This window comes from Desulfosporosinus sp. FKB (assembly GCF_002196705.1).
GTDB lineage: Bacteria > Bacillota > Desulfitobacteriia > Desulfitobacteriales > Desulfitobacteriaceae > Desulfosporosinus.
In genome coordinates, this window is record NZ_NADJ01000037.1 from 115,343 (window position 1) to 173,013 (window position 57,671).

At 38.4% G+C, this 57,671-nt stretch carries 52 protein-coding genes (2 of these 52 running past the window's edge); 5 read left to right on the top strand and 47 right to left on the bottom strand.

From position 1 onward, the window contains the following. The 8 genes from B5Y67_RS15605 to B5Y67_RS15640 all read right to left on the bottom strand — a co-directional run. Positions 1–2,371, bottom strand: partial view of a helicase-related protein gene (locus B5Y67_RS15605; RefSeq protein ID WP_088227351.1) — the 5' portion only. It extends 458 nt beyond the left edge of the window; only the first 2,371 of its 2,829 coding nucleotides appear in the window; its start codon is at positions 2,369–2,371; its stop codon lies beyond the left edge, outside the window. Between the two features lie 3 nt (positions 2,372–2,374). After that, positions 2,375–4,288: a hypothetical protein gene (locus tag B5Y67_RS15610; RefSeq protein WP_140419107.1), complete on the bottom strand. Its 1,914-nt coding sequence runs from the start codon at positions 4,286–4,288 to the stop codon at positions 2,375–2,377. Next, positions 4,276–5,136, bottom strand: coding sequence for a hypothetical protein (locus B5Y67_RS15615; protein WP_088227353.1), 861 nt, complete (start codon positions 5,134–5,136; stop codon positions 4,276–4,278). Before B5Y67_RS15615 ends, B5Y67_RS15610 begins: the two co-directional genes overlap by 13 nt. Positions 5,137–5,143: 7 nt before the next feature. After that, the gene (locus tag B5Y67_RS15620; protein ID WP_088227354.1) at positions 5,144–5,584 is read right to left on the bottom strand and encodes a hypothetical protein; all 441 of its coding nucleotides are present in this window, start codon (positions 5,582–5,584) and stop codon (positions 5,144–5,146) included. Positions 5,585–5,603: 19 nt separating this feature from the next. Further along, a complete protein-coding gene (locus tag B5Y67_RS15625; RefSeq protein ID WP_207652423.1) occupies positions 5,604–7,592 on the bottom strand; it encodes a DUF2779 domain-containing protein in 1,989 nt (662 codons plus the stop codon). 98 nt (positions 7,593–7,690) lie between these two features. Continuing rightward, positions 7,691–7,990, bottom strand: a complete 300-nt coding sequence (locus B5Y67_RS15630) for a hypothetical protein (RefSeq protein WP_242976010.1) — start codon at positions 7,988–7,990, stop codon at positions 7,691–7,693. A 301-nt stretch (positions 7,991–8,291) separates the two neighbouring features. Continuing rightward, positions 8,292–8,777: a hypothetical protein gene (locus B5Y67_RS15635; RefSeq protein ID WP_088227357.1), complete on the bottom strand. Its 486-nt coding sequence runs from the start codon at positions 8,775–8,777 to the stop codon at positions 8,292–8,294. 45 nt (positions 8,778–8,822) lie between these two features. Beyond that, entirely contained in the window at positions 8,823–9,221 is a 399-nt protein-coding gene (locus B5Y67_RS15640) for a hypothetical protein (RefSeq protein ID WP_088227358.1), read from the bottom strand. A 275-nt stretch (positions 9,222–9,496) separates the two neighbouring features. Here B5Y67_RS15640 and B5Y67_RS15645 point away from each other — a divergent pair, with 275 nt between their 5' ends. Then, a complete protein-coding gene (locus B5Y67_RS15645; protein ID WP_088227359.1) occupies positions 9,497–10,057 on the top strand; it encodes a flavodoxin family protein in 561 nt (186 codons plus the stop codon). A gap of 165 nt (positions 10,058–10,222) precedes the next feature. On the opposite strand, the gene B5Y67_RS15650 is transcribed toward B5Y67_RS15645, so the two are convergent. The 10 genes from B5Y67_RS15650 to B5Y67_RS15695 form a co-directional block, all read right to left on the bottom strand. After that, entirely contained in the window at positions 10,223–10,567 is a 345-nt protein-coding gene (locus B5Y67_RS15650) for a hypothetical protein (protein ID WP_348982306.1), read from the bottom strand. Positions 10,568–10,885: 318 nt separating this feature from the next. After that, positions 10,886–12,469, bottom strand: a complete 1,584-nt coding sequence (locus B5Y67_RS15655) for a recombinase family protein (RefSeq protein ID WP_088227361.1) — start codon at positions 12,467–12,469, stop codon at positions 10,886–10,888. Then, positions 12,466–13,773 carry a recombinase family protein gene (locus tag B5Y67_RS15660; protein WP_088227362.1) on the bottom strand — a complete coding sequence of 436 codons (1,308 nt, stop codon included), beginning with the start codon at positions 13,771–13,773 and terminating at the stop codon, positions 12,466–12,468. The genes B5Y67_RS15655 and B5Y67_RS15660 overlap by 4 nt, the downstream gene beginning before the upstream one ends. 59 nt (positions 13,774–13,832) lie before the next feature. Beyond that, positions 13,833–13,994 (bottom strand): SHOCT domain-containing protein, encoded by a 162-nt coding sequence (locus B5Y67_RS25395; RefSeq protein WP_170932708.1) that lies wholly within the window; start codon positions 13,992–13,994, stop codon positions 13,833–13,835. Continuing rightward, the gene (locus B5Y67_RS15665) at positions 13,994–14,431 is read right to left on the bottom strand and encodes a helix-turn-helix domain-containing protein (RefSeq protein ID WP_088227363.1); all 438 of its coding nucleotides are present in this window, start codon (positions 14,429–14,431) and stop codon (positions 13,994–13,996) included. Before B5Y67_RS15665 ends, B5Y67_RS25395 begins: the two co-directional genes overlap by 1 nt. 134 nt (positions 14,432–14,565) lie before the next feature. Beyond that, entirely contained in the window at positions 14,566–15,066 is a 501-nt protein-coding gene (locus B5Y67_RS15670; RefSeq protein ID WP_088227364.1) for a phage terminase small subunit P27 family, read from the bottom strand. A 177-nt stretch (positions 15,067–15,243) separates the two neighbouring features. Next, positions 15,244–15,576 (bottom strand): hypothetical protein, encoded by a 333-nt coding sequence (locus tag B5Y67_RS15680; RefSeq protein ID WP_088227366.1) that lies wholly within the window; start codon positions 15,574–15,576, stop codon positions 15,244–15,246. Positions 15,577–15,891: 315 nt separating this feature from the next. Continuing rightward, positions 15,892–18,462: a hypothetical protein gene (locus B5Y67_RS15685; RefSeq protein ID WP_088227367.1), complete on the bottom strand. Its 2,571-nt coding sequence runs from the start codon at positions 18,460–18,462 to the stop codon at positions 15,892–15,894. A 108-nt stretch (positions 18,463–18,570) separates the two neighbouring features. Next, positions 18,571–18,912, bottom strand: a complete 342-nt coding sequence (locus B5Y67_RS15690; RefSeq protein WP_088227368.1) for a hypothetical protein — start codon at positions 18,910–18,912, stop codon at positions 18,571–18,573. A 102-nt stretch (positions 18,913–19,014) separates the two neighbouring features. After that, positions 19,015–19,233, bottom strand: coding sequence for a hypothetical protein (locus B5Y67_RS15695; protein WP_088227369.1), 219 nt, complete (start codon positions 19,231–19,233; stop codon positions 19,015–19,017). Between the two features lie 251 nt (positions 19,234–19,484). On the opposite strand from B5Y67_RS15695, the gene B5Y67_RS15700 reads away from it, so the two are divergent. Then, positions 19,485–20,414: a DUF6076 domain-containing protein gene (locus tag B5Y67_RS15700; RefSeq protein ID WP_088227370.1), complete on the top strand. Its 930-nt coding sequence runs from the start codon at positions 19,485–19,487 to the stop codon at positions 20,412–20,414. A 994-nt stretch (positions 20,415–21,408) separates the two neighbouring features. Here the strand turns inward: B5Y67_RS15700 and B5Y67_RS15705 are convergent. The 24 genes from B5Y67_RS15705 to B5Y67_RS15820 form a co-directional block, all read right to left on the bottom strand. Further along, positions 21,409–23,073: a DUF3883 domain-containing protein gene (locus B5Y67_RS15705; RefSeq protein WP_088227371.1), complete on the bottom strand. Its 1,665-nt coding sequence runs from the start codon at positions 23,071–23,073 to the stop codon at positions 21,409–21,411. Positions 23,074–23,275: 202 nt separating this feature from the next. Continuing rightward, positions 23,276–23,650 carry a TfoX/Sxy family protein gene (locus B5Y67_RS15710; RefSeq protein WP_088227372.1) on the bottom strand — a complete coding sequence of 125 codons (375 nt, stop codon included), beginning with the start codon at positions 23,648–23,650 and terminating at the stop codon, positions 23,276–23,278. Positions 23,651–23,685: 35 nt separating this feature from the next. Next, entirely contained in the window at positions 23,686–24,084 is a 399-nt protein-coding gene (locus B5Y67_RS15715) for a secondary thiamine-phosphate synthase enzyme YjbQ (RefSeq protein WP_088227373.1), read from the bottom strand. 159 nt (positions 24,085–24,243) lie between these two features. Further along, positions 24,244–25,101, bottom strand: a complete 858-nt coding sequence (locus tag B5Y67_RS15720; protein WP_088227374.1) for an HNH endonuclease — start codon at positions 25,099–25,101, stop codon at positions 24,244–24,246. Between the two features lie 34 nt (positions 25,102–25,135). Beyond that, entirely contained in the window at positions 25,136–28,462 is a 3,327-nt protein-coding gene (locus B5Y67_RS15725; RefSeq protein WP_088227375.1) for a DEAD/DEAH box helicase family protein, read from the bottom strand. A gap of 16 nt (positions 28,463–28,478) precedes the next feature. Further along, the gene (locus tag B5Y67_RS15730) at positions 28,479–29,612 is read right to left on the bottom strand and encodes a restriction endonuclease subunit S (RefSeq protein ID WP_088227376.1); all 1,134 of its coding nucleotides are present in this window, start codon (positions 29,610–29,612) and stop codon (positions 28,479–28,481) included. Further along, on the bottom strand, positions 29,605–31,074 hold the full coding sequence (locus tag B5Y67_RS15735) for a class I SAM-dependent DNA methyltransferase (RefSeq protein ID WP_088227377.1): 1,470 nt from the start codon (positions 31,072–31,074) through the stop codon (positions 29,605–29,607). The genes B5Y67_RS15730 and B5Y67_RS15735 overlap by 8 nt, the downstream gene beginning before the upstream one ends. A 363-nt stretch (positions 31,075–31,437) precedes the next feature. Then, complete coding sequence (locus B5Y67_RS15740) at positions 31,438–32,697, bottom strand: Wadjet anti-phage system protein JetD domain-containing protein (protein WP_088227378.1); 1,260 nt, start codon at positions 32,695–32,697, stop codon at positions 31,438–31,440. Continuing rightward, entirely contained in the window at positions 32,687–36,088 is a 3,402-nt protein-coding gene (locus B5Y67_RS15745) for an SbcC/MukB-like Walker B domain-containing protein (protein ID WP_170932709.1), read from the bottom strand. The genes B5Y67_RS15740 and B5Y67_RS15745 overlap by 11 nt, the downstream gene beginning before the upstream one ends. Beyond that, entirely contained in the window at positions 36,075–36,722 is a 648-nt protein-coding gene (locus B5Y67_RS15750; protein WP_088227380.1) for a DUF4194 domain-containing protein, read from the bottom strand. The genes B5Y67_RS15745 and B5Y67_RS15750 overlap by 14 nt, the downstream gene beginning before the upstream one ends. Positions 36,723–36,725: 3 nt before the next feature. Beyond that, complete coding sequence (locus tag B5Y67_RS15755; protein WP_088227381.1) at positions 36,726–38,123, bottom strand: Wadjet anti-phage system protein JetA family protein; 1,398 nt, start codon at positions 38,121–38,123, stop codon at positions 36,726–36,728. Further along, positions 38,110–38,373, bottom strand: a complete 264-nt coding sequence (locus B5Y67_RS15760; RefSeq protein WP_207652424.1) for a hypothetical protein — start codon at positions 38,371–38,373, stop codon at positions 38,110–38,112. The genes B5Y67_RS15755 and B5Y67_RS15760 overlap by 14 nt, the downstream gene beginning before the upstream one ends. A gap of 383 nt (positions 38,374–38,756) precedes the next feature. Continuing rightward, entirely contained in the window at positions 38,757–39,041 is a 285-nt protein-coding gene (locus B5Y67_RS15765) for an isoprenylcysteine carboxylmethyltransferase family protein (RefSeq protein ID WP_170932710.1), read from the bottom strand. Between the two features lie 773 nt (positions 39,042–39,814). Next, positions 39,815–40,255, bottom strand: a complete 441-nt coding sequence (locus B5Y67_RS15770) for a hypothetical protein (RefSeq protein WP_088227383.1) — start codon at positions 40,253–40,255, stop codon at positions 39,815–39,817. Between the two features lie 516 nt (positions 40,256–40,771). Further along, positions 40,772–40,969 carry a hypothetical protein gene (locus tag B5Y67_RS15775; RefSeq protein ID WP_088227384.1) on the bottom strand — a complete coding sequence of 66 codons (198 nt, stop codon included), beginning with the start codon at positions 40,967–40,969 and terminating at the stop codon, positions 40,772–40,774. Between the two features lie 523 nt (positions 40,970–41,492). Continuing rightward, entirely contained in the window at positions 41,493–42,428 is a 936-nt protein-coding gene (locus tag B5Y67_RS15780; protein ID WP_088227385.1) for a hypothetical protein, read from the bottom strand. Continuing rightward, positions 42,425–42,628 carry a hypothetical protein gene (locus tag B5Y67_RS15785; RefSeq protein WP_088227386.1) on the bottom strand — a complete coding sequence of 68 codons (204 nt, stop codon included), beginning with the start codon at positions 42,626–42,628 and terminating at the stop codon, positions 42,425–42,427. The genes B5Y67_RS15780 and B5Y67_RS15785 overlap by 4 nt, the downstream gene beginning before the upstream one ends. A gap of 225 nt (positions 42,629–42,853) precedes the next feature. Then, complete coding sequence (locus B5Y67_RS15790; RefSeq protein WP_088227387.1) at positions 42,854–43,696, bottom strand: hypothetical protein; 843 nt, start codon at positions 43,694–43,696, stop codon at positions 42,854–42,856. 1 nt (position 43,697) lies between these two features. Beyond that, on the bottom strand, positions 43,698–45,239 hold the full coding sequence (locus tag B5Y67_RS15795; protein WP_088227388.1) for an AAA family ATPase: 1,542 nt from the start codon (positions 45,237–45,239) through the stop codon (positions 43,698–43,700). 211 nt (positions 45,240–45,450) lie between these two features. Continuing rightward, positions 45,451–46,578, bottom strand: coding sequence for a hypothetical protein (locus B5Y67_RS15800; RefSeq protein WP_088227389.1), 1,128 nt, complete (start codon positions 46,576–46,578; stop codon positions 45,451–45,453). After that, positions 46,568–47,518 (bottom strand): hypothetical protein, encoded by a 951-nt coding sequence (locus B5Y67_RS15805; protein WP_088227390.1) that lies wholly within the window; start codon positions 47,516–47,518, stop codon positions 46,568–46,570. Before B5Y67_RS15805 ends, B5Y67_RS15800 begins: the two co-directional genes overlap by 11 nt. Positions 47,519–47,535: 17 nt before the next feature. Beyond that, positions 47,536–48,579, bottom strand: a complete 1,044-nt coding sequence (locus B5Y67_RS15810; RefSeq protein WP_088227391.1) for a nucleoid-associated protein — start codon at positions 48,577–48,579, stop codon at positions 47,536–47,538. 133 nt (positions 48,580–48,712) lie between these two features. Further along, positions 48,713–48,916: a hypothetical protein gene (locus tag B5Y67_RS15815; protein WP_088227392.1), complete on the bottom strand. Its 204-nt coding sequence runs from the start codon at positions 48,914–48,916 to the stop codon at positions 48,713–48,715. A gap of 981 nt (positions 48,917–49,897) precedes the next feature. Then, positions 49,898–50,941 (bottom strand): M20/M25/M40 family metallo-hydrolase, encoded by a 1,044-nt coding sequence (locus tag B5Y67_RS15820; protein WP_088227393.1) that lies wholly within the window; start codon positions 50,939–50,941, stop codon positions 49,898–49,900. Between the two features lie 183 nt (positions 50,942–51,124). Here B5Y67_RS15820 and B5Y67_RS15825 point away from each other — a divergent pair, with 183 nt between their 5' ends. Genes B5Y67_RS15825 through B5Y67_RS15835 form a run of 3 tightly spaced genes read left to right on the top strand, consistent with a single transcriptional unit; the run spans position 51,125 to position 53,578 of the window. Next, positions 51,125–52,120 carry a permease gene (locus B5Y67_RS15825; RefSeq protein ID WP_242975994.1) on the top strand — a complete coding sequence of 332 codons (996 nt, stop codon included), beginning with the start codon at positions 51,125–51,127 and terminating at the stop codon, positions 52,118–52,120. Between the two features lie 41 nt (positions 52,121–52,161). Then, on the top strand, positions 52,162–53,187 hold the full coding sequence (locus tag B5Y67_RS15830) for a TIGR03943 family protein (protein WP_088227394.1): 1,026 nt from the start codon (positions 52,162–52,164) through the stop codon (positions 53,185–53,187). Between the two features lie 37 nt (positions 53,188–53,224). Next, positions 53,225–53,578, top strand: a complete 354-nt coding sequence (locus tag B5Y67_RS15835; RefSeq protein ID WP_088227395.1) for a hypothetical protein — start codon at positions 53,225–53,227, stop codon at positions 53,576–53,578. A gap of 267 nt (positions 53,579–53,845) precedes the next feature. Here B5Y67_RS15835 and B5Y67_RS15840 read toward each other — a convergent pair whose 3' ends face one another. The 5 genes from B5Y67_RS15840 to B5Y67_RS15860 form a co-directional block, all read right to left on the bottom strand. Continuing rightward, positions 53,846–54,781 carry a zinc ABC transporter substrate-binding protein gene (locus B5Y67_RS15840; protein ID WP_242976011.1) on the bottom strand — a complete coding sequence of 312 codons (936 nt, stop codon included), beginning with the start codon at positions 54,779–54,781 and terminating at the stop codon, positions 53,846–53,848. A 52-nt stretch (positions 54,782–54,833) separates the two neighbouring features. Next, complete coding sequence (locus B5Y67_RS15845) at positions 54,834–55,664, bottom strand: metal ABC transporter permease (RefSeq protein WP_088227397.1); 831 nt, start codon at positions 55,662–55,664, stop codon at positions 54,834–54,836. Beyond that, a complete protein-coding gene (locus B5Y67_RS15850) occupies positions 55,651–56,481 on the bottom strand; it encodes a metal ABC transporter ATP-binding protein (RefSeq protein WP_170932712.1) in 831 nt (276 codons plus the stop codon). Before B5Y67_RS15850 ends, B5Y67_RS15845 begins: the two co-directional genes overlap by 14 nt. A 13-nt stretch (positions 56,482–56,494) precedes the next feature. Next, entirely contained in the window at positions 56,495–56,929 is a 435-nt protein-coding gene (locus tag B5Y67_RS15855; RefSeq protein WP_088227399.1) for a transcriptional repressor, read from the bottom strand. A 382-nt stretch (positions 56,930–57,311) separates the two neighbouring features. Further along, positions 57,312–57,671 carry the 3' portion of an iron dependent repressor, metal binding and dimerization domain protein gene (locus tag B5Y67_RS15860; protein ID WP_088227400.1) on the bottom strand. The gene runs 63 nt beyond the window's last position, so 360 of the gene's 423 nt are visible here — the last part of the coding sequence; the start codon falls outside the window, past its right edge — the gene reads right to left on this strand; its stop codon occupies positions 57,312–57,314.

A 57,671-nucleotide genomic window follows, 5' to 3' on the forward strand; every position in this document is an offset into this window, starting at 1 on the left:
CACTGCTTTTTAGTCCGAGAAGCATGGCCTCTCGAGTTGCTGAAGGGGCCTTCAAATAATTGTCTATAAATCTATTATAAGCTTCTTCCCAGTCAAGTAAATCGCCACGTTTGAAGGTCTTATTAATACAAAAGCTGTCATCCTTATCGGGATATTTTACATTGTTATTGCGAAGTTCAATATAGAAGCGTTTATCTTTTCGCAGAAAACTAATCATTGAGCCTACTAACTCAACACGTTCAGTTGGATTAATTTTATTTAAATATGAAGCATACCGAACCCAAACCCCTTGGTAAGACATGATATTCTCAATTACCCTTAATGAAATGTTTCTTAGTTCATTGGCAGAGGCATCGCCCGATTCTATTTCTTCTTCATTTTGTATTAAGTTTAATCCCATTTCAATGTATTGGCCATTTAAAATATTTTGTATTGTTTCAAACCACGCCTCTGATTCTTTCTTAACTAAGCTCCTCCAATTAGTAATTTTAGCCAAAGTATATTTGAATACTACATGTTCGATTATTCTTTTTAGATACATGTAGTTTGCTTTCACGGTAGAATTGTACCTGACATATAATCTTGAAACTTCTTCCGAGATATCAGAGGGCTTGGGTAGTATGCTCTTTTGCCGGTTACAAAGTTTAATTGTAGGTATTAATACTGAATAAATATAGTTTTCTTGTAATAACAACCAAGACGAATCCTGTTTATTGTAAAATCTTCTGCAGTAATTTTCAAAGCCCCTCAATCCATTATCCGGAAATAAACGGTTAATGTCTGCCAAATAGGACTTATTTAGCCTATTAGATATATTTCTTTGAAGCTCTAAAATAGTTTCTACTCTATCGCAGAAAATTAAAGTCTTCTCACCGTTTTTCAAATTAGCAACAACTTCGTTGGTAACTGTATTTATTTTCGGATGTCTTATTTGCTTAATATTCATTGCCCTTAGCATACTGAGCGCAGGCAAATCTCTTTCGTAAATAATTGTTTTTGAGGCAGTGTGAAAAGAAGAAGTAAATGACTGCTTAACATTGGCTATAAAAGTTCTATCACCACGGGCTAGAATTTCATGAATAGCTTTTTCCATCAAAGCAAAGGGCAAGTAGGATTCTTTTGTGAGTGGTATTCCGTTTGTTTGCCCCGGATCCATAGCTCCAATAATTTCTCTACGATATTCATCTTTCCTCTTAACATTTCTAACTATAAGGGTTCTCATAATTTCTTCTAGGTGCTTTTTCTGTTCGCAAAGGGATAAGTAAACCTGATAAGTTTCTTCAACGTCACAATTAATTTCCTTTACATGGTTGCCACTTATTAATTGTTCGAGAATGTAATTATCCGTTATACTTAGGTTTTTTACATATTGCTCAAATTCGTTTGTTTGACCAATGTACTTTTGCATTTCGATAAATAAGGATTTAACTTTATCCTTAAATCTGGTTATCTCTTCTTTTGATACTCTTCCAGCCTCAAATAAACGCATTATAGATTTTAATTCCCCTTCACTCAATTGAAAAGGGGTTGCGGTTAGGAAGATCGCCTTATCAAAATGCTTATATAAGGCACTTTCTAAGGACTGTCTCTTAACCGTATTCTCATTTTTCATTTTATGAGCTTCATCTAAAACGAGCAGAGACGCATTGGGGATGATTGAATTAATTACCTTTTGCCTTAATTCCTCAACTTTTTCGCGTATATAATCGACTTTTTCCTGACTAATTTTCCCCCACGACACATCAACTTTGTCTAAATTCTGGTACCACGACTCATCTATATCTTGGTACGAAATTCCCATATCACTAAACTCAGAGGGGTCTTTTAGGCTTGTATCTCCTATTAAAGCATCTAATACTTTTTCCCTTGTTCTTCCCCAAAATCGTTTGTGTTTAAACCAACAAGATAGGAAGAAGGTTTTTTCGTATTTCCAGCCCTTAGACGCAAATACATTCATAGGAATTAGTAATACCTTAGCACGTTTAGATTTATCGACAATCTCGCTGATATAAGAAGGATAAGAGGAATAACCTTCTTCTATCTTCGCAACTTGATTTATCCCTATTAAAGAGCTGTTCTTATTGAGGTTAACTTCAATGAAATTTCTAATATCCTCATACCATTTGCTATTTAGAAGCCAATTGGGCGTCACAATTATGACAGCTTTCTTGGGAAAAATACTCAAATAATATACCGCAGTCGCAAAAGCAACGTAGGTTTTCCCCATCCCTACATCGTCACCGAGGATAACCCCTGGTGATTCTTCCAAAATATTTATTAGAGTGGCGCACGTTTTGGTTTGAAGATCCGCCGATTTTTTATCGATGCTTTTTGCCAGCTCAAATAGTTTGTTTAATTCTTCGGTGACCATATGCTACCCCACCAGTCCGTATGCTTTTAACATAACTTGATATTGATTTCGATAACTTCCTTTTGAAGTTTTAACAATCCTCTGAACCGTTTTTATAGCTTCTTGCATTATGTCATTCAGCAGCCGATTCTTGTAATCTTCTGTTAACCAATCATCTTGGTATTCTATGTGTTCTATCACATTCCAAATTTCTACCAGTAGTAAAAATGTCTCTTCTTCTCCGGTAACGCCCTGCTTGAAATCACTCAATATCATATTAACCAGATTTTTTATACCAATCGGCGCAGAAATATAGTTATTAAACGACGTTTCTGTGTAATACGGCAACTCTAACCCTTGTTTCAGAGCATCAAGAGCTTTAAAAAACCTCTGTAGGTTTTGTCTGAAAAATACCGTTATGGCAGCAGTCTTATCTTCGTATCTGCCTATGCTTAACTTTTTTAAGCGTTCGAGTTCGGTAAGACTTTTATATTTGCCAGCTAAATAATCAATAATATCCTTCATTTCCAAGCTAAAGGTGATCTTTAAGTCTTCGGTCTCAATGCCTTCCTTATTGGGAATTAAAATTGGTACAAAAAATGTGTATTCTTTACAAACCACCTTAAGATCCTGTGGCTTTTTTAAGGAAAAGTTTATTATACGTTTCTCAGTTACCCTTTCGTCCAGTGTCATTATCAAATGACCGTTATAGTATATCCCACAAGGGATAGCCATCTTGTTAATATTAAATTGAATTACTAAATTAGTTCCATCGTAAATAGCACTGTCTATAAAACAAACAGGTATTTTAGCCTGTTCGACTGGTTCTACAAAGGACAACATATCAACCGATACTTTGGTGCAATTCGGTATTAATAACTTTGACTTTGTATAATTCAAAACACCAATTTCAATATTTCTTAAATCTCGCTCATTTGATCTCATTGCATTGTTGGTAAAATTAACCGAACCGCTTAGATAAAGGTTATAACCATTATCAAATTCGGCGTAAATTAATTTCGCATGTAAAGTCCTCGGAATGGGCTCCCCGTCTTCTCGCTCCCACTCCTTAGTAACAACGAACAACCCTATATCATCTTTGTATTTCTTGGTTATCTCCCCAAAAATACCTACAGGAGCGTTTACCATATATTGCTCTCCCTGTTTGTTAGCCGGAAAGCAGATCTTCATTTTAACATTTGGATATTGTAATTTAACCTCATCAATGAAGGACATGAGCAATGTGCTTTCGAGTTCCTGTTCCCTATCGTTTTCATAAAAAGGAGACAAAACCGTAATAGCTTTACATTTCCCACGACAATTCTTTAATTCTTCCAATATCCTAGAAAAGACACTTTGTTTTGCACAAGTAGATAAGACTTTCGGAAATCCGTTAGTAAATGAGCATTTCCCTAAAAACTTCATTATTTCCTGTACCGCGATAAGCTTATCCAATCCATATGTTACATTCATAAACATAAGAATGTGGTTAAGTTCCTCCGAAATTGAGTTTGACCCATCCAGATACAAATCCCCATGCCAGATAAGTTCTGCATTATAACAAAAACCCGATTTTGTGATATTTCCCGAAGCGATAATAACTCTTAGGAAATCCTTAAATAACAGCATAAAGCATTTAGGATGAAATGTTTCCGAGTTAACTACAACATGGTCATATAAAAAGGTTCTTCCACCGTTAAATTGTTTGGCATCCGATATAACCCCTACAGGTATTTCTTTTAACTTAAGGGCAATTTGATTTCTGAACTTAAGTTCATTTTCATTTGGATCAGCTTCAATCCCTAAGAAAGCGGGTAGAATATGCTGTTCAAATAGTTCAGGATCAAATCCATATGTCATAAATAAAGCAGCTAGGGGTAAGTTGCCTCCACTATCCAATAACTCAAAAATGTCAGTGTACTTTATCATATTTGCCACCCTGTGTCCTCAATTAGAGTCATGATATTGGGTACCTTGTAACTATGAAGGTAAAGTAAATCTTCCGTTTTCTTTGGATAATCGTATCCCGTCGTTACAATTAGGTTTGTTCCATCTATGTAAATCCAAGAGCCCCCACCGCGTCGCTGCATAACATTATTGTGGTATTTAACCAAATGGATAATAAATTCTCCGTAATCCCCACTTTGCAGGTTTAAGGTATTCCATAATAGATTTTGAAAATCCGAACCATGATAGCTCTCTATTATTTCCGAATAATTATTTCTGGTTACTAGTTCCTTTATTATGTTCGTCTCAAAAATACTGTTTAAGTGCTCTTTACAAGCTGCAACACATCGAGATACCGGAAGGACCCCAAAAGTTTCATCAGCTGCTTTAATAAATGCACACCATAAACGGTTGAATACAATTGCTAAATTCTCAAAGGCCAAAATGGTTTTATAACCTTCTATCACCATTTGCTCCGGCTCAGTTGAAGCTGGGCTACTTACAATGTTTTTTATCGTTTCAAGTACATTGTCATTTTCGAAATCGTAACACTGAAAAATATAACGCACTGCCACATTATTCTTGGAATTATCGAGAATATATTCTCTTAGTAAGGCCCTCTCATCAGGATGAAAGTTGTTATAACTAAAGCTATCCAAACTTGTATGATATCCTAAAGATTTTAATGAAGCTCTCCCTTCCCGTTCTACAACCTTTTGTTCACTTATGGCCTTTAAAACCAAACGATCGTATATACCATTGTCAACAAAAGCCTTGGCTAATTTGGCTCCTTTGTGGGTTAAATTTAGCGATGAATCTACTAATTCAAGAGATTCCATACTTGTCCTATATGCGCCCAGCCCCCCCCAATTCTAGTTGTCTTGTAAGGAATTGAAATTCTTTCCCTAGCACTTGCAAACCATCTTGATGTGCCTTCAAAGCCCCACGTTTACCCCGAAATTCTCTTTCTTTACCGTCACGTTCCATAAGTTTTCCATCATGATGAGATACTATTGCTCTTGCCCAATATTTCTCGTAGATCTTAAATATCTCCATTACATCTTTTTCGTAGAAAGGTTTATTCAAAGATAGTAAATATTTTCTTGAAATGTAAATACCGTAGCAAACCATGCCATAGTATCTTGCACGAGAAGTCCTCGTTGTAAAGCTTGGTAGTACAATGTTACCTAACAACTGTGCAAAATAATCAAATGCCAACGGATCCGTAACACTCGATTCATTTTCCAAAGGCGCATATTTTGTCCAGGACAAATTGAAGTCGATCATTCTCATTTCTCCCTAAAAACTACCCTTTAGCTTGATTAATCAGATCCTGCCAACCTTCATAAATCATAACCATAGCCAGAGTGTCCAACTCGCAATATTGCAGTAGTGCTTTTTGAATTTCTGAACGCTCGTACTCGGACATTTCCTCAAACTGCATCCTGGCGTAAGCGGTTAAAGCTGCCCCACCATCACGCAACTCGTTACTATCGCTCAATAGAAGGTCAAAATCCTTTTCCGATATATCCTGAAACATATTGGGTAGTAACTTATAAGGGTCAAGGACTCGTCCATCTATAAACTTAATCCATTGCCATTCTTTGTAGTTCATACTGGGAATGCCATCATCGGCACCATAAATAGGGTCTGCATATTTTCTTTGGAGGAATTGTGAACTGTTAAGGATTGCAGGCAGGACCTGTTTAATAGAATTTGAGCCCTTGGTAGCCGGATCATAATAATATCGCTTGACCAATTCGCACATGTCAATCATGCTGCGATTACCTTCCCAATGATCATCGCTACTTTCCACAGAGTGTGTAATGGTACGAATAAACCCGCAAAGGGACTCCCGATCTGGAATATCATTGGTATCCTGCATGAGTTGCCGGTAAATAAGATTTAAGTAAGTGTTTTCGTGTGCTGCGTAACGGAAAATGCTCCCCTGGTCTTCACTCAGTTCCTTCTTTAACCTTCGAATGAAATCATAGTTGGGAAATACCCCCGGTACCGCGTTAAGATAATGTCCACGGTGTTCAATTCGCCCATCCTCATGTACGACATGATGCGAAAACTGAAAGGCGATCCCTTCGTAAGGATACCTTCCCTTATTAAAGGGGATGGCCACCATCGTTGTTTCAAAATCGATAAAGTGCAAGGGATACACCCAGTTACGCATTTCCTGGTATAGATTTTCCCAATCAATCCAATAAGACATATCCTTGCCTTGTGCCTTTGTTACCTGAAGCCACTGCCTTTCACTTGCCGAGATGCCTTGTCTACCATCGGCTCTTGGATTAATATCATCCCTTGAAATATCCGTGATTTTAATCTTTCCTTCGTGGAGGCAACGTTCCTTCCTACGGAAATTCCAGATCTCAAATATGGTCGAGTCCTTAAAGTCTTTATCCTTCCAGCCCAAATTCTCCTTCCAACACTCATGGAAGCCGCTTTTCAGGTCTTGTTCTAGTTCGCTGTCCGTTGCTTTAAACTCGCAATCACCGCAATTGACAGTTGGCTGAGAAATAATTTTTTTATCCTTGGCATAGTGATCAGCCAAAAAGTTCACATACTCTTCGAAGGTCCCTGGTTGAGTACCAACATTAAAATCTTCGGTGTAGATAAAGGTGCAACAAGAATCTACCTTAATCTTGGTAAGTATCTTTTCTGCAAGGTCCTCAGCTGCTAATTTTGAAGACACCATGACTTTCTTTCTGCCATCCTCGTCCTTGGTTATTTTGAATTTCTGATTAAGGCCGTCTGTTGGACACAGGGCATTTTTATTGGCCATCATTAAATGGGCGGACACTGTATAGCCCGGAAAAGCGTGTTGTATTACATGCTTCTGGAAAGCAACATCAGCTAAGTATGGTTTCCAAGTGGAACTGATTGACCCATTTTTATTATAAAACGCCGCATCAGAATCTCCGTCGAACGACTTGGCCTTGACCTCAAAAAGCTCAAAGTGATATTTGTTTTTCACCAGAATATCCGCACGGATAAAAAGATTCTCAAAGCGAATAGCCGCTTCATATATGATTACATGGTCCTTTTTTAGCAAATCATTAGTCTGTTCTAGGGCCTCCGCATAATCTAAGGTTCTTATCTCGTATCCGCCGGGAAAATAACATTTAGCCAATTCCCCAACCTGGAAGCCACCGTCAGCCAAAGCTAATAGAAAAGGATCTTCAATTTTTTGGTTAACATATTCCGGCTTATTTGCATAAAACAGTTTGGTAGGACATTCTAATGCCAATTTAAAGCGAGATTTTGTTAAATATCTGGCCTTCATGATAATTCCTCCGCATGGTTAAAGAAAATTATTTGTACTTTACCAGGCAAGATTATGTAAATGTCAGGCATTGGCTTTCCTGGTTTTGTAGAATCCTCTTAGACTGAATACCCAAAATCCTGAAGCCTATTTCTACAAATCTCTCTCTCGGTATCTGTAAAAAGCTCTGTATATTCAGGCTTTAAAACAAGTGCCTCGACAGATAAATCTAATCTTTTGTGTTCCCATAATATTTCAAAGCCATATGTTCCACCTTCTTTAGAAATCAATTGTTTTGCCGCTTGAAGTCCACCTTTTTGTGCAACTAACTGCATAAATCTTGTTGCATTATAACCGAGTTCCTTTTTGGCGATAACATATATATTTTTCATATCCTCATTAAATCGGTTTTCCAACATCCCCACGATAACCCCTCCTGTTCAATCTAAGCTCAAATGCCTCTTTCATTTAACATTTCTATTACTTCTTCCGCCGATAAACCAGTTTCTTTGATTACCTTATTTGCAAACGATTTAGCGCCAGAGCGATAATTGATTGCCCCCGTAATAATCGCATTGCAACCTTCCCGAAGCTGAACCCAGGACATGTGCTTATCCGTTCTAATCTGCTTAATAGCACTCCAAACATCAATTTCGTCTTCTATGTTTTCCGAACCGTTCCTTTGGTTGTTCTGCTCGATAAAATCGTGACCTTTTTTGCTTATATAATAGGTGGCCTACCATCTCGCATAGGATGATGCAATTCAGGCCTGTCTCCTAGCTCCTCGCCAGTAACAATGCATCTATTAACTGCAGCTCTACATGTTTGCTTAGCCGTACCTCCCAGTAAAAATCTGTCTGTTGCTGAAGATTCTGCAGAAACCCATTGTTTTAGGGAATTTAGCAGTAGAGAAAATGCCCTAAATTCATCTGGTAATAATTCTTGCATATGAGGGGGCAATGGATTAGACTGCAGAAAATCTTTTACGGGTCCGTCTTCATTTGCCATTATGGACGCATGTTTGTTTAGTAAGGTTCCTATTTCTTCCAAGATACTGTCAAATACCTCACGAGTAATTTTTACGTTAAGAACATCAAGGTCCTGCTCTTTAATTAAATTCTCATAGTAAGTTATGTACTCTGCCATTAGGCTTACTTTTTCTTGCTTCGACAAAACGGTTTCACTTTTGTACCTTGTATAGGCCATCCAATTATCCCTCTCTTATAGCTCGGATATTACTAGCTTTTTACTCTAACGGTTCCTTAATTTGATTATGTTACCTGGTAAAGCCTCGAACAGGTCCGGATAATGGCCGCACCTAGCCCTTATCTGGTTGTACTGAGCCTTCCCACCATCTTTCTGGCGATATAACCCTCGATTAAAAATCTCATCTGCGAGAACAGCTGCGTGCATTGAATTATGGTCTACTCCCGAAAGTACAATTCTCATTGCCTCTTGCAGTGTGTATTTTGGCGTTTCCGTATTCATTTCCACAGAACCCATAGTAGGTTCATATTTTAGAATAATATAGACGGGTTGGTTGTCTTTAAGTAGGACCACCTTTCCGTTTCGCTCAACTGTCTGAAATACAGAATCGGCATCCGATGTAATCTGCTCAAAGGGAATAAGGCTGTCTAATTTAACTTCCATTACTTATCACCTCGGAATAAAGGTATCAATTTCCAGGCTTTTTGTCAATATATTTGTACGTACAAAACGAATTATTGTATGAACAAAACTGTGCTTGTTTCTTGAAACTGTTAGTATCCTATAAGGACATAGTACAAGAATTTCAATATTAGCAGTTTAAGAGCCTTGTTCATTACAGACGGACTTCAAAATATGTTTGTTTCTTTTGCCTTTAGCACAATTATACTGATATAATCTTGCTATATTACAAAATATTTAAAAGGCAGGGTCACAACATGAGTAAAATTGTAGCATTTATCGGTAGTCCAAGAAAAAACGGATATACCTCTAAACTAATTCAGGAAGTAATCAAAGGAGCTCAATCAAAAGGCGCTGAAGTAAAAATCTACGACCTTAACGATGAAGGTATCAAGGGCTGTCAAGGCTGTTTCTATTGTAGGAGTCATGAAGGCTGCGCTACTAAAGATTATTTACAACCAATGTATGAGGATATAAAAAATGCTGACGGTGTTATTTTTGGCTCACCCATTTATTTCATGCAAATCTCAGGACAATCCAAGCAGTGGCTTGATAGAATGTACCCTATGCTTGAAGGCACTGGATTCCCATTCCAAGCCCGTTATCCTGGAAAAAAAGCAGTTACAATTTTCTCACAAGGAAACGCGAATAAAGATGCGTTTCAAGCTACTATCCAGTTCGTCAATGGTGCCTTCTCCGCGTTCGGTTGGGAGCTTACAGATAGCTTGCTTTGTTCACATACAGGTTCGCCTGATTTCAGACTCTCGGATGAATTATTAGAACAGGCATTTACTGCAGGAGAGTTACTTACTAAATAAGGAATACATTCCTAGTAAATTTTCATTTCCACTTAAAACCAATTCCATCACCGAAATTAGATTCAGTTCTTAATCTAATTTCGGTGGTTTTTTGTATGTACCTAACCAGCGGTTTGATAAGATGTAGAATGAAAGCTCTGGTGTTTTCAAGGTTTCAACATTCATTCAAATCTTATACAAAAACCACTTACAACTACTCAATTCGTACTTCAGCTGAAATTGCTTCATTAGCCCGTGAACCTCGCTCTGACACTCATAGACCTTCACACGGTTTCCAGCAAGCTTTTCTTCAGAGATTCTAATAATCATCTCAACCTTAACAACATTGCCTTCATGCCGGAAGCGAATCGGACGCGGTGTACCGGGGATATCAAACCATGCTACCATTTCAATGGGAGCCATAACGACCTTCATCTTAACCACACTTCGCCCAATCACCCGTGATACACTCGGTGCATCCCCCGATATGCAACAGTTTGTTCCGACACACTGGGCATTGATCGTGGACAATTAACCATTCTTCGCAGGGTTCCATGCAATACAATTTTCGCCCGCAGTCTTCACAAACGTCTCTCATAGCTATCCCCTCTCAGTACATGTATTTGGTATTAATCGAACTTGTGTTCTATTATATCCATATACTGAAGGAATATCAATGGAAAATCTTTTCTACTATAATTTTATCAGCTCTCGAAGACAAAACGTTGCGGGCTGAACTAACGCTTTTGTACCGTCGGTATCATTATTGACATGGTGACTCTTTTAAGTATAAAAATAAAGCGCTCGCAAGGAAGCAACCTAACCCTACGAGCGCTTTATACGTGGATTTTACGACTTGACTACCGTACCATCCCTAAAGGTAACCTGAATATTATCTGTAGCGTAGACAGTGACTTTATCAATAACCGCAAACCAAAGTTTCTCGTCAAACTCTGTCAAAATAGAATCCTGCTGTAACACCGTATCAAGAAATGTATCCAATTGTTCTCGTTTTATTCGATGGGCTTCACGATGATCTTCGTTCTTTTTAATCCCATCCTTAGCCTTCTCATATCGCTTTACAAGTCCATTATAGCGTTGTTGATATTCCAATTGATCCAAGCCTAAGCGTGAATTCTCATCGACACATTTTCGAATCAGCTCTGTAACCAGGGTAAGCTCGTGATGCAAATCTTCAGTTCGAACATCCAAAGAAGCGGTATCCGTCAGCACCCGCTTTATCATTTTACAGTTCTCTATAAGCTCATCTTTATTACTAATCAATTGGTTCATGGAATTCAAAAATAATTGCTTCAGGGTGTCTTCATAAACATGAGGGGTACCACATTTTTGGGGACCTTTAAACTTATGGTTACATTGCCAAATCGTTCGCCGGTATTTGCTGGTGGAGTGCCAAACTTTTGAACCAAAGAAACTTCCGCACTCTCCGCAAACGATTTTACTAGAGAAACAGTTTGCCCCACTGTGATGTCCAGCGTTTTCTTTTCGCCGTTTCATCTCAAATTGGACCATATCGTATACATCCGGCTCAATAATCGCCGGATGACTGTTTTCTACATAATACTTGGGAATCTCTCCCTCGTTAACTTTTTTCTGCTTCGTGAGAAAGTCTACTGTAAAGGTCTTTTGAAGGAGCGCATCTCCTCTGTATTTCTCGTTGGTAAGAATACTTTCGACCGTACTGACCTGCCATTTCTGTTTACCCGACGGAGTTGGAATTCCATTTTGAGTGAGATGATTTGCAATACCTGACGGGGTCTTTCCTTCTAGGAAAAGCCGATAAATCAGCCGTACGGTGGCGGCTTCTGATTCTACAATCTTTGGCAGACCATCATTACCCTTTTCGTAACCAAGGAACTGCTTATAGGGCAGGCTGACCTTCCCGTCGGCAAAACGCTTTCGTTGACCCCAGGTTACGTTTTCAGAGATACTTCGGCTTTCCTCTTGTGCCAGGCTCGACATAATTGTGATCAATAGTTCGCCTTTTGAATCGAGGGTAAAGATATTTTCCTTTTGAAAGTAGACTTCAACGCCTTTTTCCTTGAGTTGACGGACGGTTGTTAACGTATCGACGGTGTTACGAGCAAACCGTGACACCGATTTAGTAATAATGAGGTCGATTTTGCCGACAAGGGCATCGGCAATCATCCGTTTGAAGCCATCCCGTTTCTTAGTGCTTGTTGCCGAAATGCCTTCGTCCGTATAAACAAGGACAAACTCCCAGTTCTCGTTTTCCTGGATATAGCGGGTGTGATAATCAACTTGGGCTTCATAGCTTGAAAGTTGCTCTTCGTTATCCGTCGAAACTCGGGCGTATGCTGCAACTCGTTTTTTTGCTATGCCCCCAACCTGAAGCGGGGAAAATGCGGAGACTGTTGGTGGTATGATCGTAACTGCTCTTGCTGCTCTCATTTATTTTCCTTCCTTCGTTGTAGTTCTCTATCCCGTGCTTGCTGTTTTGAGTCTTCAGTCCACCTCTCAGTTCGAGGCCGGTCTTGCCAAACTCGTTTGATTTGCTGTCCATCTTGAAAAACAAAAACCAGAGTATTAAACTCTGGCACAATAATTTCTCGTATCACCTTTTTAAAAATCGTCTCATCAAACTCTGAAAGCCCCAGGACCTCGGCAGTAATGCTAAACAATATTTCGTCGGGGATTTGCTTGGCATGGCAGGCAGCTTTCCCTTCTTTAAGAAAGGTTGAACAATTCCAGGACACTCTGCCGTGATTAATCTTACGTTTATAGTTTTTGCCACAATGAGGACATCGAATCACCCCTGAGAACGGGTACCGCTGAGTTGTCGGATGTTTGGCAGCCGCTTTTTTCTTATGGAGTTCATAGATAACCTGTGCCCGTCGAAAGATCTCTTCATTAATAATGCCTTCATGAGTTTCTTGGGCGTAATACATGGGAAGCTGACCGCGATTCCACTTGAGGATTTTCGTTAGGTGATCCGATACATATCTCTTTTGTAGGAGAGCGTTACCAGCATATTTCTCATTTTTGATCATATCGATGATCCGTTTGCTTGACCACTTCCCTCCGAATTTTGTTGCAATCCCCTCAGCTTGAAGCCTGCGGGCGATCGACACGGTACTTTTGCCGTTAATATAATCATGGAAAACTGAGCGAACAACCTCTGCTTCCTTGGGATCGATTTCCATTTCGCCCTTCACGATACGGTACCCGAACATAAAACGCAAATTGACGATCTCGCCCTCTTCAAATTGCTTTCGTATCCGCCACTTGAAGTTTTCGCTAACCGAATGGCTTTCCTCTTGAGCAAACGAAGCGAGGATGGTCAGCATCAGCTCGCCATCCCCGCTAAGTGAGTGAACATTTTCTCGTTCAAAATAAACATCCACATTCATCGCTTTCAACTCTCGGACGACTTCCAGCATGGTCACGGTGTTGCGAGCTAAACGTGAAATGGATTTTGTGATCACCATATCGATAAGACCGGCACGACAATCCGCGAGAAGTTTTTGGAATTGTTCTCGATCGTCTTTAGTTCCGGTTAATGCCTCATCTGCATAGACACCGACATATTGCCAGTCGGGATGATTCTGAATATAGTCGCTGTAATAGCTGACCTGAGCCGAGAGCGAATGGAGCATGGCATCTTTGTTGCTGGAGACTCGGGCATAGGCAGCCACACGCTTTTTCTTAGGCAGAATCGGCTTTGTGGGTGTCACGAGCTTGATGATTCGTTCCATAGAAAGCCCTCCTTTCAGTATCACATACTACCGCGACTACCTATATATAGCAAGCACAATTAAGAACACAACGCTATTAATGGGCGATATTTTTCAAGCAGCATTTGGTTGATGATCTTGAATTCGTGCACAGTAATTAAGCCTTTCTGCAGCATGGCTTTAGCAATACACAGTGTAATATGGTAGGTCATTTCACGATCGAATTGTTCTGGTGTCATCATTATGTCTTCTCCTCTCCATGTGACTGTTTCATAAATCGAGCTTTGATATAGCACTCATGATTGCAGTATTTTCGCTTCTTATTTCCGTAACTTACAAACGACCTTCCGCATCCCACACATACAAAATGGTAGGCTGACTCTTGATTAACCACGTCATTATGGTGATTCCACCAAGTCATACGGCATTTATCCGAACAGAATTTACGCCGCTTCCTACCAGGCTGATGCTCTAATGACTTGCCGCAGTTTGGGCAGAGATTCAGAGCTTGTAGTTCATCCGTCACTTTTTGGTCAGTAACAAGAATACCGCCTAGGTTATTTCTCTGGCAGTAAGATTTAATGGTATTTTCCGATATGCCAAGGCGATCAGCTATCTTTGAGTAGCTCTTGCCCTCGTTACGCATACGTTGTATGCATTCCTTTTGAAACAACGTCATCGCGTTAATCTCCTTCGCACAAAGAGTAAGACCCGCAGAAATTACTCCGCAGGTCTCACATTCGTGTTCGTTTATTCGATTACAATTCTAATAGTTAAATCCAATTTAAATTTTTTCTTCTATTATAATAGGCTTCATATGTCGCCGAACCTCTTTTCAAAATCTGTCAGGGGTTTTGGCTCATCCTTTGGCGTTGCTAATTTAAGTCTTGCAAAGGGTGTCAGCCCAAAGTCCGCGCAGTATCGTTTGTAAATATCACTGTATTTATTAGCAATCGCCACATACGGGTTAGGGACCACATTTTTATTCCCACCTTTGTTAGTATAGGTCACTAACATTCCGTGTTTATCAATTTCCTGATAGGCCTTTAGGAATTTAGAATAGGCATCGCAGCAAATTGCCAAGGCCCCGACGTCCACATTGGTGAGAAGGTCCAATTCCAGCAACTCTTTGCTTAGAATCGCCCAGTGAGCTTTAGCCTCATCATCAAGCCAGTCTGGGCATTCCACGTTGTCTGCCTTGGGAACATATTTTGATTCCAATCGTTCACGCGCCTTGATTTCTGCTTTCGTTAAATGACTAGGATTTCCCCGTACAAGGTGGATTTTAAGTGGTTTCATTTGATTTTGTGCCATGATAAATACTCCCCTTTTTACATTATCGAACAATCAATCTATCGAGGAAATTTTAGTTTATCCCCCCGAGGGTCCCAGCCCGAAGTTTTTACGAGGTTTTGGCTGCTTTGGTCCAGCTGTAAAAAGTTGGCAAGAATTCGACCCCCTTTACCCCCTTCGGCTAATCCAAACTTTAGGTTAATGAATATTATTTCCTTTTTGGGTAACTCCATTGACTCTGGGTATTTTAACTGATTGAGGTTTATAGAGTATCTGATCTTTGTTTAACAAACATCTCTCAAAATCAATATCGAGTACTAATACCTTGTAGCGTATGTGATCCGATGGCAACCCAAGTCTCTCTTGCATAAAGGTTGCGCAATCTAATGCTTGTTCAAAAGTTAAAATATCTGGAAATGTGTGACTTCCGTTACCGGTTATGGTCACTTGACAACCAGTTTTACAAGGAGCTAGGTCTATATCAATAAATATATCTTTTTTAAGGGTACGTTTAAGTCCAGTTTTAGTCATCTCTGTTTATCCTTCCTTTCTAATATAGCGGGTAATACAAGAATGTTTGCGGGATTTGTTTTTTAATACCCGCAGCCCAAAGGCACTCGCCACAAGGGATTGCGGTTTGCGGGTATTGGCGGAATTGATTCGCTTCCCTTAGGGGTCTTATACATCTACGCGCACCCTCCTGCTTCTCTCACATATCAAACCTCTAAGGAAGGAAAAGAATACCCGCAAATACCGCAAATGGTTCAAACCCGCATCATTACCGTGTTTGCGTTGCGCGGTTTGCCGCGGGTATTGGTTTCCCAATACCGCAAATCCCGCTAAGTCTTAAGTTAGAAAATCATCTTCCTCGAATACATTATCAGTGAATGAGGATTCCAATAGATACTTTTTTTGTTTAGTATGGGAATCATAATTTTCATTTAGACGAATTCCGGCTTCAGCTAAATTACTCCTAACCTGCTTCAACCTTTTTGCTAATCCTTTAGCGCTTCGTGGCCAACTCCATGCCTTCACGTCGATTCCAACTCCATAGGCGATCTGGTTTAAAACAACTAGCAAATCCCCCGCAGTTCCCGCCCATTGTTGTTTGGAATTCATAAGCGACACTATTGCTATAGCCACTGGGTTTCCTGTCAAGGCTTCATCGTTAGCACTTTGCCGATTTGCCTCAAAGGCATTAATAAACTTTTCACCCCCACCTTGATACAGTGCTTCACCAATGGCATAACCCCATTTGGCAAAATCAGCCATTCTTGGGAGCTTGTTCAGTTTGACGCTTTGATAGATTTTCATAGCATCTGCTAGAACCTGGAACATTGCGCCTATAATCTTTGGTCTGACTTCCTCAAATGACCGCCAAAATTCTGATTCGCTAATACGTTGGTCTTCAGATATCCGCCGTAACTCAAAAAGGATTGCTCGATCCAGTAAATCCGGCCTTGTCGCTGGTTCATTAATCCCATTTAAGGATATACAGCGGCGGAAACTCAGAATGATTTCATCCGAATCTGTATATAATTCTCTTTTTGAAATACCGCCCCCCGTAGCTGCAACACAGAGAATATCAGATACTGTACCGGATAGACCATCTAAGTTATCAAAACTCGGCATCCAGTTTTTCGAGAGCAATAAAGCGAGTTCGCTCGTATCTTTCGGCATTAGCTGAAGTTCCTGAATCGCCGGATCAATCAATTTGCGCCGGATTTTCATAACCGTGGACTTAGACGCGCCCTTTTCATCATGCCAAATAGCTACTGCATGAGGAATACCGGGAATCAAACAACTAATCAACTCTACAATAAAAAGCAATTTTTGCCCTTCATCAGATAAATTTACTAGGTCCAATACCTTAAGAATTTCCGTTCCTTTAACTCGCTCCGGTATTACCTGCGCTGCCGTATTCGCTGCTTTACTAAACAGAGGTAGAGGCTTGTCCACAATCTTCCACGAGCCAGGTTCGATCTTGATGGCTTGCCAATCGTCGTTCGCTAAGTCATACCAGAAAGCGCCGTCCCGTTCAGCTACGCGTAGTGACAATTCAATTTTAAGTCCTTCAAACCTTGCCTTTGCTTCAAGAACACCTAATGCCTGCCTCAGAGCATCTGGAGAAATTGCTTTCCCGGTAGCTTGATAGAATTGTCCTGAAAGCCATAATTTAACTGCTTTTGCTTTTGTCGGCCAGGTTTCGGTATGGCCTTTCACCGGAAATCGAATATAAGTGGCAGACGCTGAATCATGGAAAACTTCAATATCGATGGCATTGATTAATTCTAAAAGAATATCCGCCTGACTTTGTTTGACGGATTTAGCTTCCTTACCTTGCCTCGACTTATCAGATGTCGTTAATCGTATCGACTGACTAGCCAATACAACAGGGCTTTTCACATTTTTAGTACACTTTTCACAATAACCCGGAAATTCAACCCTTATACGTTGACAGGTTGCCGGCCCAGCATCATTCATAGCGTGGAGGATTTTACGGTCTGTCTCTTGCCGATTGTAGTTAGGATAAGGCTGGCTGATATTGTGGGCGAGATCCACACCTTTATTCAAGCGAGCTAAAACTGAAATGGCAGCATACCACTCTGGTTCCGCTAAGGTTTCAGCATCATCCCGACAATGGCGAAGAAACGCACAATCGTTAAAAATGCTGTGCTCTACCCTATCCCTACCACCGGTAGAATCCCTAGAATCTTTGGTGGTTATATCCACAACGAGTTTCATGTCTACAAGTTGCTGAATGTTATACTTTCTTTCTGGTTCAAAGACTAAAATTCGCACGGGTATGGGCGTATCGCCTTTGCAGTTCATGGTCCCTGGCAAACGAAGGACTCTCGTTAGATCTGAAGTGTTGTCAAGCTTCCACCCGCGTTCAGCATAGTCCTTGATAAATCGTTGTTGCCACAAACGAGACATGTCTTGCGCCTTTTGCCGATCATCCTTACTCTCAAAGATCCAAGGCTTGTCGAAAAGCCAGTAGCAATGCATCCCACCACCCGAAAAGATAATAATCGATGGCTGATAAGGTAACGACTCCAACCATTCCCAAGCTTCATCAAAGGTCGGTAAGTTCTTCTGTTTATGGTAACCACCCTTACAATCAATATCACAATACAAACAGGTCATGGAATAAACACTGGTTAACGTTCCACGTTCATTCCCAGAGAGTACTTTGACTTGAGGACAGACGGGAAAATAAATATCTTGGAATTGTCCAAGCCTAACTGCCGCTTCCGCTATATTCCGGTGCTCTGCTAGTGGCCGCCAGAGGGTTTTCTTTTTCTTCAGTAACCAAATATAAGTGTATCCTTCCATCTCACCATAAATAGCCTGAAGGAACCTTAGGATTTCTGAAACTGCGTCTCCACTTGGTATCATTGATTCTGTCTCGATCAACAAAACACCTCATTTTCTACCTTGTTTTATTTTGCAGAGACTGTCTTCCAAATTCTAAAGCCCATAAAAAATGGGCCACTCTTCATCTGAGCAGCCCGATATTCTACATTACATTCTTGAATTAAAAACTTCGTCCAAGACATCCAAACGATACGTGCGAAGATTACCTAAGTCTGGGTCAGCGAATTTTTCAATGGGTATCTCTAATTTCTCGCTGAGCCATACAACCCTTTGTTCTATACCATAAACTTCACTAACATCAACCTTAAAGCCACGAAGACTACAGTAGCCAGCAATCGTAAAATAGGTAACAGGCTCCGTTTCTACCTTGGCGGCTAATCTTTTAATTTCTTCATCTTGCTGATACATTGTTTGTCGAATTTCTTTTGAAGATTGTAAGGAGGCAATGAGTATATCTTCGAGGCATGTTTGCTTATTTAGTGTTTTCATATATTTGAGTTCTCCTTTGTAGACTGAATTTATTGTGGTATAATTTAAATTAAGAGATAACTTATTGCCCTCGGCCTGCTAGCCCGGGTAATTTTTTTTTGCCTAAAAATGAACACTCTTCAATTCCCGACGCAACTGCTCGATCCCCTTTTGAAGTCCTTCCTTTAATCGTTCTGTGTCTTTACTTGTTCGTGGCGAATATGGCCAGAATGTTGTTGGGCTATATAACTCCTCAATGTCCTGCTCGTATCTTGCTAGAGCCTTTTTCTTGCGATTAATGGAACCCTTTTGCTTTTTACGGGCACGTATTTCCAGATTCAAGGTTAATAACCTCCTTTGTTTTTTAGCCACGTTCTCTTTTCTGTTAAATACTAATGGCGGGGGGATTTAATTGTCAAAGAACATAATGACTTAGCGAAAACCTCAACGTCATAGTTAATCGTTGTTTCGATTAACTATTATCTATAATAGTGTTTTCTTGACTGCTCGTCAACGATATGCGATAATAATTATACGACTTATGTATTATCTATTTTTTGAGCATTAACTATTATCAAATTGGAGTGATTTGAGTGGATGCTGTATTAGCATTTTATGGCCCGAATGAGTTTTTCATCTACGATGGTGGAACTATAGTTAATCCTATAGGAACCAATTTTATCGATTTCATCGAACTAGATTCCATGAATGAGTTAGCAAACTATACTTCTATGAGCAATCCCTACTTTAAATTATTTGAGAACTATAGCGAGTTCGAACGTAATACGAATTATATAATTGAAACCATTGATTACTTTAAAGATGCAGCAAGAATTGTTTTGTCTACAGAAATTGATGAACTTAAAGATTTAGACACTGATGCGAGATGTTATTTATTCGAACAATGTTTTCATAAAGATTTTTTTCAGACTAAGATCAACCATTATTTTGCATGGGTTTTTTCGGAAGATCATCCGCAACCAGATCCTACAGAAGCAAACAAATTGGGTACAGTAGTCCTTGATTTTAATAATAAAGAACAATGTCATGAAATCTTTAAGACTTTGGCAGATAGTGTTAAAGAATCCGTAATACAAGTAAATGAACAATTTCATGTACAAAATCTTAAAGAAGCTCTATTTGTGTCTTTTATGCACATGGTTAAAAACCAAGTAGTTCTGAAAAAATGCAAATGCTGCGGAAAGTATTTCATTCCCACTGGAAGGGCAGACAAAGAATATTGTGATAGAATTGCGCCTAATTCCAGTAAGACTTGCTATGAAGTAGGATCTATAAAAAAATATCATGAAAAGACTAAGAGCAACCCAGTATTACAATTATTTCAAAAAGAATACAAAAAAATTAACGCTAGAATTAGAGCAAAAAGGATTACACAGGAGCAATTCTTTAATTGGTCAACTAGTGCCCGTTCTTTAAGAGATGAAGCGGTAAGTAAAGATTTAAGCGTTGAAGAATTCAAACAGAAACTAGATGAACTTACAACCGAAATTTTGAGTAAATAGAGTATCGATCACGAAAGGCTCAGCAGTTTGTACTGCTGAGCCTTTTACATATTTTGGGGCGTATACGTTTGATTTTTCGATTTCTGTGATGATTTCAAAAACCCTAGCACCCAGTATTCATGGAGGTTTTAGATTTCCTATACCCCTTTTGAAAGTGCGAAAATTTGCATCTGGCTGAACATCCGGTAATGTTTTCAAAAGCCACAGCTATTTAACCCCCCTAGCCCCCTTCACCTCAGCCACCTGCCTAATTGAACATTTCATTTTGAAGGCTCAACCCTATCCCTAATATCCAACTACCAACTGTGCCATAAGCTGCCCTTTTTATTCCCTATGAATTGAAACCTGAAGAACAGAGGCTTTATGAAGATTGGGAGGCCGACGAATATAACCTAAACGTCTTGACCTTTACAAAACCAAACCCCTCCCCACCTGTAAAACCTGCGGAAACACCAATTTTTCACCTGCTGCAAGGTTTTGCAATATTTGTGGTACAGAGGTCAATAAGTTTACCACTAGAGGGATATTGCGCATTGTTTATTCGAAATTAACCAATGACAAAAACATCTGCCAATCCGGCCACTGGAATGACCGGAATGCCCGCTATTGTGATTTCTGCGGAGAGCCGACTTCCTTTATCGAAAGTTTACCTGCTTGTCAGTTGCAACGAGATAAATACATTAAGTCTTTGGTACAATTAGATTTCCAGAAAAAATAATTAATATATTATCTACAGTCCGTTAGCTTTGCCATTTATTTTTATTTTAGGAACCAGAGAGAATTTATGATTAAGTTCTAACTTCATAGCTAGCATATGCTCCGTACCATTTTCTGTACGATTGAAACCGAATCTTCGCCAGAAGTTTGCGGCTCTAATATTTTGCGCACGTAAATAAATTACATGGAAATCTGTTTGAGACAACTCTTTCCAAGGTACTTGGTTACTTATAATGAAACCGGGAATGTAAATCGTTTAAAGACAGTCTTGCTGAGCCTATGAATAACTATTGGGCACTTCATGCAAATAGTAGTATTTACCATCTTTTATAATAATCTGAACATCTTTGTCATATACCTCTTCAGGTTTATTAATCATTAATTGACTTTGTGTTGTTTGAGCATATATTTTTTTCCCCAGTCCATCCTCAAGCCCCCTATAATTTAAATTATCATCAATAAAACCGGGTATTGACGCAAAGAAACCTTCAATGCCTTTTTTGCTTCTTCGGTTCTTATTAACATCAATGCCATGCGACTCCACTTGTTTTTTATGCCATTCTTCTAATGCCGCCCTTATCTGATTTGATTGTTCCATATATGCGTTAAATATTGAATAACTCATCTCATTTGAGTTTTCTCCTTTACCAAGTAGATATGTCAACTTACTGATTTCTTCTAATACTGTCATCAATATTTGTTGATATTCGAGCAAAAGCCTGAAGTCATCTACTTTTTCTTGATACTCCCTGTAATCTGGTTTTTGATTTTTCTTTATTATTTCGTCGATAGCTAAATTAATCTGCTGAAGTAATTGAGTTCCTTCTCTCTCTAAATCATCTAAAGTATGCAGTTTTCGGTTTCGCAAATCATCGCTTTCCAAAATTTCCGAACTAAAATTAGATATTTTCCCCACTAAAGCAATCAATGATAGAATCCGACTTTTAAATTCTCTCTCTTGAAAATCACTAATCTTATTTACACTCTTGCTTAAAGCTTCAATCTTGGAATTAATTTCTGACATATAGTATTGACCAACAACCAAAGAGCCAACATTCATTACATTTGCAACACCATTAGCTACCGTGGTAGCTTTAGAAATTTTCGTAGGGTCTACTTTAACTAAATTTGCTTGTCCCTTAATTCCTTTTGCTCCTCGATAAAAACCTCGCACAGCGCCTTCCATTTGTTTAGATTCTGCAAGGGTAGCACCACTGGGGATAACCGCCTTGTATAATTCAACATTTTTAAGTGCTTTGTTTGTGATTGTTTTTGCTACGGTTTCTGCTGCGGTCGGTATTGTCTCTGAAATTCGAGCAATTACTGTATGGTCAGTAATTTCAAACAGACTCTTTTCCTCAATTTTAGTCGTCGCAGATAGTCGTTCTATAGGTATAGTTATTCCGTCTCTTTGCACACGTTCTACCTCAAGTCCTTCAGAAGTAGTTGAAGCAGATTTTTCAGCACTTAGAACATCATTGCCATTGAAAATAGCTTTTCTTCTTGAATGAATTACTAAGACAACAATTAAAGCAACGATTATTATTGTTAATATTACTACCAGCAAAATATCCATGATTTCATCCTCCCAACCGGGTGTCGAATTGACAACGTATCGTGTAGTTATCTCCAACAAGCTAAATTTCGAATTGCAAAAACGGTCTTCGCCATCGGCATAATAAAACAAATCTGCGAGTCGATAGATTTTTCGTTCGTCATCACTCATTACTGCAGTCACCAAAACAACCTCATATTGTTGCGGGTGTTCTTCGGCAAAGTTCAGTTCATTTTCTGTAATTACAAATGAAATTCCCGTCCCGGCAGTGGACTTTATTTCAACATAAACAGTTTCGCCCTTTTCGTTGGTATACTTTAGGTCATAACCCAAACCGCCAATACCATCTGGGTTGACCCCCACTTTTTTTCGTTTTCCGAAACCCATAATACATTCTGGAAGTCTGATTTCATTTGTTCGTATACGAGTTTTTCGGCAAATGCACCCCAATCTGAGATATTACGTTCTCGCTTCATTCCCGCCATACGGCTTCCAGTGCTATTCTGGCGTCAATCAAAATTTTAGAGCATTGGTATTATAAAGAAGCGGCACAACAGTAATCGTGCCGCTCCAAAAGTTAACCTATTGATCAGTCGGCTCCGCAATCTCCCTCCCCCTTTTGCGCTTTTTTTGGCTTTGTGCTATTATTTCCAGATGCGAATAAGGCTCTCATAGCCCATTCCGCTAACTGTTCTCTGTTTTCCAAAATATCAACGGGAACCTCATAATATGACATTACCATGGGCTTGTCATCAAATGGTTTGAATGGTTTCATTCCTGCGATTATATAATCTGACTTATTTGAGTCATCAACTTTAAAATAAAGAATGTCATAGGCAAGTAAACCGAAAATCAAACCGTCATAGTAAATACCCGCTCCGCCAAACATCTTTTTGACAGTAACACACCCTAATTTTCCAAGCTGGTCGACTACATATTCTTTGTAACCTCCGCTAACTGACATGATGCTCCTCCAGTATTGGGGTTTATCCGGATGTCTTAGTGTAGGAGCGTAACATAACAACTCCGATCCCTCGGCCCGTCAAATTCACAAAAATATATGCCTTGCCAGCGGCCCAGGAGTAATTTTCCGTTATTAACAATTACGGTCTGTGATGGCCCTACGGTACTGGCTTTCAAGTGAGCAGCGGAGTTACCTTCGATGTGACGATCTTTTGGAGCATCCCATGGATAGATCTCATCAAGTCTCCGAAGAAAATCTCTTTGTACATCCGGATCAGCATTTTCGTTGATAGTTATTCCTGCAGTTGTGTGGGGACAATAGACTATTACAAGACCATCCTGGATATTTTGGGTAGTCACAAAGTTTTGTACGTGGGCTGTTATATCGATCATTTCATCATGCTTTTTGGTTTTAATTTGTATCTCATGGATCATTTATGTTCCCTCACTACTTACAGATTCAATTCACCCAATACATCGCTAAGCTTACCAAGTTCTTCTTTGGTAAGCGTTACAGCATTACCCATCTTAGAATGATCTGGGGACCATATTTTCTATTACGTTATTAATCTTTAGCCGCATCATGATTATTGTTTACCTATAACCAAGATGCTGGTTTAAAGCCAATCCCTCCTGTAAACCATTTGGGAATATATATAACAGCCGTTTTCTATCAAACGCTGGATTAACGTCATGGATAATGCTGTGATGATTTGGACAAACAATCAGCTGATTATCAGAATCGTTGTTAAGGCTATGTACAAAGTAATCGATATGATGTGCCTCAACAATCTGTGAACCATATTCTTCACCGCTGTTCTTACCACAGATTTGACAGCGGTAATTATAGAGTAACTTCAAATTATCCCCGATCTTCTTATTCAGCTTACGTAACTTTACAATACGCTCTGTCTCATATATGGCAGATTTTTCATCAACCATATCATAATTAAATCGAGCTTCTAGAATTCGCTCCTGCTGGTTTTTAACAACATCTTTTAGAGCAACTATATCATCGGCCACGATTGTTTCAAGTAAGTAGGTATCCTCATATTCCGTAGTATATATTGCTAGATACTCTTTACAATCATCCGGCAAATGAATCATAGTTCTGTCACCGGCTTCCCGAATCTGTCTTTTTGCACAAATAAATTGATAACTCTTTATAAAATGAGATTTTAAGGCGTTGGAAAGTTCACCGTTGGGCGAATACATGATTTGCAGAGTATCCTTTCTACGGTTAAACTTTGGATCGAAGTTTACATTCGTTATCTTGGCTTTATAACTCTGTCCATCTAAATACAATGTTATATTTCTAGATTCGCCCCTAGATAAAAGCCTATCTATATTACGGCCAAAAACCACTTGATTATCAACAGGTAAAGTAAGCCCTTCCTTTAATAAGGACCAGTCTACCTCTTTCTTATAGACATAGTTTTCGGCGGTATCCACTTAAGTAACCTCCACTATCTGATTATTTATAAAATCAGCTTATTATCTGAACCGCATTCTCTCTAATTTGTTTTACCACTTCGATAATCTGTTTCTGCTTCGTCCCATCAAACAGCTTCATCAAGCTTTGTGGTTTGTCAAACGGCGGCTTCGTGAGTTCGATTGGATTTTCTATATACCCGTTCTGTACTATGTAATCAATGACCTTTTTCACAAAAACAATTTGAGACTGAGTAAGTGACTGGCCATTGATAAATTCTGAAAATGCATTATGCGCAGCGTCATAATCCAGCTTAGCAATCTTTCTCACAAGTAATCCAAACGGTGTATCTCGGAATTCTCTCTTATAATCATCTGCCGTTCCTAGTTCTCCGGTGAAAATATGCTCCAGACTCTGATAATCCAGTGCAGAAAGGGGAATGTTGTTACGCAATTTATAAATGGCAATCTGATCACGGTTATTTTCTATGTAACGGTTGACCTTTAGTTTGTAGTCCTCAAAGTCATAGGCCGGATCTATACCTTCCCCTTCTTTAACCATGAGTATTTCATCAGCAAGGTTTGTATAAATTGGATTTATCTTGTCATCATCGATAATAAACTTAATCAAATCACGTAATTCAAAACGTACTTTTTCAAATGTCAATACGTTTGGGTTCTGCCAAAATTCGTCAGTACCTATCGTATTGATGAGTTCTAGCTTTTCTTTAATTTGCGGTATGGTAGCCCGGTTAGCAAGAGCAAAGCTTGTATTGATAAGCTGCTTTTTACCTTTCTTAAACTGGGGCAATCCTTCAATTTGGGCCAGCATTATTCCGTACATTAAATTGTCAAATCGTTTGGCTGATTCGTCCGTATCATCCATATAAACAATAGGTGCAAGATGAGCTATCAGGTTGTGTTTGTGGATATCCGAAAGACTGACAAAGGCTTCCGCATGTTTATATTTCTCTATATGTTGAAGCTGCAATTTCACCGATACCAGCTCAGTATTTAATGCATTTATCTGCTGCAAAACCAATTCTATCAATCCAGAACGCATTACTTGATACGGCTCATCAATAAATGCTGACTGCTGCAGGTGGTGAATTAAACGCACCCGTTTTGAAAATATTGCCTCAGAAAGACTGAGAGTTTCGTTACCCGGTAAGCCTTCTTTATGTTGACGGAAAAACTCAAAATTTCCGAGATAGTCAAAAATCACAAAATGAGTTTTGTCCTGTCCGTCTCCAGACAAGTTTTTACAAAGTCTTGTACCACGGCCAATCATTTGCCAGAACTTCGTTTTCGAGCGAACTCGCTTAAAGAAGACCAAATTGACAAGCTCCGGCACATCAATGCCGGTATCCAGCATGTCCACAGACACAGCAATGTGGGGTTCTTTTTCAGCTACCTTGAAATCGTCAATAATACTTTGAGCATAACTATCATCACAGATAACACGCTTAGCAAAACTGCCGTGATACTGCGGATAGAGTTTATCAAAACGCTGGATTATATATTCGGCGTGTTTTTTGTTTTGAGCAAAGATGATAGTTTTCCCTAATCTGTCACCGCCAGCAACTTTAATCCCTTTTGTCATTAAGTCTTCCATGACCATATCAACTGTCGCTTGATTAAAGATGAACTCATTAACCGCCGGAGAAGGAATGAAATCAGGCATCTCGCCATCTTCATCGACGAAATCTTCCTCGTAACGTGCCTTACCCTCATCTGAGAGTTCATCGTATACAATGCCCTTCTCCAAGAACTTTGTTTTCACTTCAATATTATAGTAGGGAATTAAAACATGATCCTTTTCCACTGCAGTTTCATAATCATAGGCATAAGTCGGGACACCTTTTTCCATTTCAAAGAAGTCATAGGTATTCCGATCGACCTCAGTCTTGGGGGTCGCTGTCAAACCAACTAATAGTCCATCAAAATACTCAAAAATAGCACGATACTTCTTAAAGATACTTCTGTGGGCCTCATCAATCACTATCAAATCAAAATGGGCAGGAGTAAACAGGCGCTTACCATCGTCGCTCTTCGCGGAATCTATCGAATTAAGCATCGTCGGATAAGTTGAAAAGACAATACGTGAGGTCTTATCATCTTTATTACTTAGAAGGTTACACAGAGACATATCCGGTAAATAGTTTTTAAAATCATCTTTAGCTTGTTTAACCAAGGCAGTTCTGTCTGCTAAGAATAATGTATTGGTTACATAACCGCCGCGAGATAATACATCGGTTAAGCTGGATGCGGTTCTTGTTTTTCCAGTTCCGGTAGCCATAACTAGCAAGCTTTTTCTGTGTCCAGTTGTAATGTTTTCGCACACTGCTCGGATCGCTTCTTTTTGGTAGTAACGATCGGTGATTTTATCGTCAATGACCACCTCATCTAAGGCTTTCCGTTCATTTCTACTATTCATTAGCTTTTCGAGGTCAGCTTTGGAAAATAGTCCGCTCACTCTGCGCTTTGGTGAGGATACATCATCCCATAGATAAGTCTCAAAGCCATTGGTGGTAAACATCATGGGCCGTCTGCCCGTCATTTTCTCCAAACAGTCAGCATATAACTTGGCTTGATGAGTGCCAATCTTCGGATCTTTTGAAGTACGTTTGGCTTCGATAATGGCAAGGGGGAGTCCGTCTTTGCCGTAAAGCACATAATCGGCTTTGCCAATTCCTTCAGTATTAGGCATCCCGTAAAGCTCCACTTCTTCCCGCACATCATCGCCAAATATCCAGCCCAAAAGCTTTAGGTCTACATCAATATATTTTTTACGGGTGAGAAATTCTGAAATATCCTTGGCAGTAAACTTGCGTTCTTCTTTATGTTGCTCTTTATCAGCTGTAAGCCGCTCACTCATGGCGGCGATCTTGGCGCGTAATGCTTCTATTTCGGAGTCTTTTTCTTTGATTTTCTCTTCATCAATTATGACCTTTTCAGAAGGAATACTACCTTCATTGAAATGGCGCTCTAGATAATTTGAACCATAGCAATAATCAATCCACTGCACAAACTCAAACAATGAAGAAAGTGATAGGATTGCATCACTACGGCTAATGGCTTTTTCAGTATGTACAGCAAGGTTGCCCAACTTAATCATATAGGGCAGCTTGCTCCAGGTTTGAATATCCATTGCAAATCTGAATGATGGTTCGTGAATCAATGCCTGCAAATTATCCCTATAGGGCATAGAGATAGTGTTATCAGCAGAATAAACCCATTTTACCGCAAGTTCTAAAGCCTTACGGCTCCCCACCGATGCCATTGCAGGAGATGTGGCTAACACCCTCTCAGCTTCTATGCAAGCAGGAGCAAATAACATATATTCAGTTTGTCCTTGTAGGAAATCAAAGTTTGCAGACATTAAATCACCTCAGTATTTAATCAAAATACGTGCTCATCAAGCTGTCAAACAGGTATTGAGTTTCGTTAAGTACTTTTTTAACAAGGGATTTTTGTTCTTCGATTTTATTGACGATTTCGGCGAATTTACATTGTAGGTTAATATCAGGTATCAATAATGGAAAGTTTTTCAGTTGTTTAGAGTTTATCGTAGCAATACCGGTCGTTTGTTTAGCTGCTTTTAAGAAATATTTTTTTCCATAAAAACTTCCAATAAGGAAACTCGCATATTCTGGTAGAACTAGTTTCTGATTAAGTCGTACTCTGAAAATATGATTTTGATGTATACAAACTGGAATTTCACCCTTCCAAATGGCACATCTTCCAAGTTTATCGGGGTCTCCACCTTCAGTCATTAAAAGATCTCCATTTACAAGTATGTACTTTTCTATTTCAGAGTTGGCGACATCCAGTTCCTTTATCTCATTTAAATTTAGGTGTCCGTCCTGTACATTAGCAACTCGCATATAAGCTATTGGAACTAGGTTTACCTCACTTATTTTCCTTCCTTTGGTTATACCTGATACTATGTCAGCAGTGTCCCCTAATAAATTAGTTCTCCAACCATAAGAATTGTGATCCGGATCACCGAACATATCATAAAAGGTGGACTTAATTAGGTTATCCATCTCTGCAAGCTGCTGTTTACGCATGGTAAGCAGTTCTGCGGCAGTGCCTAAGGTTTTGGCAATTTGCTTTTGAGTTTCGAAGGGTGGGAGAGGGATACTCATTCTTCTCATTGCAGCTTGATTTAGTTTGGCTCTGGTGGTTCCACTTATAATTCTAGTAACATCATAAAACATAATTGAATAACAAAGATAATCAATGTCCATCATAGGCTTTGCTTTTAATACATGAGCATGGTTATTTACCCAACACTTGCCAGACACTCTATAGGCTATGGGCTTTGTTTTTGAGCCAAAATTACCTCCATCCTCAGCAAGTAAAACGAGTTCATCATCAAAGATATAATCATTAACATAGTCTTGAACACCATTTGCCCCATAGTATGGATAAATCCCACTTTTACGGTCTGAAGCAGTAACTGGAACTCTCATTGAATCTAATATTTCACATACTTCTTCAAGCCTAGCCATTTCCCACTTACCCACCTATAAGCCCCCTCAACTCCTCCATTTTGGAAGCAATATCAAGACTCAGCTTATCAAGACGTTCCATAATTACTTTAGGCGGGTCATACTCCACCTTTTCATGAACAACCTCTTTATATCGATTGATGGATAAATCATACCCATTCTCTTCAATAGCAGACTTCCCTACAAAAAAACTCTGTTCAGTCGGCTTACGGTCCGCTTCACTCTCAAGATCATGGAAACGGGCAATGATATCCGGAATATCATTGGCTTCAATAGCCGAACGTTTATCATCTAAAGAAAAGCCATCGGCCTTCATGTCATAAAACCACACTTTATCAGTACCGCCCGCACCTGTTTTTGTAAACACAAGTATGGCAGTGCTTACGCCAGCATAAGGCTTAAATACACCACTGGGCATAGAAATAACAGCCTGCAGCATATGATTTTCAACTAACTCTTTACGAAGGGCTTTATGTGCCTTAGTTGTGCCAAACAAAACGCCGTCCGGCACAATACAAGAACAGCGGCCACCTTTTCGCAGCATTCGCAAAAACAGTGCTACAAATAAAAGCTCTGTCTTCTTGGTATCGCAGACTACCTTCAGATTATCGTTTATACTCTCGGCATCAACAGTCCCGGTAAACGGTGGATTGGCAAGGATTATATCATAAGTTGAAGAGACACCATTTTGCTTCGAAACACTGTCAACATAATCTATATGTGGCTTGGTAATTGAATGAAGCATTAAATTCATAGCCGAAAGTCGCAACATGGTCCTATCAGTATCAAAACCTGTAAACATATCGCCCGCAAAATCTTCCCATTGCTCACCTGTCATTTCAGCTTCAAAATGCTCACGAATGTACTCCGCAGAGGATACCAAGAAACCAGCAGTGCCACAGGCCGGGTCACATATTTTGTCTTTAGGAGTTGGCGCTAGTAATCGTACCATCATATCACGGATGTGTTTAGGTGTTCTAAACTGACCGTTTTGGCCAGCCGTTGCCAGCTTACCCAGCATATACTCGTAAAGATCACCTTGCATATCAAGGTCTTTAATATCGTGCTCGTACAGCTCATCTAATCCAGTAATAATCTTTTGCAAAACTTGAGGAGTTGGAATTAAAAACATTGCATCTTGCATGTATCGAGAGAAAGCGGTAGTATTTTCTCCATTCATCCCCTTGATAAATGGAAATACCTTTGTACCAACAATATCATAAATCTCACGAGAATCTTTAGTTTTGAATTTACTCCAACGCATGGACTGTCCAATTTCATCTTGTGGGAAGATTTTTGGCATCGTTTGGCCACTAAGAGCTTCGAAACTCTCGTTTTCCAATTCCTTTTCATCCAAAGAGCGAATGAACATTAAATATGTCAGTTGTTCGATAACCGTTAGTGGATTACTGATACCACCAGCCCACATATCCGTCCATATTTTATCAACCTTGTTGCGAATTTCTCCTGTCAGCACTTCTTTTGCTCCAATCTCTGTTGAATATAAATTTAATTATACCACTGCTTCTGGACAAATTGTTATAAAAAGGCATCAGCGTTTTCTGCCTATATAAGTAAAAATCCAGAGCATGTTGCCGCTCTGGATTCCGTTTCATCTTTTTAACTACCCGCAAAGCCGTTTAGATTATTTGGTTTTTAACCCCGCTCCATTTTCATCCTACTTTTCAGTCTTCCCATTGCATAGTTTAGTTTGAGGTAATTTTCTCGGACTAATTCCACTTTCACCCTTTACTTCCCGTGTTGCCATAAGTTACACCTGTTTATCGTCAAATTCCAGGGAGGACCAGATCCTCGCAAGCAGAGTGAGGTGAACACAGTATTAAACATCTTCACGGATAAAGGCTTCCTGTTCCAATTTGACTTTGTTTAAAGCAATATATTTGATTGTATCATAGCATTCTTTGAGCACAGGCTGTTTGAGTAATAGCAACATTTTGTTAGCATATTTATCATCAATATTGACAAGAAAATTTCTATTATTTTCAAGATCTACTATCCCCATGTTATAAGGAATTAGATCTGGTATAATATTCTTTTTAAGACGGGAAAATATTTTAAATCCTCCCAAATCTATATCTCCCCAATGATAAAATCTGACCGAACTCTTATTACATACAGAAAATAACTTTTCAAAAAACAAACCCTTCACCGGACTATAAAATCCTCCATGTAGAATTACCAAATCATCTGATCCCTTATGGTTTAAGATATAATCCAAATAGTTTGCCTTGTTTTCAATAAAAAGCACCCTAGTAATATTCTCTCCAATAATTAAGTTACAGTTTCTGATGTCAAACGAATTAATTGTTGCTCCGAATTTAAGCGGGGAGTAATCTACCTTTCCCGTATTAAAGCAAACAGTTAAATTACCGCAAAACTCCACCACCTCAGGGGCTTTGATAATACCAACTTTCCTAAGAACTTCTTCATCGCTAAGTTCATTATCAGGATCGTCAATATAATTCTTCCGGATAATCGTGACAACACGCTTTTTAATGTATTTCTCAAATCGTTTAGAATCGCCGAAACAACGCACTGAGAAAACCCGTTCCAAAACTTCATTTTCATCTATTGAATCAATCTGCCTAATTGCATAAAGAACATCTCGGGCTAATTCATCATTATCGGGCAATGCAACGGTGATCGATCGTTTCTTTTCAATAATGGTACATGTATCATTAAAGAATTCTTCAATCCATTTATGTTTCACGTTGCTTGAAATTTCTCTAATATAATTAACTATCGCTTCGACTTTATCTAACTTTGGTTGGCGACCGGCAATTATATAAGCATTATTAACTTTCTCCGGCAATAACCAAACCCGGGAAATTATATTACCGCTTTCGTATTTCAGCCACTCAAAGTCAACTATTTCATCTTTCTTAAGCTCTTCAATTGCTTTATTAAATGACTCCTTCGCCTCAGTGTTTTCGATGTTATATGAACGCAGGTCTGAGCGGCCATTATCATAAAGTTTGATCATAATACGACGTGGATACGATGCCCCCTCTTTATATGCCTTACTCCTTTCATATTTGTCAATTAGAGTATCCAATATTTGCTTTTTACTACTCATCATCAACAATACCTTCCAATTGCTTCGGATCAAAGGCCTTCACAAATGAACGTTTATCTTTCCTCAGCACACATAAATTCCGGTCAACCAGTGTTGCAATATCTCCGATTTTTTCTGGGGGTGCAGACAAAATAACTTGAAAATTGAATTTGCGCAATAAACGAATACTCTCACTAATACGTTCGCCGTCCATTTTAGAAAATGCTTCATCGAAGATTATTAACCGAATTGTCCCAGAATCATTACCTTTAGTGATACGATAGAGCTGTGCAAAAGATGCCAGAACGGAAATATAGAAAGGTGTCTGAGTTTCACCGCCAGACTTCTTGCCAAGAGTCCTAGACAGATGCTGCTCTTCACCGTCACCGTCAGTGACCTTTAAATCAAAAGTAAGATAAGTTCTGTAATTGGTAAACTCTTGCACCCTTCTTTCATATTCTGCACGCGCATCAGCATAAAGACTATTTCCGGAGTCAGTAACTAAGTCAAAGAGGTCTTTTATTTCTTCCTTGTATTTATCGTTAAACTGCGCACTGAGAAGATTGTAACCACCTAGTAGCATCTCATCAGTTATCATATCGTAATACCGCTTATATTCCTGACGTGGAAATATCTCAAAATGATATTTATCTTGTCCAAACGAGCTCCTCCTGAGCGCATCGTTTAGCTGATTAATTTGACTACGTACGTCTTCAATATTTGCTTTAATCCTGCTGAGGAAGTCTTCCTGGAATTGTTCAAATGCCTTTTCTTTTGCATCTTGGATTTTACTTAAATAATCAGGTAACTTCACATCGCTAAGCTCATCGAGTTCTTTCTTATATACTGAATTATCTTCATTATTAATGTTATAGCCCATTTTGTGTGCGGCATTATACTCGCCACGAAGTCTTACAAGATCTTTCCACTTTTCGCCTGACTGGTTCTTTGCCCTCGTCAACTGCTGGTTGAATATATAGATGACATCTTCAGGTTTCGGTCGAATACTTATTTCACGGTAGTATTTTGGATAACCTGTTAGGCCTATCCAATCTTCATCAAAACGTTCATCAATGTTGCTTTGTTTGTCAGTAATTTGTTGCGATAGATTGGGAATATCCACGTTATTTTTTACTTTGTTGTATTCTTCATAACGTCCGATTTCTTCACTTTTCTTATTAATTTCTCCATCTATTTCGGAGATTTTTTTGGTTAACCCAACTATTAACTGCTGCAGCTTATCAATATAGCTAGTATCTATAGTCTTGAGTTTTTTAGTTATTTCATTAAGTTCAGCTTTACGATTTGGCACCTTGGAAAATTCTTGAGCAGCAGAAATGGATCGCTCAATATCAGTCCTATTAATGATCTGCATATCAGTAAAGAGGTTAAGGCGCTGATAAAGTTTTATACAAATATTAATTGGTTCAACAAGATCATTAATTTTTTTACATACAATTGTGATCTGGCGTTCAAGAGAATTTCTACCGATATAGGGACTTTCCCAGCGCTTTGGATTTAACTGACGAGCAACATATCCTTGATAAAGCATCCCCCCGTCAGTGATCGCACGCTCGTAGTTGCGGAGGTCATCAACCTTGTCACATTTAATAACGTTGCCAAGTAAGTAGTCTGCGTATGCTCTGGCAAGAGGGCTGCTTGTTTCCACTTCCTCAGCAAGGCTGCCAGGCAAAGCCTTGGGTTTCTTATTAAGAATTTTTTCAATATCAATTAGACCTACATCATATATTTTCTTTTCATGCTTAATCCGTTCGTATATTCGCAGTGCTATTTGAAAGTGCGCCGGGGCAACAATTAAATAAAACTTCTGAGTGTGTAGATAACCTTCTATAGCGTTTCTCCAACGGTCTTCAGGTATTTCTAAAAGTTCAGAAACAATGTTAACTTGGGCAGTTGAACCATATTGAACACTCAATTCAGCATATATGGTATCTCTTAGAGCGACAATAGAATTATCAAAGGGTTTTATGCCCTTTCTCAGATCTGATTCAGTTGCCTCAAGGATTTTCTTTTTCTTCGATAGTTCCTGACTCTCATCGGAAAAGGCTCGACGTAACTCAATGGCCAAATTTTTTAAATCACTAATATTGCTCTTAATATCAAATAAATTCTGTGAATTGATATTATATATAGTTTCGCCGTTAGCGTTAACCAAAACATTTACATCATATAAACCAACAGTAAGGCTAGCGACAAAGGACTGCAATTCTGCATTCAATTTTTCATTCAATAACTGCAAACGTGTATCATCCATAGTCTCATTAAAATTAGTTAGAATATTACGCCATCCGATGCCGTATGCTCTTATGCTTTCATTTACCAGTTCAAATTCTCGGCAGATGTTTTTGATTTCATCTTCCAGTTTTTCTTTTTTTTCAGTAAGAACATCGATACTCTTCTTAGCATTATGGTTATTGTAATCGATTTCCTTTGTAATACGTTCGTCGTCTAACTCTTTCTTCGATATAATAAGGTTTGTAATATCTCCTCTTAAATTACTGATTTTCTCAATATTTTCAGCTACATTCTGTTCATAAAGATTACGCTCATTAACAAACTTTTCTAGTTCGGCACGTGATACAGTATAATCATGCAGGCGTGCCTGTTCTACAAAGCTTAAATAGTTATCGTATATAGTATTTATCTCATTTAGAGCAGTTACCTTCTCTCGAAGTATATTAGCTTCCTGCTCCAAATCTTTGTAGGAATGAATATTATCACGTATGGATCTAATGTCTATAGGACGAGCATCATCGCAGACAAACTCAGTAATAAACTTTTGGATATCGTTGATTGGTGAAAAAGGCACAGCCTTCCTCAGCAAGCCTCCAAAACGCTCACCCAGTCCGCCTAGCTTGCCGTAAAACTTACTTCTAAAATCCTTGTTTGAATCTGGCAACTCATACTTTCCTGACTTATAATTTTCTTTAATAAATAAACGCAAATCTTTTATCTCCATAGGTGTATCGTGAATCACAAAACGATGTTCCGGCATAGCATCATCAAAGATAAAGAATTTATGGGGGTAATCATTTTCAGAGTAATAATCAAAGCAGCAACCTGCCGTAAAGTACTTTTTCTTTACATCATCGTAAAATTCCGCTGCAATATAGCTGGTAAACCGGTTTTGACGGAGGCACTTAAAACTTGAGCCTCCGTCATCGCCTAATTCACCGCGAAGATAGCCTAATAGTGTTCTGTCAGATCTACCGTTTGCAGCCTTGTTAAAGTAGCTTCCACTAGTGTCTCCTAATAGTAAAAGTTGTACTGCATCGATAACTGTTGATTTACCACTTGCATTCTTTCCGGTCAAGAAGTTTATTGTTCCAAAGTCAATTACCTCTATGGAGAAATAATGCCAATTAATTAGTAAGAGCTTCTTAATATGTTTCATTCGCATCATCCTCCATTTCTTCAAGATCATTTGCGCTGTCAACAACGTCCTCAAACATTGTGGCCAGGTTGTTAATACCCTCGTTTGAAATGATAGTAAGTATTGAGGGGTGTATGATTAACTTGTTACCGTCATTTTCCCATTTTGATTCTATCTTTTGAATAATGTTGTAGTGAGTAATTATTCTTTGAGCATCAATAAAATCTCGAATAGCCGGTTTCTTAGATATTAATCCTAGAGACTGCATTTTACTTATCACAGCAACGGTATCAGTTCTTACATCTCTATTACCAGCAACCTTTTCCCGCTCTTCCTCATATATCAAGCGAAATGTGTAAAGCATTAAAGTTGTAAACCTATCAATACGTAGTCGGTTGCTTTCATATATGTTATATAGGGAAATTACCCCATAGTTATCATCTTTTGTTAGCCTCCAACCAGTTACTTCAAAATATTCAAACATCACTTCAAACAAACGTGAAACAGTTCGATAATCCTCATTAACAATCAACATCATTTTAGATGAATCATATTTATCGCGGACTAGATACGTATGAGAGAGCAGATAATTAGCCAGTCTGCGAAATTCTCCCTTTTCATAATTACTAAGCTTTTGATATTTTTCATCCCACAAAACTTACGCTTCCTTTCTACTAAAAAGGATGTTAGGTACCTTGTAACCATTTTTCTCTACAATCCCGGATAAATACTCAATAGTGTACGGCATATCTCTGTCATTGGCACGTATTGTAGCGAGCATAACAAGAATAAATTCCTCATCATTACTAAATGGAATCTCGGAGGTCAATACAGTCGGTTTTACAAGTAAACCCTTCATATAATTTTTAATCTTCTGCAGCGGATAGCTGTTCTTTACCCTTTCGATAACATCGGAAAGTTCTCCATCAACCTCTTTGCCATCCGATGGAGTCACTTTTAACGGTTCGCCAACTTCCTTACGATTACGTTTGCTTTTCTGATATAGTGATTTGGCATCAATAAAATCTTGTCGATTAACCTTTATATTTTTTTGATATTGCTCAAGTAGCTTATCCTGTTCTTCTTCATTCGCCTTCCCATAATTAGTTAATAGTTCCACAAGCTTGCCTTTAATGCTTCTGTCTGCAGTTAATAGGTATTCAATCTTCTCAATCGAATTACGTGTATAGGCACTGTGCTTCTTATCTATTTCATCAATTATTCCTCGCAGGGAATCGTAAGAATCTATAATATATGTAATATCGTCAATTATCGATGCACGAATGGCAGTCTCATCAGTGAATGCTCTGATGGTCTTAGCTCTATTACACATACTATTTATTAGCTCATTGTCGCCAAGCATATTAGTCAAGAGAGAATAAATTGGTTGACGATATCTATGTATAGAATCCATAGTTTTGATAGGATGATAAATACGATCAATCATTTGTTTATAAACGTCAAAGTGTCCGTGAAGCAAATCGTTGACGCTCGCCTGTTCGTTGATCTCTTGATGATAACGGCGAATATTATGATAGAGGCTTTTTAACTCATCTAGTAATTGTACAGTGTTACGCTTTGCTGCAAGAAGCGCATCATACATGCGGTCACTTTCCTCTTGTGCCTGTTTTAAGGAGGAATAAGTATTAAACACTAGAGAGTTATATTCACGTGTTTCCTGTTTTGTTATCGCCTCAAGTAAGTTAAGAACTTTAATTGCATAATCACGAAGAGCAATAACTTGAGTAAAACTGCCCTCCTTGTACTCCTTATCGATCCAACCGGCATCAATGAGTTTATTTACTATAAGTCTTGCTTTTTGGCTACAAGTAAAGCTACCTTCCTGCTCCTCGATTGTTTCAGCTTCCTCGGACTCCATCTGAGATAATTCATCCTCCATGTTCGCGATGAGTACCGATATGTATTCTTCCAATTCGACACTTATTGCTTGCTTGAATAATCCGTGTAACACCATAAGTGCTTCCAAATAAATATCTTTATTCTTAGAAGCAAGTACCGAAAAAAAGTTCTGAGGAACCACTTCAAACAGTTTCATTTTCCACACGCTCACAATCTGCAGCTACGACATTTGCCTTAGCTCCACTAGCCTCATCATCCAACGAGTCTAGTATAGTAAAGATTAGTTCTACTGTTTTTCTGGGCAATTCACCATCCTGTACCGATTTTCGCATTGTGAAGTAACCTTCCAAGGCATCCGGTGAATACATAGATAAAACATCTTCAAAAGGAGGTTCCCATTTAAGGTCCTCTCGGTAGTATTTTAGAAGATCTTTATCCTTTTCCAATCAATGTCACCTCTATTAGATTTCAGAACACTTGATTGTAATTCCAAAAGTCTGAATCATAACGCTCACTGGAATTTAACGCCCCTATTTGCAACGCATCCCTCCAGCTTTCCGGTTCGGTGAGAGCTTTTGGTTAGGTAAGGACATCCCGGATCATTAGGTGTTGAGGTTTCTTTTTTCTACACCAAACACTCTCCAAACGTCGCAGCTGGCTAACCTTTACACTAAGCGGCTTCTTGAACTTGGCAAAGGGGCAAGTGGCGTGGGTTATTAATGATTATCAACATAGGCAATTAAGAAGCTTGGGGTAATTTAAACCAGAGAAGCCACCTTATCTTGGAGACGAAAAGACTGTTGTCTGCGTAACTATTGCATAGCTTATACTAAAAGACAAAAGGAATTAGACGCCAAGTTTTTTTCATATAGCCTTTATAGTCTTGGCCAAACTCTTTGATTAACATCGTTTCTTCAGCAAATATTCTATAGATATAAATAGTAAAAAATAAAGGTGTAAAAGTAACCGTAAGTACCCAGTTATTTAAGGCCAAGGCCGTTCCAATCCAAATACATATGCTACTTAAATAACCAGGATGCCTGATAATATGATAGGGACCATTTAAAATAATTTTCTGATTGTTTACAGTGTAAGGTTCTTGAGTAGTAATCACCAAGAATAATCATTGACCATATCCTCAATATAAGCCCTATTAACATCAACAGTAACCCTGCATACCCCGTTATTTGAGAGTAAAAAAATCCGCATTCAGTAAAACTTACGATAATAAGCATTATTATCGAAATTGAATATGCAATCCCTATAATACCAGTACTTCCCTTATCTGATTTTTGGGTTTTGAGACTTTTAGACTCTCCCTTTTTTCGCAATAGAAATTCAGTTAATAAAAACCAAAATAGTAATATATTAGCAAATACAACTCTAAACATAAATTCTATTTTCTCCTTTGTAAAGCCGTATGTATTCTAGCAACATCGTGTCAACCATTATCCCTTCATCACCGGCCAACCTTCTAAAGATAACTTCTTTAGTAAGCTCCCCACCTAACACCAGTATAGCCTTTATTTGTGGCGGCTATTTCTTCTTGAGCTTAGCAGGGCGTTGGATGGCGTAAGCGATTCACTTCCGACATTCTTCCCGGAATATTGGCATTGAGTTGTCCACCAACTGACTGAATTGGTACCCGGGTCGGTTTACCGTTACACTAAGACTGTTCTCCACTATTTAATTCCTAATTATACCACTGTGCAGGGACAAATTATATCAACGTCTCCCGTTTTTCCTATATGTAAAAATCCAGAGCAATACTCCCTGGATTTTTACATTTCCCGCAAAGCCGTTTAGATTATTTGGTTTTTGACCCTGCCCTCGCAGGTGGGGATTTTTAGTATGAATAGGAATTAAATCTTCGCACATCGAGGCTTATTACGAACTCGCCAATACTCCCGAGAAAACAGCCATAACAAACAAATCGATTATTAGCGGAACCATGCCGTCCCAGTAACTTGACATCCCGTCCAAGCGGTAATAAAGAACATAACAAATCAAACCGACAACGGTGGCAATTCCCACAAGAGCTACCAGTACCGCCGCCCGTCCAGCTCCAAAGCGACCTGTACCGAACAGCACAGCGACTGCTGACAATTCTAATATCGCCCAAATATCTATTACCATCAGTTCCAATGTCACAATACGGTGAAATACAATGGTCGTAACAAAAAACAGTAAGACATACAAAACTGCGCCGCCAATCAGAATAAACCTCACTGGTAGACCTTTTGAAATAAATGATAGTGAAACAATGCCAGCAGTCATCAGAATAATCGCGATAACTCCTGCGATCAAGGCGACTAAAAGACACAACACGCCTATCAACCCACCGAATGAATGTGGTCGAAAGGAAACAGCCCACCATATAAGATAAAACAAGCTACAAAACAAAAGTAGAAGATTTCCGGAGAATATTACCCGGAGCGAGCCAGTGAAATTTTCGAAACATTTCATTGTGATCTCCCATTTCCGATAGGTGTTAGCCTAACCTGAGCTTAATTCTTAGTTCGAAATATTCCAATCCACCTAGCCTTCAAAACTGTCCTTCTTTTGTAAACTCCATCCCACGCATCCCTCCAGCTTTCCGGTGCGGTGAGCGCCTTTGGTAATCCGGATGTTAGGACATCCCGCAGGATTATTCAGCGCTCCGGCGGCACTTCCGGCTCTTCCGCCACTCGAGTCCTGGCTAGGCTTTATCTAGCGACTATTTCTTCTTGAGCTTAGCGGGGCGCTACTGAGAGATAGATACGAGAGAAAACTCAAGTAACAAACGACACTAGATAAATGGTCTGTATATATTCTAAAATGAATATATTAAGGATAAAGTTATAACTAAGGAAGTAAGAAAATGGAACCTTCTTCTTTTTTAGAATTAATCTTCAAAACTATTAAACCTTTTAGATTATTGGAAATAGCAATCTTATTAGCATTTCCAATTTGGTTATTATATAAGTTTTTCCCGTCAACCTTTAACTTGCTTTTAAGCTTTATTCCCACAGGTACCATTCCAACTTGGATTTCAAGTGTCATTACCCTAATTATCCAACTCTTGGGCGCAGCTTCTGTTGTGTCATTTTGCGGGTTGATTTTCCTAAGCATTTCAAAAAAGATACAAGGATTTCTTAGAGGTATTTTTGGAGTTTACAATCGTCGTAGTGATATTTATAGAGAAGCTCATTCTAAAAAATTGTTCAATATATATGTGAGAAGCTCCATATACATAGTTGCGTTAATTATATACTCAGAACTCATCCTGAAGAACGGTACCCCCGTTTCAACATTTCAACAAACTCACGCCATCTATTTTATTTCACTTCTTCCCATGTGGTTGATGGTTGGGGGTATATTCTTGTACCTTATATTTCCGTAACTCTTTAAATATTCAATCGCCATGCCTGTTTGCTGACTTTGTCCTATTAATATTCTCACAGATTTAAAACTCCTCCCATTTCACTCACAAGCCAAGTCTACAATTGACACTATCGCTCCTCATGTTCGGCGTCTCAGAAATAGACCTTCCTTACCTGGATAACGGTTAAACAAAAGTTTAATTTCATATTCCGTGTTTTTTCCGAAAATCATCCTTTTTCTTTTGTAACAAATCATAAATTTTAGTTCGGTATTTTTGCAAATCATAAAAGACATTCTTAAGATCTTCTTTTTCTAAATCATCCATATGACTACCATTACTAATACAATCATCAGGATACCACGTATATTGGTGTAACTTTTTTAATAAGCTGAAAGGAAATAAATCATATCCTAATCTTTCGAGGGTCTCTTTAGGCAGATCATATCCATGCATATATATACCAAAAGCATCGCAAATAGCTATCATTCTTTTAATATCCCATCTGGATTTGAAATAATCCCAACGAAAGTCGTTTCCGATAGGAATATATTTATGAATTGGACCGGTACTAGTCTCCCCTATTTGAACTTCGATTATAAATAGAACCCGCCCATTATACGTTGTTTTATCGGCTTTAAAATCTTTGAAATCCTTAAGTGCGTATACATGAATTTTAGAGTTGTATTGATTATAAATTCCTACTTCATCAATTATATCACTTAATAATTCAACGAATTTATTAACCTCTTTATAACAATGAACACGATTATAAATTGCATCATCACTATCAAACCAACTTCTTTTAATCCCAAATTTATTACAAATCCAATTGAGTAAGCCATCATTTATTTTCTTAATTAGATTTTCGTTATGTAATAAATCAGAAAAAGTGACCCCCCATTTTTCGTCAATAAAAAATGGAATTTGAGATACCTCTATTCCATGTTGTTCGAATACAATAAAAAACTTATCAATCAGTGCTTCAATAGATCCATTTTTATATTTTGGTTTATCCTGTTTCAAGTCCTCAAGTTCATTAGTTTTGAAAATATTATTAATGATCAGGCTTTCGGCTTGAAAGTTATTTGAATTATTTCCACTAATTTGATTTGCTTTAATCATTTTTCTACGATTCATTTATGTATACCTCTATCATTATTAATACTAGAATTAATATTAATTGATTCACTACATTGATAATTATTTGAATGATGACCACTCTTTTGACTAAATGTTTTCTCTTGCTTATTTTTAATAAAATATTTTAAAATATAGCCACATATAACAACGCCAATCCCCGAGAAAAGCCATTCTTTATTGTCCAACATCCATTTCATTGATACCCTCTCCTTCTTTGAAATGATTTTGAATAGTATTAACCCGTCATTGTTGATTACCAAAGCTCCTCGTTAACAATCAACCACAGATCGAGTCAATCAGGGGAATATTCCCCTACATGCTGAGTTCGAGGGGCCTTCTTTTACATGACATTGAAAATGATACCTTTGTGACAAATTTCGTTAGCGAGTGGTGCGAGCGACTAAAGGTACAACTAACCAAACTTACATATTGACCCCTTGAGTATAGTACCAGGAGCAATTAGCTAAAGCTCTATACATAGCTGTTTGCCAGGAGTTTAAGTGCACTACCGCACGACTCCTGGCCGCCTCGAGAAGATGTTGATGAACTGCTTCCGGACCATTAACCTGAAAAAGATAAATTAGTGAAAAGCGAATATTGACAAGTTCTTCCGCCGCATGCGAACTGTAAAGTGTGCCAAGATTAAGAATTTCAAAATGATATCTAACACGTTTTTTTAATAGTTGCTCCCAATGGTCCGGCGCATCGACAAAAAACCGCAGTACAGGAGGATTACTTTTAATTACCTCTGCACTCAACCAAAGATCATTTGTTATGTCATCAAAATAAGGATGGATTGTCTCTTCTTCGCTAGACTTAGGGCAACAATCAATCTTATGTGTATTACAATCTTTACAGGATGGAACCAAATTTATTGGAACTACAGCAAATGCTGGATAATAAGCTTTTGGGAGGTGATGGTCAATAGTCGAAACGATTCTCTGTCCACAAAGTGGGCAAATCCCATGTGCAGGAGAAGCTAAGAGCCTATCATAAAATGATCGCCCTGGTGCACCTTTCTTAGCCATCTTATTTGTATATACTTTAATCATCTCTTTGGCCGTGACGATTCCTGCAACATTATCTCTTGATTCTATTGTGTGAAGCATTGTATTTGATACTTTTTTCTCAAATACCTTCGATGCAGCAATAATGTCGCCCTCACACGCAGTAAGTCGTGCTTTCAGATCGTTATCCCGAATGTTACTTATACAGGTTCGAAAAACCTCCTCAGGCTTTTCTCTAGGTTTATCTAACTTGCGCATTTTATTGGCCTTCCTTTAAATATTTCAATGATAAAAGAGCTCGAATAATAGCTCGTGCTTCCATCCCAATTTCTTCGTTAAAGAAATCTTCAACAGCGTCAAAGTCATTATTTATTTCGACGGCTTCAATTAAGAGTTTGTGGAAACCAGAATGTGTTACTTCAAGTCCAAAAACTTCTCTCGTTAAAGCGCCAATATTTTCTCCAAATGATTCTATTTCAAGTCTCTCAGCCGATACCTCTAAACCAGTTCGACGCAACTTCCACACACAACTCTTGGGTACTTCTTGTAGAATTACAGGCGAATGTGTAGCAATAATTGCAACGCCATTTCGATTAATTAATAAATCAGAAAGTGCACGAGTAAAGGCAGATAAAAGCGGAGGATGAAGATGAGCTTCTGGTTCATCGAGTAACACTAAAGTACGTTCCTCAACAGTTTCAACCAATCTAGTAATTGTTAGTAAAACAATTTTATGCCCAGAGCTTAAACTCTTAAACAATTTTGAAGCTCTCGTCATAAACTCGGTTTCATCTTCATATTTGGCAATAGATGTGACTTCTGCTTCTTTGAATATAGGATCCGCTTCAAGCATTTCTAAAGCTTTTCTCCAGCGCAACCCCTTTGCCCCACTCCGACAACTCTTGACACTCTTTACAAATTCATTTTTCAGCATCTCTGGGCTTTTAGGGGAAAGGCTTTTATCATTGCTATTTTTGATACGTTTTAGGCCGATATATGAATATTGAATTCCTAATGTCTTATCCTTACGTTCAGGAAGAGGCTCAGATTCGTCGAAAGCACTAAACGTAACTGAAACCAAGTTAGCAAATATCTGTTTATTACCTTTTATTAATTCAGATGTAAATAATCCCACCTTAGATGGTAAAGCTTCAATGTCTAGTAGTGACTTTATCATATTATTAATTAAGAAAGTTTTCCCCACTCCGTTCCGTCCAATTAATACATGTATATTTGTAGGGGGATTTGACTCAGGTTCAACGTTAAAAGAAAGCTCTATTGGACGAGCATTACTTCCTCTACTTTTGGGCGCTTTATATGTAAATTGGTAACGAGAGAGCTTAACACCACCTAAAGCCAGTCTTCTGAACTGACCGCTTACAGTGGTAGTTGAAACATATCTTAAAAGCGAGATTTTAGTAACTCTTTCACCAATCGCCCTTTGTAACAACTCATCGTCTATCGAAATATCATTTAATGCAGTTAGTAATCTATCTCGAATTTCGTCCCCCAGGTCATTTAGTTCTTCGTAATAGCTGGCATCCTGACCTAATGAGAAGAAATTTTGGTCAAGACCATCAAATTCTTCTGGCAATAAAGGTCTACGTTGACCTTTTGACATATTAAACTGACCGATCTTTACTCCGCCTAAGTAGTGTATTTCTCCATCACGATCCACAAAGACTAATGAGTAGAGAGTTGAAAATTCAAACCAATCATCCCACTTATCTTCTATTAGATACGCTTGGAAATGGGGTGATTTCATAACTTCATAATTTACCTGCTTCACTTTAAAAAGCATTGTGAGCCTCCGGGAAATCTCTTTTTATAAAATTTTTCTAAATATACACGACAATTCAAACAGGTAATTTCTTAATAACTAACTCAGAGGTGGGGGTGAAATGAGTTTTAAGGTATGGTTTATGCAGTTATACCAAGACTAATGAACGAATGATAAAAGTAATAAGAATTTAAACCACATAACATGCATAACGCGTAAATTAGGATTGACTTTAACCGTTAGCCTCTTTCTTGAAAGCATCAAATTGTTTTCTCTTTAATTCTTCGAACTTATTCAAAACAAATCTATTAAGATTTTTCTTGTTTAACCCAGGCTTAGTATTTAGAAAGAGCAAAGCAACTTGAAATTCTTCTGATGTATTTTGATTTCTAAAGAAGTGCATAAAACCATATTGCAAAATACATCGTCCTTTTACTCCGTTACAATTAAAACTATAAACCGCTTCGATACTTCTAAATAATAAGTTATCTTTCTCACCATCATCAGTAAGTAAGATATTCCTTTCTAGTTTGTTCCCATTAATTATTACTTTTTTAACATTCTCTTGAAAAAAACTTTTTGGATTCTTGGGTGGATTATCCGGGTCCGGGCCAATTTCAACATCCTTTATTTCCAGAAACTCTAGCATTTTATCTTCGGTGTCTTGAGCTAAACTTAACATGAAGTTAAAGCGCTCACGATTAGTAAAATTTTTAGCGTGAACAGTTTCTATTCTATCTTCAACCTCGTCTTTCTCTTTTAAGAATGAGACAAGGTCTTTTATCAATATTTTATTAATTTCGTCAGTTTCCTTTGATGTATATTCATTGCTAACTCTTATCTCCTTACTCGATAGGTCCTTTCTAATATTAATTTTTGCAGAGTGAGTGCTTTGGGGTCTTACCCAATCTCGTGTTAAATCTTCTCTGATGATGCTATATTCCAACTCTAATTCATTGGAAGAGATAAACCCAAACATCATCGGGGTTATTATTTGTATATTTTCATTTTGCTCGATCTTATCAACGTTAACTTCAAACCCACTAATTACTGAGGTTAATGAGGTATCGCTTTTACTTTTAATTATGCTATTCCGGTGTTTTGGGTTATCTTCTTTGTTTCCTTGTCTTTCTTGGAGTGTTGCAAATTCTTTTGGACTTAAAATCATCGTGACTATTAATGGTATAGTATTTTTCTTGTTTGAGTCTCCAACGAATACACCTCTTGATTTAAGTACATTGTTTATATCTGAATCAGTTAAGCAAGAATCATTGAGTAACGGCATTAACATCGATCCATAAGGTAACATAGAGGCAACGCTAACTTTCGGTAAAGGTACAACATCGATCTCAGACTTCATTTTGAGTTCCTCCCATATTTCTAAAATCAAAGGACCCATATTTGTCAATAAAGACTCTCTGAGAGAAATTTGAATCTTTAATCCTGGCTAAACTCTTTTTAACATCTTCCCCATAAGCGTAATCATTGTAATCCGGAAAAGCGATAATTATTTTAGCCGCCCAGCTTTCAGTAATAAGCCTTGCTAATTGTAATAATCTTTCCAGGTACTCTAGTGTATAAGAATCTTCTGTAGTAATTATTAAACTATCACCACTGTTCTCAATAAGTTTAAAAAGCTGTATTGGGGAATTTATGTATTGTACCGGAAGGATATGTCCTTGATGGGTTCTTTCAGTCGTATCCATGTTATATCCAGTATCAGGGTAGAAGAAGTAGAAATTTATATCTCGACTTTCTACGTATTTGATACTGCTATATAAAAAATTTGCTTTTTTATTGTCTACCAAATATACTGTTTTGTAATTTACATCATCACTATTTCTAAAGCCCTGTATTTCACTAATAATTCCTTTGTTTTCTTCCCCATTAATACTATCAAACCACATGATTACATTAGAAAAATCTTTCTTTTTAGACGTGCCAACCCTCTCTTTAAATAATTCATGAGAGGGATAACATTCAGTCGCCTCAGCAATATCCTTCAGGTAAGATTTAAACTCGGATATTATCCCATTTGACGTCTTGGGATAACCCTCCCGATGCTTTACAGATATCAATACATCCCTCTGAAGCCTACTAACCAATGGGCATTCATACTTAACAATAAAATCTACCCCATGCTTATGGCGCGGAGTACCTTCTGCACTTTTATGAATATCTTTATGTATGCAGGGAATATCTTTTCCTGAAAAAGCATTATCCCAACCTATTAATTTCAAAAATCCTTTCGTAATTTTTTCACCGTATTCACCTGAAGATTTTGATTTTTCACCTGACACAATTAACACCTCACTGTTTATTCTTCTTTATTAAAATAAACCTTGTAATAATACATTTGTTTTTTATCATCATAGCCTTTTTCTAGGTATTGTTTACTTTTATTTGATGTACCCTTTATTTTAATCTCGATTTCGGTATCTAATTTAATGTAACTTTTTATATTTCTCTTAACTTTTTTAATAACAGCTTTATCTATGGAAAAGCTTTCAATATTTAAACATTCATTCATTTCGGCATAATCTGCTATATGCTGCATTAGAGCCTCAGCATATTCAGCTCCTTCAGCAACACTAACTGAAAAATCATCTAATTTTATTTGAGGAACTGTATTAATGTAATTAATTACATTGTTAAGCATTACGACTTTTTCAGATTGTTCTGCAATATAATCCTTTTTGACAAATTCTTTACATGCTTCAACCAATGTTTTAGTTTTAAGATAATCAGTGCTACATTTCTGAATTCCTAGGAATGACTCAGTCCAATATTTGGTATCAACACTTCTATTCGTATCAATATTTAACACTTGAAATCCTTTTTCCATTTGATTATTAAAAATAATACAGCCTTTATCTAATTTATCTATATTTATACCCTGTAGCCAATCAAGAGTGTAAAGATTTCCATTGCTATTTATCCTTATAAAAGCATCCTTATTTTCAGATTTAAAAATTCCTATCGCATCATATACATTCTCATCAAATATTGCGTCTTTAATATATACAACCCATAGTTCCCCCCTTTTTATATTTGGATGCGTTGAAACTTCGTATAAATGCCTAGCAATTGCTTGCGAGCTATTTGCGAAGTTACTTATATCAGCAAAAGCTAACTTTGTAAACTGATAGACCTCGTTGTAACAAAGATCTGTTTCATGACTAAAACTATAGATTTCATTTTCTTTAAATTGCTGAAAAAAATACTTTCCTAATAGTCCATATATAGGACCGTCTGAAATATTCACACAATCCTGAGAAATTATAATTTCCTCTTCCTTAAATTTATTTCCAACGCCGTGTAACATAAGTTTGTCGATTTTTACCCCTGAAAAATCAAACATTAATTCACCACACCTCAATATGATAAATATACTCCTACTACCAGATTATCCACCTCTAAACTTTCCACATCTTTCCTTGATTTCCTCCTAAGATCGATAAAATAATCCAATATAATACAAAAAGGCCAGACGTCTAAAAAAATAAACGATCTGACCATATTGCTTGTTCCCAAGTACTTTTCGTGAAGGCCGTCCCAACATAACATAGATTATCGACAAAATAGGAATTTCTCAACGATATAACGATAGGAACGGCTTTGATATTATCTCTGCCTTTTCCTCCGTTCAACCGTGCATGACAGTTTCCCGTCACACGGCGTTCCAGCAAAATTCGCACATAAAAAAGGCCCCCACCACGTAGGCAGAGGCCAAAAAAAGAATATATGGGACAGGACAGAACTGTTAATGTATCATGTAGCAAAAGGCTTGTCTTTATGTCACAGTCTCAAGGCCATCTTGACATTGTGACACATTATTATGCGTTTTAAGGCCTGTTTTCCCCTGAACATGTTCCCGTGTACGTAGCTAGAAAACATTGCGCCTGCTTTTAATTCGATTCTGAAATCTACAACCGGCACCACAGGCGGGTTTAGAGTATCTGTTTTCTGCATACAACCACAGGCTCGACGTGCTGCGTTTACGGGTACATATTAATTCTTTACTCTTACTTGGAATTACATCTTTGCCATCAACCCCAATCTTACCGAACCCTCTTACACTACTCCACATCTCTGTTGCCGATAGTTTTTAAACTTTTGAATATATGGTGATTCTACCCTCCATGATGCTCTACCTACCATGTATATCTATTATTAATACTTTTAGTATTATATTCGCCAACTACGGCAACTTAGGCCCTCAGGCCTTGGGGTGTCAAGTTTTCTGCGGTTGCCGACATCGGCAACCGTCGGCAACTTTTAGAGTTAATTTAATCAGAGCTGGGGTTGTATAAGGTCTTTGTTAAGGCTTTTCACACTCTTTGGGGTACATTTAAATTAATGTTGTGCACATTTTAAACGATTCCTTACTTTTAAACGAAAAGGGGGGTGCATCTTTTAAAGATTCGGGTGCAAAAAGTAAAAAAGCACCGCCTAAAACGATGCTAAACTTACTCTAAAACGCTGAAAAGCCCAGCAATGCTGGACTTTTTATGTTTATTAATTGTATCAATTATTGAGTACTTATTTGTCTAATAACTCAATAATTGATACAAATTAACGAATCACCTGCAAAAGGGGGTGCATTTTTTGTTTTAGGGGGTGCATTATTCGAGGGGGGTGCAAATATGAAGTATGCACAAATCCTTTGTGTAGGAGATTTAGAATACTAACTTTTGTACAGCACTATAAAGGATATCACTCGCAAGAGAAACTTTCTGAGGATTCACAAAGTCGGGAACATCATCCGGCGTATGATTTTTATTAAGCCAATTTCGAGCCATTAATGTTACGGCTGGGATATTGTCCATATTAAAATATACTTGATCACTATTGTAACCATTATTTGGAGCTAACGAAGCGCTTACTTTATTTTCCTTAGCGGCTGATTGTATAGCTTGAACTGCCTTATTATCACTATTTGCCCACAATGCAAATTCTCCAAGAGGTCCGTTTCCTACGGTATCTACATTTAATACAGCTTGAATTCCTGCAAATGTTGGTTTCTCTATAAATGAATAGGAGCCCACGAAACCCATTTCTTCCGCACTCCAGAAAGCTAATACCACATTACATTTCGGTTTAATTCCTTCTTTAAGCAATCGACGCATGACATCAAGAATACAGCCGACCCCTGAGGCATTATCATTAGCACCTGGATATAGATTGCCTTGAAAAATCCCAAGATGATCATAATGGGCTGACAAAATTACTGATTCGGTAGGGTTCGTTCCTATGAGACCACCAATAATATTGGCACTCGGTGTCCTTAAATCATCGGGATTTCCGGGTCTAAATGTCAAGCGACCATGATAGAATTCCTCAACAACCGGATAAACAGTGAAAGCATTTGAATAATCATGATTGTTCTTATCCACCAAATCTCCCAGTGGTTCCAGTCCTAGACCCTTCATTTGATCCATAAGATAAGCTGCAGCCTTTTCTTCGCCAACAGTTCCAGCCCGGCGTCCTTGTAACTCAGACGACGTAAGGGCTAATATATCGTCCGTAGCGGTTCTGTTTAGGTATTTATTGTCAGTTTGCAGAACAAAGTTAACGCCCTGCCTTATAGTACTACTGGTCGGTATAGACGCTTGTGCACATTGAGGAATCTTTATTTTGAATATTTCTGACCAACCGTACCAAGGTAGTAACGTAGCTCCCACAGCGGACAAACATTTTAAGAATCCTCTTCTAGTCGGCATTTCAAACCTCCTCCTAATCCACTGTTAGAAGCTTGAATCAGTCCTTGATATAATCGTTATTTTATAAATACTTGAGGAACTCTGTCCCTAAACTATTTTGTTTCTTTAACAAAAGTTGGAATAAGCTTCCTATGAATTCAATACTAATAAAATGACTACAAACAAAAGGAGTCCTTAAGTTTAATGGAATATGCGAAATCAATGTCTTCTAAAAAAGTTTATCTAATGATTTACGGTAGCACATTATTCATAGCACTGGGATTCAGATCACTTCAGAATGCTATTATATCAGAACAAGTGAAAAATGTTGTTACATTAGCATTAAGTATTATTTTACAAGCCCTTCCCTTTATATTAATCGGGGTTCTAGCATCGTCGATTATCAGGGTTCTTATACGAGAAGAATGGATTGCGAGGTTCAGCCCAAGCAATAGTATTGCCGGAGTTATCCTTGGTGCATTGCTTGGTTTAATCTTTCCAGTCTGTGACTGTGGGGTAATGCCGGTTGCTCGTAGCTTGCTGCGCAAAGGAGTTTCAATGCAAACGGCTTTTGCCTATTTACTTACAGCTCCCGTTATAAACCCGACGGTCATCTTGGCTACGGCGTTGGCCTTTCAGTGGAATTGGCACCTCGTAGTATTACGTCTTTTGGGAACGTTTGTCGTCGGAGGGACAATCGCCCTTTTAATTGGATACTTCTTTAATCCCAAAGACCTTGGGGTTTCTATAAACCAACTTCACCATAATGATCACCATTCTGGGAGACAATCCATCCACGAAATATTGCTGCATGCTGTTGATGAGTTTTTTGATATCGGACGTTTCCTCATCGTGAGCGCCTTTTTGGCCTCAGCCATTCAGGTATGGGTTTCCAAAAGTATACTCTTTCAATTTGTGAATAATCCTAGTCTATCTGTGGCAGCTTTGATGGTTTTGGGAATATTGATGTCCTTATGTTCGGAAGCAGATGCTTTTGTGGCTAGAGTCTTAGCCAATCAATTTCCTCTGGGATCTGTCCTCTCTTTTCTTGTCATAGGACAAATTCTCGACTTGCGAAATATGATTTTGTTTAGCAAGAATTTTCGTCAATCTCTATTCCTTTTCATAGCCATAATGTCCATAATTCTAACCTTTTTATGGGGCTGGGGAATCGATGTCGGACTTAGGCTGCATCTCTAAACAATCTTTGGAGCTTAAGAGTTCTACCAAGGAGGTAATTCATGAAATTACTTAAGAAGGGCGCTGTGATTAAAGGGATTATCCTACTGGGGTTTGCGGTTTGGATAGGGTATCTTTTTCAATCTGGAAATATAAGCTTGTATCTGAGTCCAAAATTAAGTTGGCTTTCTAGACTATCTGCCATGCTTTTGATTGTTTTAACGATAGCCTTGCTCATCCCTTCACGGCATAGGGCACATCATTGTTGTGAACATCATCATTGCCATACAGACCATGACCATTCTCATTCAACACTTAGTATGATAACGATTGCGATGTTTTGTGTTCCTCTTTTACTGGGATTTACTGTCAAGCCTCAGGTCCTCGATTCATTAACATTAGTGAATAGTATTAATACTGTTGGTTCACGTCCTTATTACGTTACACAATTTTCACAGTTTAATAAATCCGGTACTAAGCCAAAATGGCCTGAGTTGAACCTCGTTGGTTCAGAAATTAGTAATTTTCTTACCGGAAAATTGCCCATGAATAAACTCTTTGGGAATTCTTCCCCTCTCACCATTCCTGAGGGTATGAATAATTTAAGGAGCTCAATTTCAACGTTTTCAATATCTTCAACTTCTTCAGCCACCGATCAAAATACTCTAAAAACACCAGCGATTCAGCCTGCAATGACCAAAATTGAGGAAACTGATCTTGCACAATTAGCCCTTAGTGAGAACCCTGATCAAATATACAATCATTCGTATCGCCTAATTGGGTTCGTATATAAAGATCCTCGGTTAGCTAAAAATCAATTTGTCCTTACGCGGTATGTTATTACTTGCTGCATTATTGATGCTCAACCCATCGGATTTATTGCAGAATCTCCAGATACTCCTAATTTGAAAGCAAACACATGGATAGAAGTGGAAGGCGTTTTAAAGAAACGTGCAATAAATATGGCGAATCAGATAAAACCCGTCGTAAATTTTCAATCGGCGGAAAATACGGCTCCCTATTTCATTATTACTCATTGGAAGGAGATCCCTACTCCTAAAGACCCTTATTTGACACCGCCTCAGTGAACTGAGAAATCATAAAAATACAGACTGGAGGTCTAGTATGGTTAGATCAGTTGCTAAGAAACGAAGAAAACTTATGTCTATAGGGATCTTAACTCTTATCATCATAATTATTGCTACGGCAAAGTTGATAAGACTCCATCAAGATTCAGCATGGCAGGACCTTTCAGATACTGTACCATCGATTACTACACCTACTATGAATATCGACCAGATAGAGGGCTCACTTGAAGACATTTCAAAACAATATGAAGGTGTCATTACGCATTCTAGTCAAGCTAGTAAGAATCAAATGATCTCGAATCTCGATAGATTATATCAGTTATCGGTCACTGATTATGTAAATGCTAATGCTTTAAAAAATTTGTCCAATAATGCGTGTTTAACGATTTGACTCAAGCTGCTACGTTTCTTACAGCCTCCATTTTTGAAATGAAAGATAGTTTGATTAACTCAGGAGATTTTAGTCAGGCGCAGTTAAAAAATAGTAAGGATGACCTAACCTCAGCTGAACGGGAAATAGAACGAATTCAACAGGAGATAATAAAGTAGAAGAAACGAATCGTGGAAGTCGGGTTTTTCTTGGAAACTCGGCTTCCACTCTTTCTTTCAGGTATCTAATATAAAGATTCTGTGGTAACTCCTCTAACGAAGATGTCTGTTAGTTCACGCCAAAAATAATTCCAACTTGATCAAGTTGCTCAGACATCCATTGGATATAATTTTTACCAGTCGGTTCCGTTTCAGTAACTTTGACGATAGGAATGCCGCTAGACTCAGCTAACTTGACGATATTTTCTACGGTGGGGCTATCCGTCTGAGTATTGAAGACTAATAATTTGATTGCTTTCGTCTTAATATCATTTTGAACATTGGCAAGATCTGATGCGTTGGGATCGTTCCCATCTTCGATCGCCTTGGCAAACTTAGAATTATTAACTTTTAGATTTAGAGAATCTCCAAGGTAATCAAAGACCGGTTCAGATACATCAATGTTGACAGGAGCAGCCTGCCTGATCTTAGCAACTTTAACGGTTAATTGGTCTAATTGTTGAAGATAATCCTTTGCCCTCTTTTGGTATTCTTGAGCATTTCCAGGATCAAGTTTGCTATAATCATCAGCTAATTTTTGGGCCAACTTAGGCATCGTTGATAGATCGTACCATACGTGGGGATTATCTCCATCAATTTTCCCCATCAAGTCACTTCCTACAACCACGACGTCTTTCGTTTTGCTGGAAGAGTCGGACTTGAGTAATCTATCCATCCAATCGTCATAACCAATGCCGGTATAAATGACAACTTGAGCATCTGCCACAGCTTTCGAAGTATCCACCGTGGGTTCATAATCATGCGGGTCTTGTCCGGGATTGGTGAGAATCGAAGTTACATTGACATGATCACCCCCCACAGCCTGAGCTACCTCTCCATAAAAGTTTTCAGCAGCGACCACTTTAATCGTTTGACTTGCAACATTATTGTTCTCTTGAGATGTTTTTGAATTGTTTGAGTCTGTTGGGGTTGTTGTACTGCACCCTGTTAACAAACCAATAACCATGACCGCGATGATAATCTTAAGCTTCTTTTTTATAACCATTAGCTTCAAAATCTTTCCCTCCGACTTAATATTCGCCTGACTTAGTCCCTTCTTAGGTCGCATCAAGTGTGACCGTATTTTCTCTGATACTTCGTTCTCGATAATTAATCCAACCTAACGAGGCAAAATAGAGTGTTCCTTCGACTGCTGTAATAAAAAAACTGACTGGAGCATTTGTATAGAATGCCAAAACGAGTCCTGCCCAAACCCCAATAACTGAAATCAATGAAGATAAGAAAATCATCCTTGAGACAGAATGGGTAAGTCGCTGGGCGATCGCCGCTGGAGTTGTCATCAAGGTAAATACCAGTAATGCTCCCACGATCTGCACAGCTTCAGCAGTGGCAATAGATAACAGCAACAAAAAACCGATAGAAATAAAACGAATTGGTAAACCAGCTGCTTGGGCTCCCACCGGATCAAACGAGTCAAACGTTAGCATTTTGTACCCCAGAATTAGCATTGATAACACAAAAGCGGATAAGATAGCTAGTTTCTCAACATCTAGAGGGCTTATTCCTAAAACGGTGCCAAACAACAACGAAGTGATAGCGTTGGATTGTTTGCTGGAAAGTGATAAAAATAAAAGCCCAATCCCTAGAAATATACTTAAAACCACACTGATTACTGCATCTTTTCGGAACATTTTAATGCCCAATCGTCCGATCGCTAACGCTGAAGCACATGTAAAGAGCAACATTCCGTTTAAAGGATCAATGCCTAGGTATAAGGCAAAGGCTGCTCCGGAAAAACCAATGTGAGAAAACGTATGCGCGATAAAGGGTAATCCTCGGGCAATGACAAAGACTCCTATAGCACCACACATAATGGCTACAATCGTTCCAGCGATAAAGGCATGCTGCATAAAGTCATACTGAAACATTCGCCAAGACCTCCTGAGTGCCATTGTCATGATGAAGGCAAATGGAAGAATCCGGTTTGTTGGACGAGGTTGACACAATGAGCTTAGAACCAACATGCATAACCTCGACCGGAGCCCCATATAACCGAGTTAATACGTTGGATTGCAACACTTGTTTAACAGTCCCTATCGCATACTGTCCTTTAGTTATGTAGAGAATACGGTGAGCATATTGAGCGATAAGGTTGACGTCATGGCTGATAAATAAAACACTTATCTTCTTCTCTGCGTTGATACGGGCGATCACTGAAGCCAAGTTTTCCTGAGCTCCAGGGTCTAAATTAGAGGTCGGTTCATCCAACAATAAGATTTGAGGGTTTCTTACCAAGGCTTGCGCGATAAAGAGGCGTTGTCGTTCACCACCCGATAACTTGGCAATGGGTTTATGAGCAAACCGCTCAGAATCCGTTACTCTCATGGCTTCTTGAACATTCTTTCGATCCCGCTTAGTGAGCCATGGACGGAATTTGTGGGGCAATCCGAAACTCACAAAGTCCCAGGCTCGCAAGAGAGTTTCTGTATCAAGCTGTCGAGATTGGGGAGCATATCCAATAATCATTGATGAACCTGAAGTTTTCCCATCTCCTTGTATCGAAATGCTTCCACTTTCAACTGGAACCATACCGAGAAGAGTTCTCAGTAACGTTGTTTTACCCGCTCCGTTCGGCCCGATGATCCCAACGAACTCTCCCGGGTTCACAGTAAAAGAAAGGTCTCTCAAAACTCTATTTCCACCAAGACAAACGTTTAACCGATCGACTTTAATACCGGCACCCATATATCCTTCCCCCCTAACTATCCCTGCCAATATGACGGCAGTTTGAGCAATATCCCGAAATTTCAAAACGATGGTCGACGACCATAAAATCATCCTCATTAATATTTATCAGACGCATAGGACAATCATGAACAACTTGAATAGATCCGCACCCCAAACATACTAAATGATGATGATGAGCATGACCACAGCTTAGTCGGTATTTACTCGCGTTATCTCCAAATTCCATTTCTTCAATCACCTGCAGTTGCTGAAGAAGAGCTAATGTCCGATAGATAGTGTCATAACTTATCGACGGATAAGATTTTTTCATATGTTCATAAACTTCTTTAGCAGTTAGATACCTGTTTTGATATTCAATGAAGAGATCGACGACAGCTTTACGTTTGCCGGTAAAACGATAACCTGACTCTTTTAGATGATCAAGTATCTCTTGGTTCGCAGCCATTTTTGCCTCCTAAATTTAAAGACTATAATCTAAATCGTAATCATTACGATTTAGATTATAGTCTCTTTATTGTCCTTTGTAAATAAGCTTAATTCGCTTCTAAATCACTACGCTCATAGATTTCCGATTCAATACAATCCAATTTTACAATATTCTTTTTACCATCCTTAAAACCTTCAATCAATTTTTGAGTTTATCAGAATTACGTTCTGACCTATTTATAACTTTTATTGGCTATCGGATATTGGATTAAATTGTCAGGGGAAGATTAGTGGCAGATTCGATCTTCTAACGTATTCTATTTCAAAATTACTTCTTGAGTTAGCTACGGCTAACCTAGTCAAATACTTTAGCAAGGAGGCAGTGCTCTGGAAAAGACAGCTTACAGTTTTTTTACTTTCGAATCCACAAACTCTTGATAGGCTTGTTGGCAAGAAGGATTGCTTTTCATAAACTCCACCAGAGTCTTGATGGCTTCGATCGTTGCCGTCGAGAGGTAGTGTTCCATGGCTTCCGCTTCAGCAGCAAAGTCACATTTGCTACATATAAAATCCAGAAACTCTTGTAGCAATCGGTTTCTAGCGACTAAGTAGGACCCAAACTCTTTACCTTTATCGGTGAGTCTGATCTCTCCATATCGTTCGTAATCTATGTAACGCTCGTTTCTCAATTTATAAAGAGCTTTTGTTACTGATGGTAAAGCAACATCAAGCCTTTTACTGATGTCTGTTACCCTAACGAT

Excerpts from the sequence above, each read along its gene's own strand:
- B5Y67_RS15615 (WP_088227353.1), bottom strand. The coding sequence starts at position 5,136 with ATGGAATCTCTTGAATTAGTAGATTCATCGCTAAATTTAACCCACAAA.
- B5Y67_RS15620 (WP_088227354.1), bottom strand. The coding sequence starts at position 5,584 with ATGATCGACTTCAATTTGTCCTGGACAAAATATGCGCCTTTGGAAAAT.
- B5Y67_RS15625 (WP_207652423.1), bottom strand. The coding sequence starts at position 7,592 with ATGAAGGCCAGATATTTAACAAAATCTCGCTTTAAATTGGCATTAGAA.
- B5Y67_RS15630 (WP_242976010.1), bottom strand. The coding sequence starts at position 7,990 with ATGTTGGAAAACCGATTTAATGAGGATATGAAAAATATATATGTTATC.
- B5Y67_RS15635 (WP_088227357.1), bottom strand. The coding sequence starts at position 8,777 with ATGGCCTATACAAGGTACAAAAGTGAAACCGTTTTGTCGAAGCAAGAA.
- B5Y67_RS15640 (WP_088227358.1), bottom strand. The coding sequence starts at position 9,221 with ATGGAAGTTAAATTAGACAGCCTTATTCCCTTTGAGCAGATTACATCG.
- B5Y67_RS15645 (WP_088227359.1), top strand. The coding sequence starts at position 9,497 with ATGAGTAAAATTGTAGCATTTATCGGTAGTCCAAGAAAAAACGGATAT.
- B5Y67_RS15655 (WP_088227361.1), bottom strand. The coding sequence starts at position 12,469 with ATGAGAGCAGCAAGAGCAGTTACGATCATACCACCAACAGTCTCCGCA.
- B5Y67_RS15660 (WP_088227362.1), bottom strand. The coding sequence starts at position 13,773 with ATGGAACGAATCATCAAGCTCGTGACACCCACAAAGCCGATTCTGCCT.
- B5Y67_RS25395 (WP_170932708.1), bottom strand. The coding sequence starts at position 13,994 with ATGATGACACCAGAACAATTCGATCGTGAAATGACCTACCATATTACA.
- B5Y67_RS15665 (WP_088227363.1), bottom strand. The coding sequence starts at position 14,431 with ATGACGTTGTTTCAAAAGGAATGCATACAACGTATGCGTAACGAGGGC.
- B5Y67_RS15670 (WP_088227364.1), bottom strand. The coding sequence starts at position 15,066 with ATGGCACAAAATCAAATGAAACCACTTAAAATCCACCTTGTACGGGGA.
- B5Y67_RS15680 (WP_088227366.1), bottom strand. The coding sequence starts at position 15,576 with ATGACTAAAACTGGACTTAAACGTACCCTTAAAAAAGATATATTTATT.
- B5Y67_RS15690 (WP_088227368.1), bottom strand. The coding sequence starts at position 18,912 with ATGAAAACACTAAATAAGCAAACATGCCTCGAAGATATACTCATTGCC.
- B5Y67_RS15705 (WP_088227371.1), bottom strand. The coding sequence starts at position 23,073 with ATGGGTTTCGGAAAACGAAAAAAAGTGGGGGTCAACCCAGATGGTATT.
- B5Y67_RS15710 (WP_088227372.1), bottom strand. The coding sequence starts at position 23,650 with ATGTCAGTTAGCGGAGGTTACAAAGAATATGTAGTCGACCAGCTTGGA.
- B5Y67_RS15715 (WP_088227373.1), bottom strand. The coding sequence starts at position 24,084 with ATGATCCATGAGATACAAATTAAAACCAAAAAGCATGATGAAATGATC.
- B5Y67_RS15725 (WP_088227375.1), bottom strand. The coding sequence starts at position 28,462 with ATGTCTGCAAACTTTGATTTCCTACAAGGACAAACTGAATATATGTTA.
- B5Y67_RS15740 (WP_088227378.1), bottom strand. The coding sequence starts at position 32,697 with ATGATGAGTAGTAAAAAGCAAATATTGGATACTCTAATTGACAAATAT.
- B5Y67_RS15745 (WP_170932709.1), bottom strand. The coding sequence starts at position 36,088 with ATGAAACATATTAAGAAGCTCTTACTAATTAATTGGCATTATTTCTCC.
- B5Y67_RS15755 (WP_088227381.1), bottom strand. The coding sequence starts at position 38,123 with ATGAAACTGTTTGAAGTGGTTCCTCAGAACTTTTTTTCGGTACTTGCT.
- B5Y67_RS15775 (WP_088227384.1), bottom strand. The coding sequence starts at position 40,969 with ATGACACTTGAAATCCAAGTTGGAATGGTACCTGTGGGAATAAAGCTT.
- B5Y67_RS15780 (WP_088227385.1), bottom strand. The coding sequence starts at position 42,428 with ATGAATCGTAGAAAAATGATTAAAGCAAATCAAATTAGTGGAAATAAT.
- B5Y67_RS15785 (WP_088227386.1), bottom strand. The coding sequence starts at position 42,628 with ATGAAATGGATGTTGGACAATAAAGAATGGCTTTTCTCGGGGATTGGC.
- B5Y67_RS15790 (WP_088227387.1), bottom strand. The coding sequence starts at position 43,696 with ATGCGCAAGTTAGATAAACCTAGAGAAAAGCCTGAGGAGGTTTTTCGA.
- B5Y67_RS15795 (WP_088227388.1), bottom strand. The coding sequence starts at position 45,239 with ATGCTTTTTAAAGTGAAGCAGGTAAATTATGAAGTTATGAAATCACCC.
- B5Y67_RS15800 (WP_088227389.1), bottom strand. The coding sequence starts at position 46,578 with ATGAAGTCTGAGATCGATGTTGTACCTTTACCGAAAGTTAGCGTTGCC.
- B5Y67_RS15810 (WP_088227391.1), bottom strand. The coding sequence starts at position 48,579 with ATGTTTGATTTTTCAGGGGTAAAAATCGACAAACTTATGTTACACGGC.
- B5Y67_RS15820 (WP_088227393.1), bottom strand. The coding sequence starts at position 50,941 with ATGCCGACTAGAAGAGGATTCTTAAAATGTTTGTCCGCTGTGGGAGCT.
- B5Y67_RS15825 (WP_242975994.1), top strand. The coding sequence starts at position 51,125 with ATGGAATATGCGAAATCAATGTCTTCTAAAAAAGTTTATCTAATGATT.
- B5Y67_RS15830 (WP_088227394.1), top strand. The coding sequence starts at position 52,162 with ATGAAATTACTTAAGAAGGGCGCTGTGATTAAAGGGATTATCCTACTG.
- B5Y67_RS15835 (WP_088227395.1), top strand. The coding sequence starts at position 53,225 with ATGGTTAGATCAGTTGCTAAGAAACGAAGAAAACTTATGTCTATAGGG.
- B5Y67_RS15840 (WP_242976011.1), bottom strand. The coding sequence starts at position 54,781 with ATGGTTATAAAAAAGAAGCTTAAGATTATCATCGCGGTCATGGTTATT.
- B5Y67_RS15845 (WP_088227397.1), bottom strand. The coding sequence starts at position 55,664 with ATGTTTCAGTATGACTTTATGCAGCATGCCTTTATCGCTGGAACGATT.
- B5Y67_RS15850 (WP_170932712.1), bottom strand. The coding sequence starts at position 56,481 with ATGGGTGCCGGTATTAAAGTCGATCGGTTAAACGTTTGTCTTGGTGGA.
- B5Y67_RS15855 (WP_088227399.1), bottom strand. The coding sequence starts at position 56,929 with ATGGCTGCGAACCAAGAGATACTTGATCATCTAAAAGAGTCAGGTTAT.